This is a genomic window from Sulfuricurvum sp. (assembly GCF_049587615.1).
Taxonomy (GTDB): domain Bacteria; phylum Campylobacterota; class Campylobacteria; order Campylobacterales; family Sulfurimonadaceae; genus Sulfuricurvum.
In genome coordinates this window covers 53758-111428 of record NZ_JBAVEF010000057.1, presented here as the reverse complement: position 1 = coordinate 111428, position 57671 = coordinate 53758, and the positions used below count along the sequence as shown (strand labels likewise).

The 57671-nt window shown below is 45.0% G+C and carries 54 protein-coding genes (1 of these 54 running past the window's edge); 28 read left to right on the top strand and 26 right to left on the bottom strand.

The window, feature by feature from the left end; genetic code table 11:
- The coding region annotated (locus WB308_RS11715) for a hypothetical protein (protein WP_424191739.1) crosses the window boundary (this coding region is incomplete at its 5' end): on the top strand, positions 1-1245 show 1245 of its 1361 nt. Its footprint begins 116 nt before the window's first position.
- On the top strand, positions 1242-2216 hold the full coding sequence (locus tag WB308_RS11710) for a virulence RhuM family protein (protein ID WP_424191737.1): 975 nt from the start codon (positions 1242-1244) through the stop codon (positions 2214-2216). The genes WB308_RS11715 and WB308_RS11710, both read left to right, overlap by 4 nt.
- 33 nt (positions 2217-2249) lie before the next feature.
- Here WB308_RS11710 and WB308_RS11705 read toward each other — a convergent pair whose 3' ends face one another.
- Together WB308_RS11705 and WB308_RS11700 are read right to left on the bottom strand one after the other, a co-directional pair.
- Positions 2250-2675: an RrF2 family transcriptional regulator gene (locus WB308_RS11705; RefSeq protein WP_424191735.1), complete on the bottom strand. Its 426-nt coding sequence runs from the start codon at positions 2673-2675 to the stop codon at positions 2250-2252.
- Positions 2676-2780: 105 nt separating this feature from the next.
- Complete coding sequence (locus WB308_RS11700) at positions 2781-6149, bottom strand: bifunctional diguanylate cyclase/phosphodiesterase (RefSeq protein ID WP_424191732.1); 3369 nt, start codon at positions 6147-6149, stop codon at positions 2781-2783.
- Between the two features lie 342 nt (positions 6150-6491).
- On the opposite strand from WB308_RS11700, the gene WB308_RS11695 reads away from it, so the two are divergent.
- Entirely contained in the window at positions 6492-8072 is a 1581-nt protein-coding gene (locus tag WB308_RS11695) for a PAS domain S-box protein (protein WP_424191730.1), read from the top strand.
- A gap of 18 nt (positions 8073-8090) precedes the next feature.
- Positions 8091-8795, top strand: coding sequence for a sensor domain-containing diguanylate cyclase (locus WB308_RS11690; protein WP_424191728.1), 705 nt, complete (start codon positions 8091-8093; stop codon positions 8793-8795).
- A 12-nt stretch (positions 8796-8807) separates the two neighbouring features.
- Here the strand turns inward: WB308_RS11690 and WB308_RS11685 are convergent, their stop codons facing one another.
- Both WB308_RS11685 and WB308_RS11680 read right to left on the bottom strand, forming a co-directional pair.
- Positions 8808-10445, bottom strand: coding sequence for a protein kinase domain-containing protein (locus WB308_RS11685; RefSeq protein ID WP_424191726.1), 1638 nt, complete (start codon positions 10443-10445; stop codon positions 8808-8810).
- A gap of 152 nt (positions 10446-10597) precedes the next feature.
- Positions 10598-11875, bottom strand: coding sequence for an MFS transporter (locus WB308_RS11680; RefSeq protein ID WP_424191724.1), 1278 nt, complete (start codon positions 11873-11875; stop codon positions 10598-10600).
- Between the two features lie 214 nt (positions 11876-12089).
- On the opposite strand from WB308_RS11680, the gene WB308_RS11675 reads away from it, so the two are divergent.
- The 6 genes from WB308_RS11675 to WB308_RS11650 all read left to right on the top strand — a co-directional run bounded on the left by WB308_RS11675 (position 12090) and on the right by WB308_RS11650 (position 20938).
- Positions 12090-14687 (top strand): cation-translocating P-type ATPase, encoded by a 2598-nt coding sequence (locus WB308_RS11675; protein ID WP_424191722.1) that lies wholly within the window; start codon positions 12090-12092, stop codon positions 14685-14687.
- Between the two features lie 59 nt (positions 14688-14746).
- A complete protein-coding gene (locus WB308_RS11670; protein WP_424191720.1) occupies positions 14747-16012 on the top strand; it encodes a DNA polymerase Y family protein in 1266 nt (421 codons plus the stop codon).
- 129 nt (positions 16013-16141) lie between these two features.
- Complete coding sequence (nifE, locus tag WB308_RS11665) at positions 16142-17500, top strand: nitrogenase iron-molybdenum cofactor biosynthesis protein NifE (RefSeq protein ID WP_424191718.1); 1359 nt, start codon at positions 16142-16144, stop codon at positions 17498-17500.
- 50 nt (positions 17501-17550) lie between these two features.
- Positions 17551-18375, top strand: a complete 825-nt coding sequence (locus WB308_RS11660) for a mechanosensitive ion channel family protein (RefSeq protein WP_424191716.1) — start codon at positions 17551-17553, stop codon at positions 18373-18375.
- A gap of 44 nt (positions 18376-18419) precedes the next feature.
- On the top strand, positions 18420-19529 hold the full coding sequence (locus WB308_RS11655; RefSeq protein ID WP_424191714.1) for a DUF4172 domain-containing protein: 1110 nt from the start codon (positions 18420-18422) through the stop codon (positions 19527-19529).
- A gap of 119 nt (positions 19530-19648) precedes the next feature.
- A complete protein-coding gene (locus WB308_RS11650) occupies positions 19649-20938 on the top strand; it encodes a hypothetical protein (RefSeq protein ID WP_424191712.1) in 1290 nt (429 codons plus the stop codon).
- Between the two features lie 259 nt (positions 20939-21197).
- Here the strand turns inward: WB308_RS11650 and WB308_RS11645 are convergent, their stop codons facing one another.
- From WB308_RS11645 to WB308_RS11630, 4 genes are all read right to left on the bottom strand, one after another.
- The gene (locus WB308_RS11645) at positions 21198-21356 is read right to left on the bottom strand and encodes a hypothetical protein (RefSeq protein ID WP_424191710.1); all 159 of its coding nucleotides are present in this window, start codon (positions 21354-21356) and stop codon (positions 21198-21200) included.
- Positions 21353-21781, bottom strand: coding sequence for a DUF86 domain-containing protein (locus tag WB308_RS11640; protein ID WP_424191708.1), 429 nt, complete (start codon positions 21779-21781; stop codon positions 21353-21355). The genes WB308_RS11645 and WB308_RS11640 overlap by 4 nt, the downstream gene beginning before the upstream one ends.
- Complete coding sequence (locus tag WB308_RS11635; RefSeq protein ID WP_424191706.1) at positions 21774-22076, bottom strand: nucleotidyltransferase family protein; 303 nt, start codon at positions 22074-22076, stop codon at positions 21774-21776. Before WB308_RS11635 ends, WB308_RS11640 begins: the two co-directional genes overlap by 8 nt.
- A gap of 385 nt (positions 22077-22461) precedes the next feature.
- On the bottom strand, positions 22462-25593 hold the full coding sequence (locus tag WB308_RS11630) for a sensor domain-containing protein (protein WP_424191703.1): 3132 nt from the start codon (positions 25591-25593) through the stop codon (positions 22462-22464).
- 163 nt (positions 25594-25756) lie between these two features.
- Here WB308_RS11630 and nifN point away from each other — a divergent pair, with 163 nt between their 5' ends.
- From nifN to WB308_RS11585, 9 genes are all read left to right on the top strand, one after another.
- Entirely contained in the window at positions 25757-27055 is a 1299-nt protein-coding gene (gene nifN, locus WB308_RS11625; RefSeq protein ID WP_424191701.1) for a nitrogenase iron-molybdenum cofactor biosynthesis protein NifN, read from the top strand.
- On the top strand, positions 27045-27497 hold the full coding sequence (gene nifX, locus WB308_RS11620) for a nitrogen fixation protein NifX (RefSeq protein WP_424191699.1): 453 nt from the start codon (positions 27045-27047) through the stop codon (positions 27495-27497). The genes nifN and nifX overlap by 11 nt, the downstream gene beginning before the upstream one ends.
- Positions 27498-27595: 98 nt before the next feature.
- Positions 27596-28048, top strand: a complete 453-nt coding sequence (locus tag WB308_RS11615; RefSeq protein ID WP_424191697.1) for a NifX-associated nitrogen fixation protein — start codon at positions 27596-27598, stop codon at positions 28046-28048.
- A gap of 11 nt (positions 28049-28059) precedes the next feature.
- Positions 28060-28575, top strand: a complete 516-nt coding sequence (locus tag WB308_RS11610; protein ID WP_424191695.1) for a flavodoxin — start codon at positions 28060-28062, stop codon at positions 28573-28575.
- Between the two features lie 10 nt (positions 28576-28585).
- Positions 28586-28960: a nitrogenase-stabilizing/protective protein NifW gene (locus WB308_RS11605; protein WP_424191693.1), complete on the top strand. Its 375-nt coding sequence runs from the start codon at positions 28586-28588 to the stop codon at positions 28958-28960.
- Entirely contained in the window at positions 28917-29423 is a 507-nt protein-coding gene (locus WB308_RS11600) for a nitrogen fixation protein NifZ (protein WP_424191691.1), read from the top strand. Before WB308_RS11605 ends, WB308_RS11600 begins: the two co-directional genes overlap by 44 nt.
- An 87-nt stretch (positions 29424-29510) precedes the next feature.
- Positions 29511-29801: a 2Fe-2S iron-sulfur cluster binding domain-containing protein gene (locus WB308_RS11595; protein WP_424191689.1), complete on the top strand. Its 291-nt coding sequence runs from the start codon at positions 29511-29513 to the stop codon at positions 29799-29801.
- A 198-nt stretch (positions 29802-29999) separates the two neighbouring features.
- Complete coding sequence (rpoN, locus tag WB308_RS11590; protein WP_424191687.1) at positions 30000-31268, top strand: RNA polymerase factor sigma-54; 1269 nt, start codon at positions 30000-30002, stop codon at positions 31266-31268.
- A gap of 178 nt (positions 31269-31446) precedes the next feature.
- A complete protein-coding gene (locus WB308_RS11585) occupies positions 31447-31659 on the top strand; it encodes a hypothetical protein (RefSeq protein ID WP_424191685.1) in 213 nt (70 codons plus the stop codon).
- 60 nt (positions 31660-31719) lie between these two features.
- Here the strand turns inward: WB308_RS11585 and WB308_RS11580 are convergent, their stop codons facing one another.
- Both WB308_RS11580 and WB308_RS11575 read right to left on the bottom strand, forming a co-directional pair.
- Entirely contained in the window at positions 31720-32370 is a 651-nt protein-coding gene (locus WB308_RS11580; RefSeq protein ID WP_424191683.1) for a beta-ketoacyl synthase chain length factor, read from the bottom strand.
- Positions 32360-33481 (bottom strand): beta-ketoacyl-[acyl-carrier-protein] synthase family protein, encoded by a 1122-nt coding sequence (locus WB308_RS11575; RefSeq protein ID WP_424191681.1) that lies wholly within the window; start codon positions 33479-33481, stop codon positions 32360-32362. The genes WB308_RS11580 and WB308_RS11575 overlap by 11 nt, the downstream gene beginning before the upstream one ends.
- A gap of 70 nt (positions 33482-33551) precedes the next feature.
- Between WB308_RS11575 and WB308_RS11570 the strand changes: the two genes are divergently transcribed.
- Positions 33552-33926 carry a hypothetical protein gene (locus tag WB308_RS11570; RefSeq protein ID WP_424191679.1) on the top strand — a complete coding sequence of 125 codons (375 nt, stop codon included), beginning with the start codon at positions 33552-33554 and terminating at the stop codon, positions 33924-33926.
- Positions 33927-34123: 197 nt separating this feature from the next.
- Here WB308_RS11570 and WB308_RS11565 read toward each other — a convergent pair whose 3' ends face one another.
- The 6 genes from WB308_RS11565 to WB308_RS11540 are packed head-to-tail and all read right to left on the bottom strand — an operon-like array spanning position 34124 to position 40624.
- Entirely contained in the window at positions 34124-35398 is a 1275-nt protein-coding gene (locus WB308_RS11565; RefSeq protein ID WP_424191677.1) for an AMP-binding protein, read from the bottom strand.
- A complete protein-coding gene (locus WB308_RS11560; RefSeq protein WP_424191675.1) occupies positions 35386-37545 on the bottom strand; it encodes a hypothetical protein in 2160 nt (719 codons plus the stop codon). Before WB308_RS11560 ends, WB308_RS11565 begins: the two co-directional genes overlap by 13 nt.
- Complete coding sequence (locus WB308_RS11555) at positions 37526-38005, bottom strand: hypothetical protein (RefSeq protein WP_424191673.1); 480 nt, start codon at positions 38003-38005, stop codon at positions 37526-37528. Before WB308_RS11555 ends, WB308_RS11560 begins: the two co-directional genes overlap by 20 nt.
- Positions 38005-39084, bottom strand: coding sequence for an SAM-dependent methyltransferase (locus WB308_RS11550; protein ID WP_424191671.1), 1080 nt, complete (start codon positions 39082-39084; stop codon positions 38005-38007). The genes WB308_RS11555 and WB308_RS11550 overlap by 1 nt, the downstream gene beginning before the upstream one ends.
- Positions 39085-39093: 9 nt before the next feature.
- Entirely contained in the window at positions 39094-40335 is a 1242-nt protein-coding gene (locus tag WB308_RS11545) for an NAD(P)/FAD-dependent oxidoreductase (protein ID WP_424191669.1), read from the bottom strand.
- Between the two features lie 37 nt (positions 40336-40372).
- On the bottom strand, positions 40373-40624 hold the full coding sequence (locus WB308_RS11540) for a phosphopantetheine-binding protein (RefSeq protein WP_424191667.1): 252 nt from the start codon (positions 40622-40624) through the stop codon (positions 40373-40375).
- A gap of 134 nt (positions 40625-40758) precedes the next feature.
- Between WB308_RS11540 and WB308_RS11535 the strand changes: the two genes are divergently transcribed.
- Entirely contained in the window at positions 40759-41634 is an 876-nt protein-coding gene (locus tag WB308_RS11535) for a hypothetical protein (protein WP_424191665.1), read from the top strand.
- Here the strand turns inward: WB308_RS11535 and WB308_RS11530 are convergent.
- From WB308_RS11530 to WB308_RS11500, 7 genes are read right to left on the bottom strand one after another with little or no spacing between them, the layout of a single operon-like run.
- Positions 41631-42878 carry a lysophospholipid acyltransferase family protein gene (locus tag WB308_RS11530; protein WP_424191663.1) on the bottom strand — a complete coding sequence of 416 codons (1248 nt, stop codon included), beginning with the start codon at positions 42876-42878 and terminating at the stop codon, positions 41631-41633. The two genes, WB308_RS11535 and WB308_RS11530, sit on opposite strands and share 4 nt — an antisense overlap.
- Entirely contained in the window at positions 42878-43120 is a 243-nt protein-coding gene (locus WB308_RS11525) for an acyl carrier protein (protein ID WP_424191661.1), read from the bottom strand. The genes WB308_RS11530 and WB308_RS11525 overlap by 1 nt, the downstream gene beginning before the upstream one ends.
- Positions 43121-43137: 17 nt before the next feature.
- The gene (locus WB308_RS11520) at positions 43138-44358 is read right to left on the bottom strand and encodes a beta-ketoacyl-[acyl-carrier-protein] synthase family protein (protein ID WP_424191659.1); all 1221 of its coding nucleotides are present in this window, start codon (positions 44356-44358) and stop codon (positions 43138-43140) included.
- Positions 44358-45050 (bottom strand): SDR family oxidoreductase, encoded by a 693-nt coding sequence (locus WB308_RS11515; RefSeq protein ID WP_424191657.1) that lies wholly within the window; start codon positions 45048-45050, stop codon positions 44358-44360. The genes WB308_RS11520 and WB308_RS11515 overlap by 1 nt, the downstream gene beginning before the upstream one ends.
- On the bottom strand, positions 45047-46567 hold the full coding sequence (locus WB308_RS11510) for an HAL/PAL/TAL family ammonia-lyase (RefSeq protein ID WP_424191655.1): 1521 nt from the start codon (positions 46565-46567) through the stop codon (positions 45047-45049). The genes WB308_RS11515 and WB308_RS11510 overlap by 4 nt, the downstream gene beginning before the upstream one ends.
- 1 nt (position 46568) lies before the next feature.
- On the bottom strand, positions 46569-47279 hold the full coding sequence (locus tag WB308_RS11505; RefSeq protein ID WP_424191653.1) for a glycosyltransferase family 2 protein: 711 nt from the start codon (positions 47277-47279) through the stop codon (positions 46569-46571).
- A complete protein-coding gene (locus tag WB308_RS11500) occupies positions 47266-47586 on the bottom strand; it encodes a hypothetical protein (protein ID WP_424191651.1) in 321 nt (106 codons plus the stop codon). Before WB308_RS11500 ends, WB308_RS11505 begins: the two co-directional genes overlap by 14 nt.
- 170 nt (positions 47587-47756) lie before the next feature.
- Between WB308_RS11500 and WB308_RS11495 the strand changes: the two genes are divergently transcribed.
- On the top strand, positions 47757-48608 hold the full coding sequence (locus tag WB308_RS11495; RefSeq protein ID WP_424191649.1) for a polysaccharide deacetylase family protein: 852 nt from the start codon (positions 47757-47759) through the stop codon (positions 48606-48608).
- Here WB308_RS11495 and WB308_RS11490 read toward each other — a convergent pair.
- On the bottom strand, positions 48600-49283 hold the full coding sequence (locus WB308_RS11490; protein WP_424191647.1) for a phosphatase PAP2 family protein: 684 nt from the start codon (positions 49281-49283) through the stop codon (positions 48600-48602). The two genes, WB308_RS11495 and WB308_RS11490, sit on opposite strands and share 9 nt — an antisense overlap.
- A 125-nt stretch (positions 49284-49408) precedes the next feature.
- Positions 49409-49804: a P-II family nitrogen regulator gene (locus WB308_RS11485; RefSeq protein WP_424191645.1), complete on the bottom strand. Its 396-nt coding sequence runs from the start codon at positions 49802-49804 to the stop codon at positions 49409-49411.
- A 208-nt stretch (positions 49805-50012) separates the two neighbouring features.
- Between WB308_RS11485 and WB308_RS11480 the strand changes: the two genes are divergently transcribed.
- From WB308_RS11480 to WB308_RS11455, 6 genes are all read left to right on the top strand, one after another.
- Positions 50013-50990: an iron-sulfur cluster assembly scaffold protein gene (locus WB308_RS11480; RefSeq protein WP_424191643.1), complete on the top strand. Its 978-nt coding sequence runs from the start codon at positions 50013-50015 to the stop codon at positions 50988-50990.
- Positions 50990-52111, top strand: coding sequence for an aldo/keto reductase (locus tag WB308_RS11475; protein WP_424191641.1), 1122 nt, complete (start codon positions 50990-50992; stop codon positions 52109-52111). The genes WB308_RS11480 and WB308_RS11475 overlap by 1 nt, the downstream gene beginning before the upstream one ends.
- Entirely contained in the window at positions 52101-53759 is a 1659-nt protein-coding gene (locus WB308_RS11470; protein WP_424191639.1) for an FAD-dependent oxidoreductase, read from the top strand. Before WB308_RS11475 ends, WB308_RS11470 begins: the two co-directional genes overlap by 11 nt.
- A gap of 42 nt (positions 53760-53801) precedes the next feature.
- Entirely contained in the window at positions 53802-54014 is a 213-nt protein-coding gene (gene nifT / locus WB308_RS11465; RefSeq protein WP_424191637.1) for a putative nitrogen fixation protein NifT, read from the top strand.
- A gap of 165 nt (positions 54015-54179) precedes the next feature.
- Entirely contained in the window at positions 54180-55004 is an 825-nt protein-coding gene (locus tag WB308_RS11460; RefSeq protein WP_424191635.1) for a helix-turn-helix domain-containing protein, read from the top strand.
- 7 nt (positions 55005-55011) lie between these two features.
- Positions 55012-55989 carry a diguanylate cyclase gene (locus tag WB308_RS11455; protein ID WP_424191633.1) on the top strand — a complete coding sequence of 326 codons (978 nt, stop codon included), beginning with the start codon at positions 55012-55014 and terminating at the stop codon, positions 55987-55989.
- Here WB308_RS11455 and WB308_RS11450 read toward each other — a convergent pair.
- Positions 55986-57623 carry a sigma-54 interaction domain-containing protein gene (locus WB308_RS11450; RefSeq protein ID WP_424191631.1) on the bottom strand — a complete coding sequence of 546 codons (1638 nt, stop codon included), beginning with the start codon at positions 57621-57623 and terminating at the stop codon, positions 55986-55988. The two genes, WB308_RS11455 and WB308_RS11450, sit on opposite strands and share 4 nt — an antisense overlap.
- Positions 57624-57671 lie beyond the last annotated feature (48 nt).

Below are 57671 nucleotides of genomic sequence, written 5' to 3'. Positions count from 1 at the left end.
TACGGACTTTTAAAAGCTTTTTATTTTGAAATCACTTTTGATTTATCCAAAGCTATCAATGAACTTGAAACAGTTATTGAAAACACTATAGATATTACCTTGAAACTCCAAGCGTACAATAATATAGCACGTATAGAAGAGATGCGAAACAATCATCTTTCAGCTCAAGCATTTTATGAAAAAGCGTTCGAACTTTTGAAAACGAAACCCGATGCAAAGTTCTTTCCTATTGTAATCCATAACCTACTTATAAAACACGCAAAACAAAAAGAACTTAAAAAAGGAAGCAGTCTTTTAGAAGCTTACTGGCATATAGTAGATAAAAATGATGCTGAACAGCTTGTACAGTATGCAAATGGCCTAATACACTATGCAAGACAAATTGACGATAAAGTTTTATTAGCGCAAAGCTACAAGATTATTGAGGATAATTTTCTTAATACACAAAATGATAAAGAAACATTCATTTTGGAACTCTCTGAACTTCGGATGAGATACAACGACAGCATAGAGTTTGATCACAGTTTTAAAAAAGTGTTTACTAAATTACAACATCAAAAAGATGATTTTTCCCTTCTTGAAAAGCTTAGAATAATGCAGGAATTTAGACATGTATTGATACAAAAAATCACAACCCATCCGTATGAAATTCAGTGGATAGAATATTTTATATCGACCATCGCTTGGAATTTATCATTGAAAGATGCAATTACGGATGAACTAAAAAAGATCGAATCAAGTTTATCCATAGTGAGAGTATTTTGGCTAAAACAGCTGATCGAATTACAAAAAGTCAAAATGACTTTTCCTGCAAATCCACAAGAACTGATAAATGATTTAAAAGTTTTAGTACACTATATAGAAGAGATAATCCGTATATGGGAAGATGTCAACAATGAAGTGCAGCAAATAGATGAAATATTTCACTGGATGGATGAAATACATAGTTACTGGAAACAAACCAATTGTATGGAAATTATCAATATTTATAAGAATGATATAAATATTTATCTGAATAAAGCAGATATGTTACTTGAAAAACATTGGAAAACATGCGGAAATAAGGAGTTTTTAATAGCATTGGCATGGTTTTTCATGCAGTTTCAAAATAATCAAAAAAAAGCACTATACTGGATTGATAAATTTGATAGTTTAAACATCTCTTTGAACCATTATACGCAATATCTGAGAGAGTGGTACAGTACTATAAAACATTCTTTGGTTAAACAAGAGGAAACTATATGAGCCAAATCCTTATCTATCAAAACGACAGCGGCGATATCAAAGTTGATGTAGTTTTTGAAGAGAATTCAATCTGGCTCAGTCAAGCCCAAATCTGTGAACTTTTTGGCAAGGCTAAATCTACGATAAGTGAACACATCAAAAATATTTTCGAAGAGGGTGAACTAGATGACAAATCAGTTGTTCGGAATTTCCGAACAACTGCAAATGACGGTAAAAATTATGATGTCAGCCATTATAATCTTGATATGATTATCGCCATAGGGTTTCGGGTTAAATCTCCTCAGGGGACGAAATTTAGGATATGGGCGACGCAAAAGCTCAATGAGTACATCACAAAAGGGTTTGTTCTTAATGATGAGCGATTTAAAAACGGCTCAAATATGGGCTATTTTGACGAGCTTCAAAAAAGACTTCGAGAGATACGAATATCCGAGCGATTTTTTTACCAAAAAATCAAAGATATTTATATGACCAGCATCGACTATGACCCAAAAGATGAAAAAACGGTAGAGTTTTTTAAAATCGTTCAAAATAAACTTCTTTGGGCGATATCCTCTCAAACTGCGGCAGAATTGGTACATAACCGAGTCGATGTGAATTTACCGCTTTTGGGGATGCAATCGTTTGACAAAGAGAGCAAAAATATCACCAAAAAAGATATCAGTATCGCTAAAAATTTCCTTAATGAGGAAGAGATAAAACTTTTGGGACTTTTAGTAGAGCAATATTTGGCTTTTGCTGAAACGATGGCAATGCAACAGCAGCCGATGCATATGAGAGATTGGATACAAAGACTCGATGTCATCATATCGCTTAATGGTCGAGAACTTTTGACCCATGCAGGAAAAATCAGCCACCAAATGGCTCTGGAAAAATCGGCACTAGAGTATGAAAAATACAAAATTACCCAAAAAGAATTTCAAAAACTGGAGAGCTTTCAAGAACTTGAAAAAGATATCAAGCGACTTTGATAATCACTGGATTACATTTAGATATCTATTAGATCAAATCCGTTTGATTCGGCGCTGCATCACATCTTCGGTGATTTCACTCAGGCGCATAGCGGCATACATTTCGAGCATCTCTTGGCGCCATACATCCCATTGGGCATGAAGAGCGCACGGTTTTTCGGCTTCACAGTCTCCGATTCCGAGGACGCAGGCATCGAAAAAGGTCGTTCCGTCTACCGCTTCGATGATCGAGAGGAGGGTGATATCGGATGCTTCACGCGCGAGGGAAACCCCTCCGGATGCCCCCCGTTGGGAGAGTAAAATCCCTGCATGTACCAGTTTCTGCAGCGATTTAGCCATGAAATGAAACGGCAGTTCCAAGGCATCGCTGATCTCTTGTATCCGGTGAAACTCACCGGAAGGTTTGGTGGAGAGCCATACGGCAGCTCGGATGGTGTCTTGGCAAGCGGATGAAAGCATCGTTAAATCACCTAATGAGGATTAATAATCGGAATTATAATACAGTGCCTATTCATATCCCCTAAATTGCTCTATTTGCTACGATAATTCCGAAGTTTTAACGCGTTATTGCAATGAAGCGTGATAACGTTCAAATTCTTGAGCGGGGAGGGGCTTGCTGAAATAATACCCTTGCACTTCGTTGCACCCGCTTTGACGAAGCAAATCCAGTTGCTCAGCTGTCTCTACCCCCTCGGCGATGGTGATCATGTTTAGACTGTGTGCCATATTGATAATTGTATTGACGATGGTTTTATCTTCAGGATTATCGGTAATATCACGGACGAACGATTGATCAATTTTCAGTTTATAGACCCGAAATTTTTTGAGGTAGTTGAGTGAAGAGTAACCGGTTCCGAAATCATCGATGGACATCCGTATGCCATGATCATAGAGGGTATTCATGATCTCGATGGCTTGCAGAGGGTTCTCAGAGGCGATTCGTTCGGTGAGCTCCAGTTCGAGGTATTCTGCAGGAAGTTGCAGCTCTTCGAGGATACCTAAAACCAGGGAAACCAATTTCGGGTGTCGAAATTGGATGGCAGAGAGGTTGACGGCCATGATAAACGGCTCAATCCCCTCATCTAACCATGCTTTTAATTGTCCGAGAGCACGGCGGAGAACCCATTCGCCTATGGCGATGATTTGGCCGCTTTCTTCCGCGATCGGGATAAATTCTGCCGGAGAAACCATTCCCAGCGTCGGATGGTTCCAGCGCAGCAGTGCTTCCGCACCGATAAGACGCTCTGTGCTTATCGAGAGTTGAGGCTGATAGTATAGCTCCAGTTGATTGCGTGAGAGTGCATGCCGAAGGGCATTTTCAAGTTCCAAATTTCGGGCTGAACGCTCTTGGATTTCCGGGGCGAAAAAACGGTAGCAGTTTCGTCCGTCATGTTTGGCCCGGTACATTGCCGCGTCGGCGGATTGGGAGAGGACGGTGAGATTGACTCCGTCGATCGGATAGAGTGCTATTCCGATAGAGGGGGTGACAGAGAGTTCATGATGGTGTATTTCATAGGGTTCTGAAATGCTTTCAATCAATTTTTCGGCAACGTGCGCTGCACCGTCGGCATCCGTCGCGGATAGAAGAATCATAAATTCATCGCCCCCCTGGCGTGAGAGGGTATCGGCTTCACGGATTAGCGATTGGATACGCAAAGCGACCTGAACCAGCAGCTCATCGCCGATATGATGTCCGAGGGTATCGTTGATATTTTTGAAATGATCCAGATCCAGATAGAGCAAGGCTACCGAGCCTTGGGTACGATAGGCGATGCGGATAGCGTAATTGAGGCGGTCGTTGAGCAGTGTACGGTTAGGTAATCCCGTAAGGGGATCGAAATGGGCAAGCCAGTGCACTTTTTCTTCGGCTGATTTTTGTGCGGTAATGTCCTGCATCGAACCGCGTACACGAACCACCCTATCTTTTTCAATCACCGGAACACCGATGGTTCGAACCCATTTTTGGTTCCCTAAGTGCGTTGTCATCTGAAGTTCCAGATCATAGGGGAGGGCTTTGTGAATGGCGTCATCGAGGGCCGTTTTTATTTTTTCGAGCCATTCCCCTTCGTAGACGCTCAGTCCCATCGCCATGTCTGCAGCAGAATGGGGATCCATATCGTGGATACGGGCCACTTCGGCGGTCCATGAACCTTCACCGCTTTGAATATCAAATTCCCATCCGCCGACATGGGCCATCTCACTCATTTCTTCGAGAAGTTTTTCCGTATGGAGCAAATGCTCTTCTGCCATTTGACGTTTGGTTTCACGATCAAAATTTTCCATTGCAAAACTGATGTCCATCGCCATTTCGATCAGCAATTCCTGACTTGACGTGTCAAACGCATTGCGTTTGTCCGCATAGACCATGAAAGCGCCTATTACCTCACCGTAGAGATGAATCGGCAATGCGGCGGAGGCTTTCCATCCTACGGCATTGCCCCGTTCATGCCAAAGGGTCGTAGCGGGATCGTTTAGAAAATCCTGACACCAATAGGGACGATTTTCACGAACAGCGGTCCCGGTCGGCCCTTTGCCGGAGGGGGTATCGGCAAGGGTAGAGATTTCAATTCCCTTAAGGTAATGTTTAGCGTCCCCATACGAGGCAGCGGGACGGATCAGTCTGCTTTGTGGATCGATAAGACCGATCCACGCCATCGTGATCCCGATATCCGAGACGATCCCTTTGCACACTTTACGAAAAAGTTCTTCAGGAGTCGCGGAACGGACAATGGCTTTGTTACAGTGACTGAGAGCTGCATAGAGATGGGAGAGCTGTTCGATACGTATCTCATGATTGTGCCGCTGCGTGATATCGCGGGCAATGCCCAAAATACCCATCAGTGTACCCGTTTCATCAATCATGGGAGTTTTGATGGTCTCCAGCAGGGCATGATGGCCATCATTGGCAAAGGTAACCCACTCTTCATTGATGCTTAGCGTGTTGCCCTCCATCGCTAAACGGTCTTTTTTCCGGAAAAAATCGGCCAGTTCTTTGTCAACAAAATCGTAATCGGTTTTTCCGACGATCTCCTCCTCTTTGGCTCCGAAAAAGCGTTCAAACATTGGATTGCACAGGAGATAGACACCCTCACTGTTTTTAAGCCATATCAGGTCTGGGATCGTGTCGAGCAGCGTATGGAGCTGATTTTTGGTTTCCGAAATCTCAGAGGTGCGTTCTTCAACCCGTTTTTCAAGGAAACGACGGTGGTTTTGGAGTTCGGCGTATTGTTTGGCAATGTATCCCATCAAAAGGCTGATAAAGATCCCCAGTGCCGCTTCAAGAGCTAAAAGCCACTGATCGTGCCACCCCTCAGTAGGTGCAATGCTCAGTGTCCAGTCGGCATTCGGGAGTTTAATGACCGTTTCGACAGGATGATCCAACGCTCCAGTGCTCGAAGCGGAAATGACCTGTAAGCGGTTGGTGTTTGGATGGATACGGGAGAGGGTATACTGATATCCACTATCGGTGAGGTTATCCAACGTAGTCGCATGAAGAATTTCGGGGAAATGGATGACGATGAGGACAAACCCCCAGAATTTTTTGCTCTCTCCTCTGTAGATGGGCAGACGGCCAACAATCCCTTCTCCTCCTTGTACCAGATGCAGCGGTCCGGCCAGAGTCAGTTTCCCGCTTTCGCGTGCCATGAGTGCTTCGGTTTGCTGCTGCGGATCGGTAAGCAGATTGAATCCTACTGCTTTTTTATTTCCTTCAAGGGGGACAACATGTTCGATGATGCCGTCGGGAACAAGGGCGATTTCGGAAATCAGAGGATAGTGGGCAATGATTTTTTTGGCGATAAATTCAAAATCCTTCGTACTTCCGTCTTCCTGAACCGTTGAAGCGATCGGATAGCTCAATGTCATAATCTGATCGATGTTTTTATTTAAACGAAAAGCATTTTCATCGGCAAGATGTCTGATTTTATGCTTCATCTCGTTTACCCGCATACCATCAAAATGCCAAATCACGCTTGCGGATAGGATGGCGGTTAGGAGGAAAATAAATATTCCGACTTTCCATTCTTGTGTTCGAGAGGTGCCGGCTGAAAAAGAAAAGAGAGATCCTGGCATTTAAAAAAAACCTTTTTCCGGACTTTTGACATCATTGACTCTATGTAAAATATTATAACATCGTTTAGGTAAAACCCATTCGTCTGAATTTGGATCTAATAAATTAATTCAGAGAGTTCAATTATTAATAATACAGCACCATGAGAATAGAATTAGATATAGTATTGTTATACATTCGAGACTCTTATGTAGAAAGCGATGTAAATGGTAAAGAATTTTTTCAAATGGCGCCGTAAAAACTTTTTTTTTCAACTTGCAGTTCTTTTTGTCCCCTTGGCAGTGGGGATAATCGGGATTGCTGTGTACAGCTATCAGGCTGAAAAAAAACAGGAATTCCGGATTGTTGCATTGCATGAACGCACCGTGGTCAAGATGGGGAAAAGCGCTATGCTGCAAGCTTTGGATAAACTCAAGAACGATGTTCAGTATCTTTCTCAGTATCATGATTTTGAGGATTATATTGCTACGGGTTCGTCTGAAAATCTGAAACACCTTACGTATGATTTTAAATTACTGATGCAAAATCGCCGTGTCTATGATCAGCTGCGATGGATTGACGAAAGCGGAATGGAACGGCTTCGGATCAATTTTAATAACGGCTTTCCTACTTTCATTCCCTCCGAGGAACTTCAAAATAAGAAAAATCGCTACTATGTTTCTGAAGCAATGCAATTTCGGGAAGGTGAAACTTATTTTTCTCTTTTTGATTTGAATATTGATCATGAGAAAATAGAGGTCCCTTACAAGCCGATGATCCGTGCCGCCACCCCGATTGTGAACAAAGAGGGGGATAAGAAGGGGATTTTTATTATTAATTATCTGGGCGACGAACTGATTCAAAAATTCGCCGAAGTTACAGCCATATCTAACGGGGACGCTATGCTGCTCAATGGTGAGGGGTATTGGCTCAAAGGGATGAAAAAAAGCGATGAATGGGGGTTTATGTTTAATCGCGACGATTTATCTCTCTCGCATCGTTATCCATCGGCATGGCAGCGTATTGCAAAAGCAGAAGAGGGGCAATTTGTCGATGAACAAGGGTTGTGGACATTTACGACGGTTCATCCGTTAGTCAATGCGTTAGGAATAATTCATCCAAATGACAAGAAATCGGTATGGAAAGCCGTAATATTGCTCCCTTCGGATAAACTCTATGTTAAGACGAATACGATGTTAATCTATTTCTCCCTATTCACCCTACTGGGGCTGGCAGCGGTAGGGATCGGGAGTTTTACGTTAGCATTCCTTTACCGAAAAAAGCAGCTGGCGATTCAAGAGTTATCGGATCTTCATCGCAGAACGGAGGGGATTTTACACTCCGTTCCCGACATGATCATGCAAGTCGATAGTGATAAACGGTATGTATGGGCAAACGATATCGGGATCGAGTTCTTCGGAGAAGAGGTGATCGGCAAAGAGGCGTCGTTCTATTTCGAAGGGGAACAAGGTACCTACGCGATGGTTCAGCCGCTCGTTACGGACGAAAATCAAGCGGTTTACGTCGAAAGCTGGCAGCGGCGCCGTGATGGCGAAAAACGTCTGTTGGCATGGTGGTGCCAAACACTTAAGGATGAAGAGGGAAGACCCACCGGAGTACTCTCAACCGCTCGGGATATTACGGATCAAAAAAAGGTTCAGAACGAGGCGGACAAACTTTCCAAAGCGATAGAACAGATTGATGATATTGTGTACATTACCGACAAAGTCGGGAACATTTCGTATGTGAACGGTGCGTATTGTCGTCATACCGGCTATACGCAAGAGGAAGTGATTGGACAAAATTAGCGCATTTCAAAATCGGGGATGCATGATCGCGAATTTTACAAAGAACTCTGGACAACGATTCTTAGCGGAGAGGTGTATCGCAATACCCTGATCAATCGGAAGAAAAACGGTGATTTGTATTATGAGAAAAAAACCATCACTCCCCTCAAAGATGACCATCAACAGATTGTCGGATTCATCTCAACGGGAAAAGATGTTACCCAAGAGACGATGCTGCATCAGGAAATCGAGCGTATCGCTACCATCGATAATCTCACCGGTATCTATAATCGCCATAAATTTGAAAAGCTTTTTACCCTCGAAAGCGAGCGGTCCCGCCGATTCGGACATCCGCTCTCCATGATATTGATCGATATCGATCACTTTAAATCGGTGAATGATACCTACGGCCATGATATTGGAGATAGTGTACTCAAACGTTTGGCTGATATCGTGCAGGCGAATATCCGAAAAATCGATATTTTCGCGCGATGGGGCGGGGAAGAATTTCTGGTACTCAGCCCCAATACGGATTTGGACAATATCCGAATTCTGGCTGAAAAATTGCGCAGTGCGGTTGAGCGGGCTGATTTTAGAGAAGCAGGGGATATTACCATCAGTTTGGGAATCAGTACTTTTGAAAACACGGATACGTTTTCAGATCTGTTCAAGCGTGCCGATCAGGGGCTTTACCATGCTAAAAACAATGGAAGAAACCGAATCGGAATCAACATTTCAGGATGATTTCCGCCCTGTTTATTTGGTCACATAGAGATAAAACGTTGCGATTTCGAGAAAGAGCAGAAGGATAAAGCCGATTTTATAAAACGTAATCGGAGCGCGTTCGATCAGCGGTGTGGTTTTGGAAAAAAACGGTTTGACTTTCTCCGGAGCTTTGAGTTCGTAAAAAAACTCAGAATAGTGGGTATAGCGCTGAGTGGGATCGATGCTGATGGCCCGCATGATAATCGAATCAAGCCACAATGGGATATTGCTGTTGAATTTGGAAGGGCGTTTCGGCTGAGAAAATGAGGGAGTTTGAAACGGCTCAATCTCTCCGTAGGGGAATTTTAGGGTGAGTGCCCAATAGAGGGTTACGCCGATGGAAAAAATCTCCGTGGCTTCATTGATGACGCTTTCGCTAAACCGCTCGGGTGCGAGATAGGTGGGGGTTCCGGCTCGATTATTGAGCGAAAAGATCTCGACGATGGAGCCGAAATCGACCATTTTAAATTCAACCCCCGCTTCTCCGTCACGCTGATAGACGAGGATGTTCTCGGGTTTGATATCGCCATGAACAAGTCCCAAATGAAGCAGATGCGCTTCGGCGCGATGGAGGAATTTTCCCAGTGCGATGGCGTTATCAACGGAAAGAGGGCGGTTTTTGAGATACTCTTGTAAATTTACCCCTTCCAGCAGATCCATCAGATAATAGCGCATACTGCGTTCCTGCGGAATCCATGCATGAGGAAACGCTTTGTGGGTGATCTGTTTGGCGTACCACGCCTCACGGACAAAGGCATCCAGCGCTTCGTCATCATTGCTGAGGGGAAATTTCATCACGTAAAATTCTGATTCTTTGAGAACTTTCCAAATACGGCGGTGTTCCATCATGGGTGAAAAAAGGGTATGCCCATCGATGATTTGTCCCTCATAGAGTGTTTCAGGGATGATCAGAGGGGCATTTTTAAGGGCATGAAGAAGATCGAGCGATTCAATATGAAAAATTTGGAGTGACATATCATCCCGATTCTTCGCTTCGCAATTTTGGGCGGCATGATGGATGATAGTTGAGGCACCTAATCCTTTGTGTACCAAATCGGCAAAGGTTCTCTCTTCTAAAAGATTGTAAACCCCGTCACTGCAAAGTATGAGTGTATCTCCGATAGCCACAGGTGCGGTATGTATAACAGGATCGATATTTTCACTCAAACCGCATGCCTGCGTCAGGACATGAGACATGTATTCATCATCCATCGTATGATCTGTACTGAGCCGGCGAAGTTCTCCCTCTTTTTTCAGTAGATAAATACGTGAATCCCCCAGATTGAGGGTGTAGAGGGTCTCTCCCTCGATTACCGCGAGGCAGAGTGTCGTGAGGAGTTCGATCTTTCCGTACTGTGTCATCGATTCTTTAAAGAGCAGAGAATTGATATGGCGGGTAAAGACCTCCATCGTTTTGGGGATATCCCAAGCCTTCGGGCGGTTTTTGAACTGATCGATGAAAAATTTGACGCACTGGCGTGCGGCAGTCCCTCCGCGTGCCGCACTTCCGACCCCATCGCATAACACGCTTACGAGCAGAGCATTGTCGATGATCGTAAAGGCACACGCATCATCGCCTGTGGTGGCGTCTTTGGGGAGGATGAATTCGGAAGATTGGAGAGAGAGCATACAAATCCTTCGCAGAAATAATTATTTGCCCCCGAACCACACCAAAAGCAAGGTCGCGTGCAGTAGTGCACAAGCGTACCGCTAGCGTTTTGGTGAGGGGGCGATTTTCTTTTGGTACTTTTCTTGTGAAAAAGAAAAGTACGATTGTTTCATTATATGCGTGCCCCTGATGTGGCACCCCACGTTGTACGCCATCGCGTTTTGACCAGACTGATCCCTGAGATGGCAATCATGGTCATCACCGCAAAGATAATAAATCCGGCCGTGTAGCCGTCAAATGCCCCCTGTGACCATCCGAAGGTTTTGATTAATGCCGTTCCGCCTAAACCTCCGGCCATACCGATCAGACCCGTCATCACACCGATGTCTTTACCGAAACGCTGCGGTACAAGTTGGAACACCGAACCGTTCGCCATTCCCAAATTCGCCATAATCAAAAACATCACGACAATCGCCGCCCAAAACGGAAGAGCAACCAGGGCACTGATAAGCGCGAGCACTACAATACTGCCATAAAAGACATAAAGCGATTTAATTCCCCCCATTTTATCGGCGATGGCTCCCCCCACCGGACGGAGCAATGCACCGGCAAAGATACAGAGCGCACCGAAATATCCGGCGATCACTTTTACATTTCCCTCATCCATGACATTCAGACCAAAGGCCGACATATCGGCTTGGTAGGTATTCATCAGATACACTTTCATGTAGTTGGCAAATCCGATAAACCCTCCGAAACTGACGGCATAAAAGAGGTTAAACCACCACGTATCGCGGTCACGCATCAATTTGAGGTAATCACCGAGTTTTTTCGGGTTCGGTTTATAGACGGATGAGGGGGCATCTTTGGCCATAAACATATAGGCGATCAGGACGATAAATGATAATACCGCACCGACGAGAAAGACCGAAGGCCATCCCCAAATCTCAGCGATTTTAGGGGCAAATAAAAAGTCGATAACGACCCCGATGTTTCCTGCCCCCGCGATTCCTAGCACGGTTCCCTGCATACGCGGCGGATACCATTGGCCGGCTTGCGGCAGGGCTACCGCAAAGGACGCTCCGGCAAACCCGAGACCTAATGCAACAAACAACAGTTGATTATACGTAATTGTCTCTGCAGCGAGATATCCATAGAATAGGGTTGCGATAACGATTACCTGTGATACCAATGCCGTTTTCTTCGGCCCGAATTTGTCTACGAAAATTCCTAACACCAGACGCAAGATCGCCCCCGCTAAAACGGGAACGGCGAGGAGTGTCGCCGTCTGATCATCATTCATTGAAAAGCCGCGCAGGCTTAAGGACTCGTTTATCTCGGTAGCCAGAGGACCCAGCATGGTCCACATCATAAAGCTAAAGTCGAAATACAAAAAGGCAGCAAACAATGTCGGCCAATGTCCCTCTTTTTTTAAATCTCCGAATTTCATCTCTTCTCCTAATTAGGATTTTTTTATCTGAAATAATTGTAAGGTAAAAACAATGATTATTCGTACCTATAAGTGATTAAAAAATGATCAATAATGGCCAGAAAGGTCGAACGATCAAAAAAGGATGAAGAGAAGTATGCATTGAATGTATTTTTTTTAGGTAATATTGGTGTACAATAAATTAACACGATCCCATAAATGAAGATAGGAACGGATGAAGGCTGCGATTACCCTGTTAGAATTATTTTCGGCATTTGAGACCTCTGAAAATGGGTTGAATGAGGATCAAGTCCGGCGCAGACATCTTCAATACGGGCTCAATACCCTCCCTAAAATACCCACAAAGTCGCTGTATAGTAAATTAGCGGCCCAATTCACCCATTTTTTTGCCCTTTTACTGTGGGCGGCGGCAGTGATCAGTTTTACGATTGCCTGGATCGATCCCGCTTCCCATATGCTCCCCATCGGATGGGCGATTGTGATCGTGATCGTATTGAATGGAGCCTTCGGTTTTTATCAGGAGTTTCGTACCGAAAAAAGTCTTGATGCTCTGCGAAATATGCTCCCTTTAAAAGTGCGTGTATGCCGTCAGGCAGTCGAGCAAACGGTATTGGCTGAAGAGCTGGTTCCAGGTGATATTGTCCTTCTTTCGGAAGGGGATAAGGTTCCTGCCGATATTTACGTCATTGGTGCGTTTGATGTGTGGGTGAATGAGAGTACATTGACGGGGGAGAGTGAACTCGTGTCGGTCGATGCACTCGGGAGTGGGCATATCAAGAGCCTCCTGTACTCGGGGACGTATGTGGTCAAAGGAGATGTGCGAGGGGTCGTTTATGCGACGGGAAAAGAGAGCCGATATGGGACGATCGCCGTATTGACCCAGAGCGTGGAATCGGGTGAAAGTCATCTGCAGCGCGAAATCGCCCATATCTCCAAAGTGATTGCCCTCACATCGTTTGTCATTGCAGCGGGATTGATCGTCATCGGCGGAGTCGGCGGGGTTGAACTGTGGAAAACGTTTTTGTTTGCATTGGGGGTTTTGGTCGCCCTGATCCCTGAGGGACTCCTTCCTACCGTCACGCTGGCCTTGGCATTCGGGGCGCAGCGGATGGCTTCCAAAGGATTTTTGGTCAACGGCCTCTCCGTCATCGAAAATCTGGGAGCCGTGACGGTTATCGCGACCGATAAAACGGGGACGATTACCCAAAACAAGATGGAAGTAGCCGCATGGGATGAAGAGGAGATCGGAAAACCCTCATTATCCTTACTCGATGCGGCGCTGTTGTGCAACCGTGCCGACGCGCAAAACGGTGATCCGGTGGAGCAGGCATTGGTCCATTTCGCCGGAAACTATACCGATGTTGCACGCCGACGGAGCGAAGTTCCCCTCATCGGCGATTATCCGTTTGACTATCATCTAAAGCGGATGAGTACGATTCATTCGACGTCTCAGGGGATTTCGATCTATTGCAAAGGGGCACCGGAAGTCATTCTTACCTTGTGCGATGAGCTCATTACCCCCGAAGGGAAAAAAGCGATTACGGAGGGAGAGTACCAAAAACTGATGGATCAGCATGATACGCTGGCCGCATCAGGATATCGGGTGATCGCGTTTGCTTCGAGAGAGTGCGCCGTAGTCCCTTCATCACGTCAGGAAGCGGAGAAGGGATTGGTTTTTATCGGATTTATCGCGATGGCCGATCCTCTGAAAGGGGATATCGAAGCGGCGGTCGGATTGTGCCACAAAGCGGGAATCCGGGTGTTGATGCTGACGGGGGATCATCCCCTCACCGCTGCTGCGATCGGGATCAAAGCGGGGATTATTGCCTCAAAGGAGGAAGTGACGACGGGAGAGTATCTGGAAAAACTTCCCATTGCGGCAATCAAGCGGCTGTTACGGCGCAATCATGTTTTTGCCCGCGTCTCTCCCGAGCAAAAACTGACCCTCGTGACGCTGCTCAAAGAGATGGGGGAGACGGTTGCCGTTACCGGGGATGGGGTCAACGATGCCCCCGCGCTCAAGAGAGCCGATGTCGGTATCGCGATGGGCTCAGGGACGGAAGTGGCGAAGCAATCGGCCGATGCCGTCTTGATGGATGACCATTTTGCCACCATCGTCAAAGGGATCGAAGAGGGGCGTGCTATCTATGAAAACATACGCCGCTTCATCACCTACATGCTCTCCAGCAACCTTCCCGAAGCGGTTCCGTATGTTTTTTTCTTTTGGATGGGTTTACCGTTGGCACTTCCCGTTCCCCTAGTATTGGCGATCGATTTGGGGACGGATATCGTCCCTGGATTGGCGCTTGGGCTGGAATCGCCGCATGAAGGGTTAATGAGTAAAAAGCCCCGCAGTAAACAAGAACGGATTTTGAATGCCAGTGTCTATTTTCGTGCATTCGGATTTTTAGGGCTGATTACGGCGATAGCGTCGATGGGGCTTTTTTGGTTCTATCTAAAAGCGCACGGGTGGGGGGGAGAGATGCTGGAATGGAGTGATCCGCTGTTTCTTCAAGCGACGACCTTGACCTTTGCCGCCATCGTCTTTGCCCAAATTGCCAACGGCCTCTCCTGTCGCAGTTCTCGGGAGTCGTTGTTTACGATCGGATGGTGGAATAACCGCTACTATTGGGGAGGGGTGGCGGTCGAGCTTGGGGTTTTGCTTCTCTTGATTTTTTTCGCTCCGATGGGTGCGATTTTCGGCACGGCGCCGTTTGATCCGATCTACTGGTGGGCGGTTGGCGCCGTGACGGTGATCGTGCTGTTGGCAGAAGAGGCGCGTAAAGGGGTCATGTCCTATTATCGTAAGTAGTGTATTTCATCCTGACATAAATCGGTCATTCTTTTTGTATTCGTCCTATGATTCCCTTCATGATTATCCATTTAGATTTAGACGCTTTTTTTGCGTCGTGCGAACGGCTCCGAAATCCCTCTCTTCTTGGCAAACGAATCGTGGTCGGCGGGCGGGGTGATCCGTTCATTTTTGATCGTAAACCCTCTTCGGCTAAAAAACTGGTGACGCTCAACTCCGGTGCTTTTGTCCCCTCTCTTTTTCATGCACCGCATGATGCCAGCCATTATTTTAACGATGGTGACAAGATCCGGGGTATCGTCACTACGGCAAGCTATGAAGCCAGAGCTTTTGGAGTAAAGACAGGGATGAGTATCCATGAAGCGCTTCGGCGCTGTCCGAATCTCATACTCATCCCACCCGATCATCTGCTGTACCATACCCTCAGTCATGAACTGATGGAGTATCTCTCTACCGTTATACCGGTGATGGAGCAATACAGCATTGATGAGATGTTCGGCGATCTCAGCGGATGGATAGAGGAAGAGGAGACCGAGAGTTTTATCAAACACCTCCAAGAACAGATCATGATACAGTTCAAACTCCCCGTATCGATCGGTGCTAGCAGTTCGAAATGGATCGCCAAACTGGCAACCTCTACGGCGAAGCCTTACGGGACCCGAGTCGTTCATCAACACGAAATCGAGGCATTTGTTAACAATATCCCCATCGAGGAGTTCCCCGGTGTCGGCAAAGCCTTCAGTCAAAAAATGGGTCAATACGGTATCAGAACCATCGGCAACGCATGGAAATCCGAGACCCTTATCAACTCCTGGGGAAGAGGAGGGAGAGATCTGTACGGCAGACTGACCGGTAATGATCATGAGCCGATTCAGCCCAGCAGAAGCCGTAAGGGGATCGGAATGTCCCGATCGATGGACCATCCTGTCAAAGAGAGAAATGAACTCTTTAGACGTATCAGCGTGATGGTGAGGCACTGGAGTCATACGATCATGAAATTGGGGGTAAACCCAACCACCTATTCTTTCTCTCTAGGGTATGAAAACTGGGGAAGTTCAAAAAAACAATTTACGGTTTATCGCCTCTTCAATGAATCTTTTCTTCAGCACTTTGCCCATGAGAAGTTCAAAGAACTCGATCTCTATCCCCACATCCCGATACGCTACATTGCCATGAGTGCCACGAAGTTTCTTCATCATGATCACAAAACACTGGATATCCTCGAATATGAAACGGATACCAAGATGAGAAGCCTCACCGATGCCGTCACAAAAATGAGGGAGAAATACGGAATGGATATTGTGCGAGGGGGTGGGGAGTTGTGATTTTGAAGGGGAAGGCTTGAAACTACCAGGAAAGATACAGAAGAAAAAGTGCCGATTCTTCGTACGAATATTCGCATTCCTCGCATAAGAGTTGCATACCATTCGATATACCACTTCAAGGAGTATCCGATGGTCAGCCGCGCTAAAATCAAAGAACTCATGAACGAGAGTGCCTGCTCTCACAGCAAAGATAAAAAACCCGGTGAAGGGTGCGACAAACCCAAACCCGGACTTGCCGCAGGGGGATGTGCTTTTGACGGTGCCCAAATCTCTTTGTTCCCGTATGCCGATGCCGTCCATCTCGTCCATGGCCCTCAAACATGCTTGGGTTCCTCATGGGAGACCCGTGAGACAAAAACGTCGTACAAGGGAATGGATCATACGCAGATGGGATTTACGACGGGGATCAATACCAACGATGTTATCTTCGGCGGGGATAAACGGCTGGCCGATTCGATCGATTACGTGATGACACACTATAAACCCGAAGCGATTTTTGTCTATTCGACCTGCGTGACGGCGTTGATGGGGGATGATATCGATATGACGTGTAAACTCGGGAGTGAAAAACACGGTGTCCCCGTTGTCCCTGTCCATGCCGCCGGATTTGTCGGGAGTAAAAACCTCGGTTCACGCCTCGCGGGCGAAGCGGTTTTAGAACATCTGATCGGTACCAAAGAGCCCGAATTGACAACCCCCTATGATATTAATCTGATCGGCGATTACAACGTGACGGGGGATATGTGGCAGTATTTACCGCTATTCGAGAAAATCGGCATTCGAGTTCTCAGCTCCATGAGCGGAGACGGGCGGGTCGGCGACATTCGATGCGCGCATAGGGCGAAACTCAATGTCATTGTGTGTGCCAAATCGCTGATTACCTTGACCCGAAAGATGCAAGAGCAGTACGGCATCCCGTGGATTTCGGTCTCTTTTTACGGCAAGCGCGATACGACGTTTGCTATCCGTGAGATCGTCACCGCACTGGGTGATCCCGAACTTATTGCGCGGGCCGAAACGGTGATCGCGGAAGCGGAATCGGAGCTGGAAGAGGCGCTTATCCCTTATCGCGAAATGTTCTCGGGGAAAAAAGCGGTACTCAATACCGGAGGGAACAAAGCGTGGTCGATTGCCTCAGGACTCCAGGATTTGGGGATCGAAGTGGTCGCGACGAGCATCGCCAAATCGACCCAGGACGATATCGACAAAGCACGCGAGTATCTGGGTGAAAACGGCGTGTTGATGAAAGCCCCCGCTTCGGAGCAGGGAAAAGTGATCGATGAGAGGGGGGCACACATCCTCCTTGCCGGAGGGCGAAGCCTCTATACGGCGATCAAGAAAAAAATCTCGTTTATCGATGTCAATCAGGAGAAAAAAACGAGTTACGGCGGGTACCACGGATTACTCAACCTTGCTGAAGATTTGAAATACGCCTTTCGAAATCCCGTCTTTGCCAATGTGGGCAAGAGGGCTCCGTGGGAGATGTAGAGAACAATAATAGGGCATAATATTCTTTTTAATTGCTAAGGAGAGAGCACATGAATCAAGAATTGCATTATGTTCAAGAGTTTTATGATCAAACGATCGCATTTTTGACCAATTACAGTTTTCAAATCATCGGTGCGGTGATTATCGTTGTTATCGGGTGGTTTGTCTCCAAATACGCGTACAACACACTGGTAAAGTTTTTTGAGAAGCATGATTTTGATGTAACGTTGGGAAAATTTGCGGCAAATATTGTTCGGATACTGATATTTGGAGCGATGTTCATTGTCGCTATCGGAAAACTTGGGATTTCGATTGCCCCGTTTATTGCCGCGGTCGGTGCCGTCTTTTTAACCGCCGGTTTGGCATTGCAAGGGACGGTGGCAAACTTCGCCGCCGGCATTTCACTCGTGATTACCCGACCGTTTAAAATCGGCGATACTATTTTGGTCAACAAGGTTTACGGTGTCGTCGAAGAGATCAAACTGGGATACACGACACTGCGAACCGAAGATGAAGAGATTATCACCGTCCCCAATAAAAACATGATCGGCGAGGTGATCGTCAACTCGTTCAACTACCGTATTGTCGAATCGAGTGTCGGGATTTCGTACCATGATGACGCCGAAAAAGCAATCGCACTGATCAAAAATGTCATAGACGGGTTTGGGAGCCTCTCCAGCGAAAACAAATCGATCGTCGGGATACAAAATTTCGGAGATCATGCTGTTGAAATCGGAATGCGCTACTGGGTCCCTACGGGAAATTTCTTTAAAAATCAGTATGATGTGAATATGGCAGTCTACAAAGCGCTCAATAATGCGAACATAACCATCCCTTTTCCTCAGAGAGAAATTCATATTTATGATCAAAAATAGAGGGTAGAATCTTTAATCATATCAAAATATGATATGATTATCCCATGGAAACGTATCAAAAATGGATTTGGCAGAGTAATAGCTGGCCGCACTTTACCTACACCCTCCCTGATGTCACACAGGTGTATCACCGTTTTGGACAACTGATGATGGTTGAAAACCTGATGCAAAACACATTAAGCGAGCAGATGATCGCCTCGGCATACGAAGATGAGGCGATAGCGACGTCACTGATCGAGGGAGAAGTATTGCAACGCTCCTCTGTACGCGCTTCGGTACACAAAGCTCTTTCACTCCAAAATCCCGATGAACTTCATGCCACAGCTCAAACCGATGCACTTGTCGAAGTGCTCGTTGATGCGAAAAAAGGGGAGGGGACTCTGAGTAGCGAACGGCTGTTCCGATGGCATAAAGCTCTTTTCCCGACAGGGCAATCGGGTTTGAGAACGATCCGCACGGGAACGTACCGTGATGATAATGATGGAGAGATGAAAATCGTCTCAGGGCCGTGGGAAAAAGAAAAAGTTCACTATATCGCTCCGCCTGCTCACATGATCGAAGCAGAGATGAACCGCTTTTTGTTGTGGTTGAACACCGAAGAGTCGCTTGATCCTCTCATAAAAGCTTCGATTGCCCATTTGTGGTTTTTATTCATTCACCCTTTCGATGACGGTAACGGACGATTGGCACGTGCGATCAGCGATTTTGTCCTATCGCGTTCATCCTCAATCCCCTCGACCCTCATTAGCACCGCTTCGGAGATCAACCGACGACGGCGAGAGTATTATGGACAGCTTGATAGTGTTTGTATCCGCTCTGAGTGCGACATTTCTGCATGGATTACGTGGTTTGTTCAGATGGTGGATTCGGCGTTAGCGGATGCCCTTGTCAAAGTGGAAGCGGTTAAGTTTAAAACACGGTTTTGGGAAAGTCTCCGAGATGTCAGCCTCAATGAGCGTCAACGTAAAGTGTTAACGAAGATGCTCGATGTTCTCCCTGAAAAATTCGAAGGGGGGATGAAAACCGCCAAATACGCTTCAATCGCCAAGACCTCAAAACCGACCGCCGCACGTGATCTCAAAGAGTTGTGCGATACTGGGGTTTTAGTGAGCCACGGAAGCGGAAGAGGGGTTTATTATACGGTAAATTTATAAATACTGTTTCTGAAAAGCAAGAAAAATGAGAACATTAGTTATGTTACAATATAAAATTCAATGTGAAAATACTATTTAAAAAATAGTAACTAAAATATTTATGATTCAAAAGGAATATAGTGAATATTTATCAAGATTGGGGATTTAGAGAAACTCCATTTTCAACTATGTCTTTAGCACCAAATGCAATGGGTGAGTCATTATTGATAGGTCGTGACACTGAAATAAGTAGTCTTACTCGTAAATTATTTACTCCTCCTAAAATTCCTACTATTGAAGGGCTTAATGGTGTTGGTAAAACTAGTTTAGTTAATATAGTTGCCTACAAAGCATACAAGTCTTATATGAAAGATGGTATTGGAAAATTGTATATACCATGCAATAAAATTTTTCAATTAAATCCGCAAATTGATATTCAGACTTTCATTGATCATGTTTTAATGGAAGTTGCACAAACTCTTATTGATAAAGCCCAGGAATTAAGAGAAAATGGTTTAAGTATTCAAACTTCATCTATCGACAAATGGCTTAATTCTCCACAATTAACAACTTATCAAGCTGGAATTCAAAGTGCAGTTTTTGGGCTTCAAGGGGGAGCTTCATCGGAGACTAATACATCATCAGGATTTGAAAGAAGTGGCTTTAGAAAGTTAATAATGAATTGGCTAAATGATATTTTTCCCGATAATGAAAATGGTGGAGTTGTCTGCGTAATTGATAATATGGAATTATTACAATCCTCTGAAAAAGCTCGTGAAATTTTGGAACAATTACGAGATGAACTCTTAACCCTTAATGGATTGAGATGGGTATTGTGTGGTGCATTAGGAATTATTCTTGGTGTTGCTTCGTCACCGAGATTAGATGGTTATTTGCATCGACCAGTAGAAGTTGGAGAAATTTCTGATGTATTTGCTGGACAAATATTATCATCTCGTATCAATGCCTATAAGCTGTCATCAGAACCATATTTACCATTGATCGAAAAAGATTTTATTTTTTTATATGAAGTTTTGCATGGAAATTTGAGAAGTTTAATCAGCTACTCTGATGATTATTGCCAGTGGATTGCAGATAATCAATTACCAACTTCAGATGATGAAAAACACACTGTTTTTGAAACTTGGTTTGCTATAACTTGTGAAGCAGCTTATCAGGCATTCAAACCACAAATTACTCCAAGATTAATAGAAGTATTTAAATATGCTCAAAAGATTGGAGGCATATTTTCACCTAGTGATTTTCAAGAATTTGGCTTCAACAGTATTCCTGCATTTAGACCTCATATCAAAACAATGGAAGAGGCTGGTGTACTAGTCAGTACTCAAGATGAAGGGGACAAAAGAAGAAAAACTATTCAAATAACTCCCAAAGGATGGCTTGTTGCTGATTATTTGACTAAAAACTAATATTTTTTTATTTTACAATAGACTTCTTACAATATCTATGATAGTAAGGAGTTGTCATAAAATTATCCCTCACACACCAATTCAACCCTCAAGAGGGTAAAACACTGTTTTGTCGAATCATGAACAAATTATCCTTCGACAAGCTCACCACGAACGGGCAAAAAGCTTAAGTTAGTCCAGAACGAATATTTTAAAACGAATCGCCTGCTTTCGGTTCAACATCAGGTGCATTTTTGAGCAATGAAAGAGCGTGTTCGCGTTATCCACGGTTCGCTCTCTCTTGTAGATATTCTTCGGTTCGAAGCGATGCAATTTTTTCACTCAAAGCTGTAATGATAAATTGATTAATCGAAATGTCGCCTTTGAGTGCCTCGATCTCTTGTCGGTAGTAATCGGGGATTTGTAAAATTAAATTCATTTTTTTCGCAAATATTGTAGATGTTGATAGTATGGTGAATCTAAAAATTCGTTCAACAGTTCGGTTGAGGGCTTGATCAAGTCGATCATTTCGAGAAGTGCTTGTTTGAGCTTCGGTAAATCTTTGTAGATAACTGCCCAAAGAATTTCAGCATCTGTACCGCGATAATCGTGAGATATTTTATCTCGTATCCCCGCTACATCTGACCAGTCGAGTTTGGTCACAAGAGCATCTTTCAAACCTTGGTTTATTTTTTTGGATTCTTCACCGATAGCGATAAACATCGAGATTACGGCATTCAGATGCATTTGGGAATCTGCCCAGACAAAATCGTTTGGATTATCAAAACCTGCCGAATATACCCAGCACTTTTCGGTACATTCGAGCATGGTGAAAATATAGATCAGATTTCCATCGTTATACATAGATAAAATCTTTTTTAGCGTAATGTCTGACGATCGGGTTCATGTATTTAAGCGGTACAAAATCGACTTTTGCTACATGTAAAGATTTTGCTATCTCATCGGAGATCCGTAAGAATTCAAAACCGCTTTGTAATTCGACAGAACTGTCACGTTCATAAAATATATCCACGTCACTGCTCTCTTTTGCTTCGTTACGGGCATAACTTCCATAAAGTCCGAGAGCCGTGATGCCGTACTTTTGGCGAAATTCGCCTTTTTTGCTTTTGAGATAATCGATGATGTACTCTCGTGTCATAGCGACCTCTCCGATTTAAAATGGAGTTATTATACACCAACCCTAAAAAATCATCGATAAACTGCATAGGCTTATCACGGCTGATACATTCTAAAATTTTTTCTCGTCATCCCATACTTGATACGGGATCTAAGATACAATTTAGATGCTGAATCAAGTTCAGCATGACAGTTTAGATAATAGACTTCTTTCAAAACCTCAATTTTTAATAAAGCTGGATTCCCGCTTTCGCGGGAATGACGCGGTTCGTCATACCCGAAGGGCACAAGAACCTCTTTGAGGTCCTCGGGCTTGACCCGGGGATCCATCCCAACAGGGTTATGCAAGAAGTATAATGAACACCTAAGAATGAATCAAGCGTTATGAGCTTCTTCGATCAAGTTACTCAAACCTTCCCTTTATGGTGCGCTGCAAAAGCCTGAAACTCATCGGCAGGGCAGGGTTTGCTGTAGTAATATCCCTGAATCTCATCACATCCTTGGGCCCGTAAGACTTCCAGCTGTTGTATGGTTTCGACCCCTTCGGCAATGGTTTGCAGGCCGAGACTGTGTGCTAAGTGGATAATAGCATTCGTGATTGCTTTGTCATCGGCATTGGTGCAAATATGACGAACGAAGGACTGATCGATTTTGAGTTTAGAAATTTTAAACTGTTTAAGGTAGCTCAACGAAGAATAGCCGGTTCCAAAATCATCGATCGACATCCGGATCCCATGAGCGAAAAACGTATTCATGACGGCGATCGCTGCGTCCGGATTTTCCATGGCCATACTTTCTGTGAGCTCAAGTTCCAGACATTCGGGCGGCAAGCTCACATCCTCGAGGATCCGTATCACCATATCGATCAGGTTTGGATGGCGAAATTGGACGGCGGAAAGATTGATCGCCATAATCATCGATAGATGATGATTCTTTTTCCAGACGCTTGCTTGGGAAAGGGCCGTGTGTAGCACCCATTCTCCGATCGGTAAAATCAGTCCGGTTTCTTCCGCGATCGGTATAAATTCGGCAGGAGAGATAGCACCCAGTTCAGGATGATTCCATCGCAGCAACGCTTCGGCACCGATGATATCTCCGCTGTGCAGTGATATTTGCGGCTGGTAGACTACGTGAAGCTCATTGTTTTTTAAGGCGTTATGCAAAGCATTGCTGAGTTGCAGATAACGCAATGATTTTGTTTGCATCTCTTCGGTAACAAAGCGGTAGCTGTTTCGGCCGTCGTGTTTGGCACGGTACATCGCCGTTTCAGAATTTTTAGAGAGGGTTTCAAGATCCGATCCGTCTGAGGGATAGAGGGAGATGCCGATGGAAGCAGTCACGCTTAATTCGTAGGAATCGATGTGGTAGGGTTCATTGATCGTATTCAGTATTTTTTGAGCTATCTTTTCGACACTGTGTATATCGGCAATTGAGAAAATCAGGACAAATTCATCGGCACTGAAACGTGCAACGATATCGCTTTCACGTATCAGTGATTTTAACCGCTTGGCGGTTTCTACCAGTATTAGATCGCCGATTTTATGCCCGAGAGAATCATTGAAATTTTTGAAATGATCGAGATCGAGAAACAGCACGGCCAGCTGAGAATTGCTTCGATGTGCAAGACTCAGAATATATTTGCAATAGGTTTCAAATTGTGATTTGTTCGGAAGCTGGGTGAGCGCGTCAAAATTTGAAAGATAATGGATCCGTTCTTCGGAAGATTTTTTTTCGGTGATGTTCTCTTCGATAGCCATATAATGAGAAATTTTTCCATTCGATTGAAAGATCGGAGAGATATGGATCAATTGGATGGTTTCTCTTCCGTCTTTATTGCGATTAATAAATTCTCCCTGCCAATTTTTTCCTTCCAATAGCCGTTTCCATATCTCTTTATAGGTCTCTTTCGGAGTTTTACCGGATTGGAGAAGGCGTGGATTTTTCCCTATGGTTTCTTCTTTGGAATAACCGCTGGTAGTGTAAAACGTTTTGTTGGCATACTCAATGTTTCCATGTAAATCGGTAATAATGATCGATGCAGGACTTTGTTCCACTGCTTGCGAAAGTTTTCGCAATTCATTTTCCGCTAGTTTACGTTCGGTAATCTCTAAATGAACTCCGGCTATCCAGAGCGGCTTTTTATCCTCTGTATACACCACAACCTTGCCGCGTGATTGTATCCAGACCCAGTGTCCCGTTTTATGACGCATCCTGAATTCGCACGCGTAATAGTCGGATTCACCGTTCAAATGGCGTTGCAATTTTTCACGTGCCTCGATTAGATCATCGGGATGACATAATTTTTCCCACAGTGCATAGTTATGAGGAGACAATTCCTGGAGGGTATATCCCAGCATCTCTGTCCACATTGCGTTAATGCGTATTTCATTGGTTTGTAAATTCAATTCCCATGTTCCGGCGCCGGTACTCCACAAAATATTTAAGAGATGCTGCCGCTGGGCTTTTAAGTCTTCTTCAAGATGCTTGCTTTCGGTGATATCTTTTCCAAATGCCGCGATGGATTCCATATAACCGTTGTCATTGTAGACGGGATAGCAATGGAAAGAGAATATCAGCCCATGCCAACTGTCTTCAAAACTGATACTTTTTTCCGTCAGGAGAATTTTTTCAAGTTCGGCTTTACGGCGCTGAGCGACATCTTGCGGTAAAAGAGTTAAAATAGACTGACCGACCAATGCGTCAGCCTCTTGTCCAAATCGTTTTGCTCCCATAGTATTAATCGCCAAAATTGTGCCGTTTCGATCCAAAAGCAGAATGGTTTCTTGTGTGGCATCGAGAATAGCCCGAAGCTTGGTATGGGCATTTCTGAGATTTTTCTCACTTTCTACAATCTCTGCCGAGAGAATTTCTTTCTCTTCATGCAGACTGCGGTTGATTCGGCGAAAGTGCCAGGTTAGAAAAGGGAGGGCAAAGAGCAGTGTGACCAGCAGCCGCAGTAACAGATTGAACGACTCATCGCGCAGCTGCTTGTCAATAACATCGGTTCGGATATCGGCTGCGATGACATAGGTATGACCGCCGGGAGATTTCATGGGGATAAAAATACTTCGAAACCTTCCCCATTTATCGGTATATTCATCGAAGCTCGTTTTACGGGTCGTAAAAACTTTTTTCAATACATCGCTGGCATCATCATAATGATCGAAATAACGGGTCAGATTGACTCCCGTTTTCCGTTCTTCATCGGTAGCATTGGAGGAGGTAAAATAGATTTTACCGTTTCGTTGGACCATGGTGTAGATATAAATGACATCGAGGCTCTTTGAGAGCGTGCTTAATCGGTCAATATTTCGGTTGTATTCATCGATCGTAATCGATGAAGCGTCAAGGGCACGGTCGTGGAAATCGGGGGATAAAATCATATCGGTTGCATGTGCGGAGATACGAAGTTTTTGATCGATTTGGGCATAAAACTCAGTTTTATGAATTTGATATTCGGTATAGCTAAAAATAACGATCCCCAGAACAAAGAGAAAAAAACTGGCAATCAGAAAAATAGTGTTAACTCGGTTTTTCATTTTAAAATTCATTGTGATAATTTTGCCTTACTCTCAATGGGTTGCTTCATGAATACCCTTGAAATATAGCGATTTAATACTTATAGTACTATCAATTAGATTCTTATCTTAGGGTTTCTTCTCGCACACTTCTTGCAATAGCTGTGACAACTAAGGAGTTGTTATGGAATTTTCCCTCACTCATAAAGAACACAAACCGCTTCAAGTCAACCCGATTAAACACTCTCAGCCGATGGGGGCAACCCTCGCGTATCTGGGGGTAAAAGATTGTATGCCTCTGATGCACAGCGCCCAAGGGTGTGCTTCGTATACGAAGGTTTTTTTTACCCGTCATTTCAATGAACCTATCGCCGTTCGTAATACCTCTGTGAGTGACATTACCGCCGTTCTCGATGGCGGGGATTACTCCATTCTCATGGCAATCGAAAATATCCAAAACAAAGAGAAAAATCTTAAACCCTCCATGATCGGTTTGCACACGACGGGACTCACCGAGACCAAAGGGGATGATGTTCGCGGTGTGGGGATGCACATCGAGATCCCCTATGTTTATGTCAACACCCCAGACTATGAGGGGGGGATGGAGAGCGGATGGTCGATGACCGTCACCGCGATGATCGAACAGCTTACGGAAGCCGCAACCGAGCTAAAAACGAACAAACTTGTCTTTTTGCCCCATTTGAGTATGCAGCCGATCGAGGTTGAGAAGATCAAGGCTTTATGCGAGGATTTCGGATTTGAGACCTATGCGCTCCCCGATCTCTCTACTTCACTGGACGGGTACTGGGAAGAGGGGCAGGGGAAACTGGCCAACGGCGGGATCACGGTCGATGAAATCCGAGGATTAGGGAATTCATCCGTTGTGGTTTCCATCGGTACGTCGATGAAAAAAGCGGCATTGGCGTTGCAAAAAAAGAATCCCGCTATCGAACACCTCCATTTTGATCATCTGATGGGATTGGACGGGTGTGACAATTTTGTCAGTGCTCTTATGAAAATACGACAACGTGAGCCAAAACCGCTGATGAAGCGGTGGCGTGCACGGCTCCAAGATGCGATGTTGGATGCTCATTTTCTGATCGGAAGTTCCCATTTCGTCGTGACGGGAGAACCGGATATGTTGGTCGGAATCTGTGCTTTGATCCGCAGTGTCGGCGGAACCATCGATGCGGCGATATCTACAACGTTTAGTGATGCTCTCCATTTGATCGAAGCGGAAAAAGTGTTCGTCGGAGATTTGGAAGATGCCCGGCAGTTTTTCGATAAAGCAGATATGGTTATCAGTAATTTTCATGCAGAACGGATCTTGCACTCTTATCACAATACGGCACTCGTGATCCGAGGATTCCCGAACTATGAAGAGTTAGGGAACCAGCTCAAAAACGATCAGTTGTATGAGGGAAGCACTTACTTTCTATTCGAAATAGCAAATTCATTACGAAAGGTTAAGCATGAACACTAAGATTACCGTTGAAGGGGATAAAACGATGAATAGCGCTTTACGGGTTGCATTTGCGACGAAAGATATGGAAGAGGTGAATGCCCACTTCGGCGGAGCCAAAGAGTTTGTGGTCTACAACGTTTCCCCAGAGGGGTACGAAGTCTCTGAAGTGATTAAAACCGATACCTCTGAACTCGAAGATGATGATAAAACCGATTTTCGGGTTCGTGCGCTCAAGGGTGTGAATATCATGTATTGCGAAAGCATCGGAGGAACGGCTGCGGCAAAAGTTATCCGCGCAGGTATCCATCCGATGAAAGTGAATGAGCCGACATTGATCGAAGACCTTCTCAAAAGTTTGGTAGCTATGATCAACGGCAATCCGCCGCCGTGGGTTAAAAATATCATTCAAATGAAAACGGAACACGACGTACGACAAGACAGATGGGCTGAGGGCGAATAAATTTATGAATGGATTGCTTCGTCGTAAACTCCTCGCAATGACCGTCATTGCGAGCTTACATAGTAAGCGTGGCAATCTAAAAATTAAAGGACACTAACATGGAAGCAGAAAAAACAATGAATGATTTTGGGGTGGAGTTAATCCGTCAAATCCGAGCGCTTGATCAGTTCGGCAATTGGTCACGAATCAGTGATGAAGAGCTGTTGATCAAAAAGTACGTCAAGACCAAAGAGGATCTTAAAGCTATCCCTTTGATCGCGGATATCGATGAGATGCTCACCAATGATATCAAAATGATCTATAAAGCGATCGCTTTAGCGTTTGAGCGTAAAACAGGTGTGGTGTGCAATGTCATCATGGAGATGAGCCATGAGGGGTTCGGTCGATGTGCGGTTATCGCGGATCGTATCTGTATTGTGGATAAATATTTTAAAGATGCACACCGTTTTGGTTTTCGTACGTATGAAGCGTTGTTTGAAGATGGTGATAAACATCTTGCCAATGCCATTGCGACGTATGAGCAATACAAACCCTGCAACAAACAAGGATAAGGAGTCTAAAAATGTCAAAAGTCGGTATTTTTTTCGGTAGCAGCAGCGGTGTCACACGGGGTGCGGCAGAACTTCTAGCGGATGAGTTCAAAGGTGCTGAACTGATCGATATGGAAGAAGATTTTGACGGGATTGAACAATTTGAGGATTTCGATGTATTAATCCTCGGTTCTTCTACGTGGGGGCAGGGGGATCCACAGCGTGACTGGGTCGATCCACTTTATGATCTAAGCAATGATCGTCCCGATATGGATGGGAAAAAAGTGGCATTTTTTGGTGCCGGTGATCAGAAAACACACGGCGAGCATTTTTTGAGTGCGTTGGGAAAAATGCACGATTTGTTTACCTCTTTGGGGGCAAGCGCCTACGGATTTATTCCGACAAGCGGATATGAGTATAAATTTTCTCTGGCTGAGCGTGATGGAAAGTTTTGCGGCTTGGGGATTGATGATGTGAATCAAGAAGATTTGACCGAAGAGCGTGTTCAAACATGGGCAAACCAGCTTAAAAGTGAGATGGGATTATAAGGAGATTATTATGGGAACATTAACCGAATTTCAAACAATAACCGATACCGAAGATTTTTTTGATTTTTTTGATTTGCAATACGATGAGCGTTTAGTGAATTCAAAACGGTTTCATATCATGAAAAAATTCGGTGAACTCGTCGATAAAGCTACGGGACATGATATGGGGAGTGAAACAAAGCTTCTCGAATATTACCGTTTTGCTCTACTGACCGTCTACAAAAACTTCGAAAACGGATATAGCCCATCAGCCGCTGATGTGTGGGCAATGTTTGACAACCCGAGTGGCTGTGGAACCTGTTCAACGTCAGGAAGTTGCAGCGATATAGAGGAGGTCAGTAATGGAAACCACGCCTGTACAAGCACAACCACAATCTCTTTCTGATTTTTTAGAAGAGAGGGCAGATTCTGCCCAAGCCGGTCTTGAATCCTTTGAACGGGATGCTGAAGCGATGCCGATTAACAATGAAGCGCGCAAAACGAACCTCTACAAAATGTCAACCAAAGATGAGATACTTCCTCTTTATCGGATCGGTGAACGTGTAAGACTTACCAAAACGATACGTAATGACGGAACCTATCCGCATGCGCGAAATGGGGATACTCTCGTCGAAGCGGGTGCAGAAGGGTATGTCCGTAAAATCGGCGATTTTTTGCAAACCATCCGCATTTATGAAGTCAATTTCATCGAAGAAGGGATGGTTTTCGGCTGCCGTGAGGCGGAACTGGAAAGTGCACTCGAAGATGACGGGTATGATGAAGTAGCCGAAGAGCTGCGCTGGCTCAAAGAACATCGTGCGCAAAGAGCCGCTGAAAAAGCGGCGCAATCTCAAGAAGAGGGGGAGTAATATCAACATCTTCTGAGATTTTTGCATACCGTATCAAGCGGAATTGGTGCCCTTGCGGCTAATATCATAATCATTAAAGGAGTTGGGATGACAACACGTGTAGAAATTATGAATGACTTTTTGGCGATCAACGTCATACCGGGCAAAACGATCCAAGATATCGTTGAAGCTTCAGGAAGTGCGCTTCCATTCGGATGCCGTGACGGTGAGTGCGGTACCTGTGTCGTAATGATCGAATCAGGGATGGAGTACATGAGCGAAATCAATGCTAAAGAAAAAGCAGTGCTCAAAACGGTTGGGGAAACCAGCCCGAAAGCTCGTCTTGCTTGCCAAATGAAAGTTGTTGCACCAAACGGATTGGTACGTATCAAATACTAAGCTTATCCTTCTGAACGCCATCGGAATACATCCCGATTGGCTACGCTTGCCGCTAAGGCACTAAAGCTTGCCTCTTTCGAGGCAGATTTTAGTTTATGCCTATTTTTTAATCGTACTTCTGCTTAAAAAAATCCTATAATTTCCATAAGAACAAAATATGCATTACATAGCATAAATGTGTATTTTTTTAGGTGGCTTATGATGCAAACAACACTCTCTTATAAACAAAAACAACTTCCCCGCCTCTCGATGCAGACGTGGCTTCCGCTCTTGCAATGTTCTCTGAATGATCTCGAAAAACATCTGCAGGTGATCACCAATGAAAACCCTTGTCTGGAAGTCAAATCCGGATTTGAAGAGTCCAATGCAAACTCTGGCGGAACAGCGGCCTACGGTGCATTTCAAAACTACGTCTCGAATGCTTCGAGTGAACAAATCGAATGGCTCAGCATCTCTTCGACATCGTTATATGAAAAACTCGATGAGCAGATTGTCGCACCGCTCTTTCCGACTCCGATATCCCAAAAGATTGCCCGTCAGATTATCTACTACATCAACGATGAGGGGTATTTTGAGGGGTCGGTCGAGGAGGTTGCGCGGCAGTGTGATACCGATCCTCATACGGTCGAGAGGGTACGTCAGCGGTTTGCTCACTTGGAGCCTTCGGGTGTGGGAGCGGCGGATTACAAGGAGTCGTTTTTATTTCAACTCAGTGATCATGATTTGGATGATGAGCTCAGTATTTTACTCGGTGCGATGATTTTGCAGTTTGATAAAATGGAAAAGTTTATCAACCATCCGAGATTGCACGATGCCAAACATGTCTTGCAGCATCTGAAAAATCCTCCGGCATTGGAATACATGGAACCGGAAGCGCAGATTACCCCCGATTTGTTTGTCGAATTTTCGGGTTCTGAACTCAACATCCGTATCAACCACGCCTTTTATCCCGATTTGCAGGTCAACATGATCGACAAATACGACAACTTTGCAAAGCAAAAGTTCAAAGAGGCGCGAGAACTTGTCAAGCTTCTCGATTTGCGCAAAGCAACCCTTTACAATGTCGCACTGGTACTGATTGAGAAGCAGTACAGCTTTTTCATGGGGGGAGAGCTCAAACCGCTTCGTCTCCAAGACGTCGCCGATGAACTGGGCTTTAACGAATCGACGATCTCCCGTGCGATTGCCGACAAATACATCCAAACGGAGCGGGGATTGTACGCGTTTAAAGATTTTTTCTCCAACTCGATCGGCGAAGTCTCTACCTCGGAGATCAAACATTTTCTCAAACGGCTGGTGGGAAGTGAAAATAAAGACGACCCTTTTAGCGATAAAACACTTCATGAGATGATCGAAGAGCGTTTCGGCGTCAAGATGGTACGCCGGGTTATCGCAAAATACCGCCAGGAACTCGATATTCCCTCCTACAAAGAGCGATTGTTTTTGTATAAGCTGGAGCTTCTCTAAAGATTCAAAAAATCTTCGATCTCATCTTCTAAAACGGCGATTTTGCCGTTTGTCATCAAAAATATTTTATCATTAAACCAGCAATAAAAATATAAAAAACTTTAAATAATTAGATTTTATTTATATACTATTGATGTATAATGCTAACTATTAATGTTGTTAATTAATAGGAGATGTGATGGATTCTGAAGATTCAGAAGACGAATATGTCGGAAATTTAGAGCAATTGAATAATAGGTTTATAGAAATATTAGCCGAATTGTCAAATGTTATTTCAATGGAAGAAAAATACCGTACTGCCGGTATAGAAATGAAAAACAGTGAAGCATTATTAAATATGATTGAGCGAATGAATACTATTCAAAAAAATCTAGATGAAAGAATAATTTAGAAGTGGGGAATAGTATCCCTATCGCTCTCAGTCGCTTTTATTTTTTGTTATGCTGTACAGTTAGATTTCAATAGCAATTATTTTCTCTTTTTCCCCAAGTTCAGCGGCTTGCTCAAAGAGCTCCAACATCGGCCAGACACTCGGAGAATAAGCGGGATACTCTTTGCCGGTGAGGGTTATTGTCGCTTCTTTTTCTGTTTTCCGTACCAAGAATGCGGTTCCGCACTCCATTACCGTGACACCGCAACGGTTTACCTCGTCAATGCGTTCAAAATCAATGGAATCACTCATAATCAGCAATAATCTTTCATACGACAGTGATTTTACCGCTCCCACCCGTAAAACCGAATGAGCCGTTTCATACAAATCCGAAAGGGTGGTAATGTATCCTTTGTTTTTTCCGACAATAGAGAGATACGAGGCGGGGGTATTGTGTACCGAATTTTGAAATGCCGTGGGGCTTACGGTTTCACCCGCTGCAATGGCACGGAGAATTTCAAAGGTCTCATTTACTTCTCCGTATGCATTTCCTATGATAGTCGGAACGTCCCATGTGCCGATTTGGTCGGTTAAATAAAGGGCAATACGGGCATTTCGGGTCAAACGTCTGCGCAACATCATATCCGGTACGATGGCTTTTTCGTTCAAGTTCGTAATTTTTTGATCATCTTCTATTTTTGAATAGTTTAGTATTTCCAAATTAATTTGCATGGGTTTTTCCTAAAATAATAGATACATTGCCGCCGCCAAAACCAAAGGCATTGGAGAGAACATAGTTCACCTCCCCCTTAACCGATGCCAGCGGATGTGAAAGGGAAGCATTAATGGGAGATATTAAATTGACACACGGCGGAATGGTACGGTGCAAAATGGACATGGCACTTATCGCGACTTCCAGCGCACCGCACGCCCCTAAGGTATGTCCCGTGACGGCTTTGGTCGATACAACGAAGGGCTTATCCGCGAAAATCGTCTCTATCGCCGTACTCTCAATTTCATCATTCGCAAGGGTTCCGGTTCCGTGGGCATTGATATAATCGATTTGGGAGCTGTCTAATCCGGCTTTGGCCAGTGCTTGTCTCATGGCGGCTCTAGCCCCTTCACCCTCAGGATGGGGATGGGTGATATTATACGCATCGGAACTCATGCCGCAGGAGAGTATTTCGACGCACCCTTCGCTCTTTACCCCCGAAATGGCCAATACGGCAATTCCCTCAGCCACATTGATGCCGTTACGCTCGGTATCAAAAGGGCGTGTATTGGTACGCGACGCAATTCCCAACCGATCGAAACCATTTACCGCGGAACGGCTCAGCTCATCGGCACCGATAACGACGACGGTTTTGTATACTCCGTGGACGATAAGATCAACCGCAAAATCGATGGCCACCGAGCTGCTCGTACAGGCCGTTGAAAAAGAGAGAGCCGATTTGAAACCAAATCTCTGCTGTACTTCATCGGCAATAGAGCGGATGCTCATCTCCTCCACGGATATGTTTTTGAAATCTCCGTCGGCAAAAAACTTTTTTTCGGCGCGACACATTCCTCCAACCGACGAGCCTACCAGCAGCATCGTCTCATGAGGATCAAATCCGGGGGCTTTTGAGAGAAGGGACTCGACATTCGCATGGACTATTTCAAAAAAATCATCATCGCTTGGGATCTTTCCCAGAGGAATACTCACATTGTCAATGTATCCGTTCTGCTCTGCAATCGCTGATTTTCCGCTGAGCAAGGTTTCAAAAATCTCTTCGATGCTCATCCCTGCCGCACATGCGCAGCTAAAAGCGTTTAAATATACTTTCCCTTTTTGCTCTCTCATGATTCCATCCACCAATTATTTAAGTAATCTTATTCTACCATCTCTTATTAAAAAAATTAGGATCAATCTCATGTCCTCTTCCTCCAACGCGCGATTGCCTCACAAAGAGCCGCTTATTTTTATCGGGTCACTCAGGGAAGAGAGTCTATCTCGGGTCTCTTTCCTTGCACGATTTCCCATTATTCCAACGCTGGCTATGTTTTGTGAAGCGGCCGCACAGGGGAGCAGCTTTTTCCCCCTTTCTCCTGATTGCGTTCAGGGGGTTGTCTCCTCTTTTCGAAACACAAAACTTCTATGCGAACCTCTCTCTTATGAAACGTTCATGACGATCACTATCCTCCACGCGTTTGAGAACTCGTATCTGTTTGAATTTAAAGCGTCGATCCCGGGTTCTGAGGAGCTTATTGCCACCGGAGAAATCGCGATTTTTTACACTTTTACATGAGCAATTACCCTTACGCACTTTTATCAAAAGGGCGTAAAGGGCAGTTATTTCTCCCGCATCCGGAAAATGCGGGTAGCTTCAGGGGGTCGTAGGGACATCTGTCCCTGCCACTTTATGGGCTCGCGTGCCCTTTGGGTATTGCCCAGAAAGTGCGTAACATCAGTTATTTCTCCCGCATCCGGAAGATGCGGGTAGCTTCAGGGGGTTGTAGGGACATCTGTCCCTGCCACTTTATGGGCTTTGCCCGGAAAGTGCGTAACATCAGTGAATAATTGAGCTCTGATTTTCTTTCCGAGGGCTGTTTTGGCAATCGCTTCCACCATTAGAATTTTACTCTCGATATGGATTCCGCCGAAATAGTCGTGTAATGCTTTTTTGAGCGTTGTCGTGTTTATTTTGTCTCTATCTCCCACAAGAGACAAGGTCAACACCTCTCCGCGAAGGGTATTTGAATGATACTCTACGGTGCCCAGTGCCTCATCAATCCCCTCCATGCTCTCAATAAAGCGTTCAATCTCAACAATGGAGAGGCGTTTTCCTCCGATTTTGACCAGTTCAGCAGCTCTGCCGATGATTTTAAATCCATCCGGCATCATCTCGATAATATCCGTTGTTCTAAAGAGAGAGGGGAGGGGGCGGAACACATTATCGAAAATACTTCGTGAAACGAAGGGGGAAGTAACGGCTAAAACACCCTGATCCGATGAAATTTCTACCCCGCAAAGGGGCTTCCAAATAAGATCTCCTCCCTGGCGCAGGGCAATACCGCCTGTTTCTGTCGAACCGAAAAGCTGTATCAGACGTGTCGAATATTTTGCTTCAAAACGTTCTGCTTCGTGAGATTCAAGCGGTCCGCTTGAGCTGATAAAAAGGGTTTCCGCAAGAGAAATTTTCTCATTGTATCGTAGCATTGCCCGGATAAAGACGGGATTTGTGATGCACAGCGTCGGCTTTTTGGCACAAAGATCGAGTATCTCATTCGGAAGAAAATGTTCTTTGGTGACAATCGGAAGATTCAGGGCATTGGGCAACGAGAGGCCAAATAAAAATCCGTAAATATGGAAAAAAGGGACCGTTACGAGGCATTGTTCAAACCGCTCTTCTTTCATCCACTCGGCATGAACCTCTGTTTCGGATGAAAGTTCACGGCGCGTTTTGACGACGGCGATCGAATTTCCTGATGTTCCCGAGGTATAAAAAAGTGCCGCCGCATCCTCAAGCTCATCGTAGTGGTCCGGATTGCACTGTGCCAATACACGTCCTTTTTCATCCCCGCTTTTCATGGCTCCATCAAACAAAAGGGGGATATTCCCCGCTTGAAGGGCAGCGATGATTTCCCGAATCTGCACCAGTTTATCGGCTGGATCGGGGATGACAAAAACTCTTTTTGGATTTGGCAATGCCTCTTTGGTAACAGAAAAGGTTTCATGAGACACCGTCCCGTCGTTGTAAAGAACCGTTACGCTTGGCATGGCTGATCTTCACTTCGTTGAAAAAAGAGAGCAACAATCGCCGCTAATCCCGCAATCGTCACCTCTCCGATCGAATGAACCGCCGGAACATCACTCAAGATGAGGACCCCAAAGCCTGCGAACGTGGTGACACACGAATAAATGACCGCGCGTATCGTATTGGAACGTTCGCCGCGTGAAAGGTAAATCCCATAATCGATGCCGTATACCATGATGAGAAAAAGGGCAAAAAGATGCATAAGATTGTAACTTCCGGTTAGGGCAAACATGGCCAGAATGACCGACATCGGGAAAAAGAGAAAGTTGAGCGCATAGAGGGCACGCTTGCGTGTTACCGCTACAATAATAATCAGCAAACCCAGAAAGCCGACACTCAAGAAGCCGGTAAATTCTTCAAGGGCATTGGAGGCACTGTGTGAGAGCAATTCCTTTCCATCAATCGGGATCAGAAACGGCAATCCGGAAATGTTGGCGAGTTCATCTGTTTTCACGTACGCTAAACTCATATACCCTTTTTCATTCTTAACGATCTCCCCGCCAAGCAAATGCAACGCCTCCGCATCGTAGCTGTAAGGTTTAAGCGACTCCAACGGCTTATAGGCATCTGCAAATATTCCGCTCCTGAATCCTGCATCCTTGGCCGTACTTTCCAGATGACGGCGCAATAATGCAAAATCATATTCCTGAATGATACGGGCGCGCTCATCGCTTTTTGCATGGCTTAATGCAATGTTGGAAATGCTAAAACTTCCGGGAGAACGTTGATTGAGTGTCTCTGCATGTAGAAGCAGGGACTCAACACTTTTACCTTGGATAATAACGGGGATCCGATCTGATCCCAATGTCTCTTCAAAAAGCTTTTCAGCTGCCAAAAGGGGGCGATTTTGATAATCCAAATGGCGGAAATTGGAATCAAACGAGAGATAAGAAAAAGAGGCTGTTACCAAAACAATCGAGAGGAGAGTAAAAACGAAGGGGGGGATCGTCTGCCATTGAAGGAGTTTGTCCAAAATACGCCCATTTTTTGTCTCAGATTCCTCTCGAAAAAATTGCAGTTTCGGAAAGATAAATACAAAAATACAATACGAAATGGCCAAAGAGGCAAAGGTAAAGACGGCCAATTGCGAAATCAGAGGAAAATCGATGAAACTCAGCGATGCCAGCCCTGTTTCCGTCGCCGCAAATCCCCAAAAGACAGGCCAGTTAAACCGGTGTTTTTTGTAATCATCGTTTAAAAACAGCATAAAAAGATAATCTTCGGCAATGGTTGCAATCCCCGCCCCAAAAGCAATGACCAAGATGGAAACATCCGTAAATAGCATCTTGACCATGAGTATGGCCATCAGTCCTGAGAGGAATAAGGTGACAAGACTAAAAAGGAGCATCACCTTGTTTCGTAGCAAGAAAAAATAGACTCCGATTAAAATCAGGATCGTCAATACCGTAATCTTTTCAACGTCGTTCTGGATATAGGCGGAGTTTTCAACGCTGTAGAAATTGGGGCTGAAAACGACAATCTCATTTTTGTAAGAAGCTAGAGCCGCTTTTACTTCATGATACAGCTTACGCGATCCCTCCATATCCGAAACCGAGGGGCGGACGGAGGCTATAACGCAGTATCCGCGACCCGGCACGATCATCATTCCGTCTCTTTGCACTCCGGGCATAAAGGAGGGTTTAGTGAACAACCCAAGGGGATCGACGGTGTCCAGTGCGGTATAAGCACCGCTCATTTGCATACTCGCGGCCAAGGTTTCCAGTTTCTGTTTTACCTCGTCACGACTCAGGGCGGTATTGTTGAAATCCGACAGGTAGTACCAAGAATCGCCTAAATACTTTCTAGCGTGCAAAGGGATATCGGAAGCATCAAAATAAACACTTTCTACTTGAGTGAGCGTGGATAGTTTCTCTTTGATCGCATACGCTTTGTCTAAACTCTCGGGTTCAAATCCATGGATCAGCACCAGCAGTTTTTTGGAAGAGTCAAACTGGTTGTACAGTGACAAAGTCTGAGTGGCATTATCATCGGGAAGGGCTTTTGCGATATCTCCACTGAGGGGATATTTGAGAAAAAGATAAAAACCGATCCCGATCAGTGCCAGCGCAATGAGAAGGAATCGGATGCGTTCAAAGTGTTTCAATTTCAATAATATCCTGATTGGTGAAGTAAATGATCATCTTGTCTATTTCGTCCTGGCGCATGGTAATTTCCATCTTCAGAATTGCCCGCTTCGCTTGCGATTTCGGGGAGAGAAGATAGGTGGTTCCCTCTTTGGTGATATCGAAATAGTTTTTGAGTCCGGTAAAGTCTTTGTTGTGAATCGAGCGCATAAAACTAAAATACAAACTCATATCCATCCGTTTGGAGAGATCAATCACGTGCGTTTTTTTAGCTTCTACATCTTCGACGGTGAGGGTTTGCCCCGATTGTGTAAGCACTTTTTTTTCGGGTGACGTATAGCGGACGATGGTCACATCGTCCGTGATGACGATGGAGCCTTTGAAAAGGGTCGTTTTATCCAGCGCATAAATGTACCGTTTTTCGGTGAAATCCCCTTTAGCCCACACTGACCCGATTAGAAAAATCAGAAAAATTATTCCCCTCATTAGTGCCCTTTTCTTTTTTTCTCACACACGACCAAAGAGTGGCAAAAACCGACCTGATCGTGTATTTCACTGATAATTAATCCAGCTTTTACGATACAGCGCGTTAGCTCACCGAGATTAAACATTTTGCTTTTGCCATTCGCCATTGCGGTAAAATAAGGGGAGGTGTTGATCAGACAGTAGGCCGACGTTTCGTATTTTTGCCGATCCCACATCGGCTCTAAAATATAAATTTTACCCTCATCCTCGATAGTATCGGCAATTTTGGAGAGGATCATCACAATGTCCTCTTCCCCAAAACAATCCAAAAATTGGCTCATCCACGCTGCGTCGTATCCGGCAGGGAGAACCGTTGCCCCCTCGAGCATATCGGCGGCATAGGTATCGATACGCTCGCTAAGCCCCGCTTCCTCAATCGCTTCGGAAGCAACGTCCAGCTGCTGCGGTAAATCGACAATGGTGACATGGCATGCGGGGAGGAGTTTCGCACACATGAGTGAAAATCGTCCCGTATTTCCCCCGATATCGAGAAGATGCCGCCGTTCATCTTTCGCGATAATGGCCAAGGCAGCTTCAAAGGCCGAATCGGAGTAAAAATGGTCGAAATCAAACCACGCTTTTTTCGCTTTTGGCGGCAGAGACGTTAATCCCGGATAGATCGTTTCCCACTCTCCGAAAATTTTTAGACCTGCGGGGTGGCCGGTAGCAATCGCCGCTTCTAACTCATAAAGTCCCAGATAATTGACATAATGGTTGTAATCCATATTGATACGGGTCATGGGGTCATTGAGGAGAAAATAGCCGATTTTTGTGAGCGAAAACAGCTCTTCTTTTTTGCTTACTACCCCAGCACTGAAACCGGATTCGAGCAACACCGTAACCGCGTAGAGTGTCATGGAAAGTTTTTCGGCGATTGCTTCGGCACTCATTCCTGAGCGTTGCTCGTGGAGAGCTTTCAGGATGCCACTTTCTCTCAATACTCTGACGGATTGAAAGACGATGGGGGCGAAGGCTATTTTTTGCGCTTCATATTGTGCCTGGGCGGCAGACATACGGCTGACATCGAAAAAATGATCCATTAAATGCCTTTAAATTGTAGAAGATGTCGGTGTAATTTGGGAGAGTACAGCTGCCATTGCACTTCGCGGATTTTTCACAAAAATATTGCGGTCATCCCACACGTATCCCCCCAAAATCGATGAGACGGCCCGTTTGATTTTTTCAGGTTTTTCGGTAACGGTAAAAATACTTTGCAGTCTGCCATCATACCACGCACTGACGAACTCACGGAAAACATTAATCCCTTTCATCATATAGGCCGCATATTCGTTTTCCCAATCGACTGCTTCCCCTTTGAGCGTTCGATCAATCAGAAGAGCCGCACGGTTTCCCGATTCCAAGGCAAGGGTTACCCCCGATGAGAAAACAGGGTCTAAAAATTCGGTTGCATTTCCCGCCATGCAATAGTTCTTTCCAACCATTGATTTTACATTGGCACTGTAGCCCTCTATTTTTCCGACAGGGAGAATTTTTGTAGCATTTGCCAACCGCTCCGCAGCCCCCGGAGTCGATGTAATAATCATATCCCAAAAGGGTTCATTCTCCAATCCGAACGTGCTGAAATATTCTTCGCTGCAAACAACACCCACCGAGGTCACCCCATCTGAAAACGGAATCACCCAGATCCACGCATCGTTGTTCCCATGGACATAAATGTAGATGTACCCTTCCGTTTCATCCTTGGGACGAATATCCCCGGTAATGCGGGTAAATACGGCACTTCGTACCTTCAGATCACTCGGTTCATCCAATCCTAAAAGACGGGGAAATACACGACCGTATCCGGAAGCGTCGAGGGCGAATGAGGCTTTAAACCTTAGTGAATTTCCCTCTTTGTCCCGTCCCGTTGCGGTCGTTGTTTCCGGGTCAAAGGCGGTGATCTCCGTCTCTTCGTACAGCGTCGATCCAAAAGCAACCGCTTGCTTCAAAAGCAAATCGTCAAATTCTTCCCGTTTGACCTGATACGATGTCCCGTGTACCTGGCCGATGTTTTCGCTAAAGTTATAGGTTTCTCTCACTCCGTCCATTTCGAAACATGCACCCCGTTTAACCATAAAGCCGTGTTTATCGATCGTCTCTAGCATCCCGTTCATTTCCAGAAGCTCATTGCACCTCGGCAAAAGCGACTCTCCGATGACAAAGCGAGGAAAAGGAGTTTTCTCGACAACGTTGACGGTGTACCCTTTTTTGGCCAAAGAGGCTGCTGCTATCGATCCTGCCGGACCTCCTCCGATAATCAGAACATCTGATACAATCTCTTTGACATGCATGGATGCCCCTTTATCAAGATTTTTACTGGGCTTAGAGCTATTTTCGGTTCTGGTTGATAAAATCGGTGAGGGTTCGAATGGAGATAAAAATCTCTTTGGACTGGCCGACATTGTCGATTTTAATCCCATACTTATCGTCTAGAAAAATAACCAACTCGATGGCATCCACAGAGTCAAGCCCGAGCCCCTCATTAAACAACGGAGCGTCATCCTCAATCTCGTCTGCATTCATATCTTCGAGCTGAAGCGCTTCGATAAGTTGCTCTTTAATCAAACGATATTCAATCATATTTTTCTCCTATTCATAATTATTGTTATTTTGACATAAATTTTACCTTTTTATATCTTTTTAAGAGATAAAGGTAGATCACATGATTATTCCATCATTACGCTATAATTTACTTAAAAAAGGCTCATAACGATATGATTAAACAACGAGGTAGCGGCGCAGGATTGTATATAGTATACCTTTTTTTCCGTTTTTTCGGATATCCCGGATTACGTTTTATCCTCTTTTTTGTCGTTTTCTATTTCTCCCTGACAACCCCTGCCATCAAGCGGTACTTGCGTGAATACTATCTCCTTTGTACGGGGGAGTTTAATTTTCGTATTTACTATCGTCATCTTTTTAGCTATGCCCTTGTTTTTGCCGACCGTTTTTTAAGCAAAAAATTCTTAGCGCGCTATCATGTGAAGGTCCACAATGAGAGCTCTTTTTTTGTCGGCTTAGAGAAGGGGGGACTTTTTCTTTTTTCCCATGTCGGAGACTGGAGTATCTGCGAACGGGTTCTTTCGAAAAAAAACATTACCGTCAATATTGTGATGCAAGAAGTGATTAAAGAGAGTATCCGGGGATTTGCTGAATTTATTCAAGACAAACAAAACAATCCCCTCAAAATCATTGACCTCTCGGAGGGGTCGATTCCGGTGGCTATCCGTATCGCGAATGCTTTTAAAAAGGGGGAAATCGTCGCCATGATGGCCGATCGTTTGTTAACGCAGCAAGGGGGTGTTCCCGTCACTTTATTAGGTCGGCGGGTTATGATCAACAAAAATCCTTTTGAAGTCGGTTACAATCGCGATGTCCCCTTGATTCTCCTGTTGTCATTACGCGAACGTGATTACCATTACACGGTGAGCTATCACCGGCTTGCCCCTTACGATCGTACACTTCCTAAAGAGGAATCCATTGCCAAAGTCGCCCAAGAATACGCAGCGCTCTTAGAAAAAACAATCAAAGAGCATCCGGAACAGTGGTTTAATCATTATGATTTTTTTAATAACGGTGCGGCTGTTTAGCTGTTTTCCACTTTTTCTTTATTTTCCCGCATCTTCTCCCAAACGCGTTGCTTGTACGGCTGTGCCTCTTCCCCTTCCTGTGCCTCCATCGGCTCCAGGATCCGGATTTTTATCGTTACTGCTTTGACTTTTTGCCAAGAAAATATCCCCTTTGGAACCAAATGACGTGTTCCGGAAATGACCACAGGGACAATCGGAACGCCAGACTCTATGGCCAGTGAAAACACCCCTGTTTTAAAGGGGAGCAATCTCCCATCCACACTGCGCGATCCTTCCGGAAAAATCAGAACATTGCTCCCTCTTCGCAATTTTTGCAACAGTACGTGAAGAACATTGATCCCGATACCGTCGATTACCCCTAAAAGGGTGGAAATAGGGCGGACCAGCCCTATGAAAGGGGTTCTTTTATTGGTTATATGATAGAGATCGGTGATGTACCCGCCCAGGAGGGGATAATCGAGCCAGGATTCATGGCTCGCAACGAAGATATAGGGGCGATCGGAATGAAATTTCGGATCCATTTGAAGATCAATTTCTCCGACACCGGGAGCATATCGAAAAAATATCCGAAACACTCTGGCCGCAACACGTTGAAAGAGTATATGAGGTTTTGGGTCTCTCATGATCCGTTTCAAAAAATATCCGACAATGGCCGGGATAAGTCCGAGGAGAATCACACCGAGCAAAAGACCGTATCCCCTGAGATTACGAAACCCTTGGGCTGCTTGTGCGCGATAGGCGAATAACAGCTGCAATGCCATCGCTGTTCCAAAGAGGAGATACCATCCTGCAAAAGAATAGAGTGCCCACAAATAGGTGTCATCTTTAAGGACAAAATAGAGATGAAGCGAACTGTTAGCCCCTAACACCCCGATCCAAAACTGATGAGAAACGATAACATCACGCCGTTCCAAGCTCTCCAGCGGCCGCTTTTTGAACTTCTCTACCCATGCGATCAGGAGATAGTGTTTGGTGATAACCGAACCTATAAAATAGAGTAAAAAAAGGAGAGAAAGGAGTAGAGGATAAAGCTTCAGTGCCATAAAATCTTCCGAAATCCAAGCGCCGATCCCTAATACGCCTATAACCGCAGGAGAGATGAAGTTTTTACGTTCCTTGTGAGTAAAAAGCAAAAAACTTATCCATCCGAATCCGATGAAAATAAGGGAGAGACCGACGGTTGGTACCGAAAAATAGTAACAGGCAACCAGTATAAATGGGATATACAGGAGCGAAAAAATCATTATTTGGAGGAATGTTTTTCTAATTGCCCCACGATATCCCCTACGGTTCCGATAGACGAGCCCATATCTCGCTGAAAATGGAAGTCATACTCTTTTTCGAGTGCACATATCAAATCAAACATGTCCAGACTGTCGAGTTCCAAATCTTCCACCAACCGCTTTTCGCGTGTAATCTCCTCAGGATTTTTTTCAAACTGCTCTACAATAATCGCTTGAACTTTTTCAAATACATCATTATTCATTTTCAAAACCTTTAAAACTAAATTTTCTTCAATATGATCGAGGTGTTAATCCCCCCGAACGCAAAATTGTTGTTCATAACAGCGGTAACAGCGCTTTCGCGGTGGGTACGAATATAATCCAAAGGGGCGCATTCCGGATCGATCTTGGCAAGATTTTTATTGGCAGGCAAAAAAGAGTCGTTCAGTGCCATCAAAGAAACAATCGTTTCAAATGCCCCGCCGCCGCCGAACATATGCCCGGTATACCCTTTTATACTGCTAATCGGTGTCGTATTTCCAAAAACCTGATGGACCGCAATCGATTCGAAAATATCCCCTTTCGGAGTTGCCGTTGCATGGGCATTAATATACCCGATATCGGTTGAATTTAGCCGAGCGTCGCTCAGGGCATCACGCATCACCGATTCCATTCCCCGTTCTGAGGGGAGCGTTATATGGCTGCCGTCGCATCCGGTCGCATATCCTGCCACCTCGCCGAGAATGACGGCTCCCCGTGCTTTGGCATGTTCATACTCTTCGAGCACCAACGCCCCTGATCCTTCCGAAACGACCAAGCCGGAGCGTGCAATGTCAAACGGCCGTGACGCCTCTGTGGGATCATCGTTGTAGCCGATAGCGGTAGCGCCCATACTGTCGAAAATTCCTGCTTCGACATAATGCAGACCCTCTCCGCCGCCGACGAGCATCACATCGCTCATCCCGTATTTGATCGATTCATATCCGGCACCGATGGCCTGCGCTGAGGCGGTGCACGCTGAGCTCGTCGGTATGTTGCGTCCGATAATCCCAAACATTACCGCTAGGTTTGCTGAGACCGTATGGCTCATGAAGCGCAAAAATGCGGTGGCGTTTTGACGTCCGAATCCGCTGTTGTGGGAAACATCTTCTGCATATTCAAACAGCGTCTCCAACCCTCCCATCGCGGAACCAAACGAGATTCCGGTTCTGGAAGAGGAAATTTCAGAGGGGGTGAGGCCGCTTTGAGCAACGGCTCGTTTCAGCGAGAGGGCGCACATCATTGCCACCCGATCCATGGTACGACGGTACTGCCTTGGGATATCACTAAAATCATTTTCTTCCACGACTCCGGCTATCCTGGCGGATAAACCGTTGGCGCCCTCCCACTCGTGCATGGCTCTTACGCCGCTTTTCATCTGCTCAAAATTACGCCGCAACTCCGCCATAGTATCGCCGATAGGAGAATAAAAACCGACTCCTGTAATCACAACACGCCGCATTATCGTACCATCCCGCCGGAAATATTGATCACTTCTGCCGTAACATACGACGCCTTATCTGCGAGGAAAAAAATCACCTCGGCCACTTCGTCCGGGTTTCCGAATCGCTTCATCGGAATCAGTTTCTCAAAATCTTTTTCATTAAAACCTGCCGTCATCTCCGAGTGGATAAATCCCGGGACGACACAGTTGGCACGAATTTTATATCGTGCGACTTCAAGGGCGAGGGATTTTGTCATCGCAATCATCCCCCCTTTGGATGCCGCATAGTTTGCCTGTCCAACGTTTCCGACGACTCCGGCAACCGAGGCGACATTGATAATCGCGCCGCTTTTTTGTTTTTGCATAGCCGGAAGGAGTGCTTTGGTCACATAATAGGTACCCGTGAGATTGGTTTGAATCACCTCATCCCAGTCGCTGTCTTCAATCCAAAAAAAGAGCTTGTCTATTGTTTTACCCGCATTGTTTACCAGTACATCGACCGTTATTCCTTCTAATGCACTGCGGACATTCACGGCCGATGCAATATCAAAACCCACACTCTGCGCATTTCCCAGTTCTTCCACGAGCGCATCGGCTTTGGCTTTATTGCTGTGATAATGGATGTACACGAAATAACCGTTAGCGGAGAACAGACGTACGGTAGCTTCACCGATTGCCCCGGTAGCTCCCGTTACGAGAACGGTTTTCATACAAGTTCTCCGCGAAGCAGAAGTTCTCTTATTTTGGCAATGTCCCCATCAAGTCTCCGATCTTCGATCAAAGGAGCCGAAATAGTACGAATTTTCCGGTGCAGCGCTTGAGCAAACGGAGAGAATTTTTCAACCCCTCGAATATCAATCGCCTGCGCTATCCCCAACATCGCAATGGCAAGCATAGAAGAAAAATCGACGATTCCCTCTTTGAATCCCAAGGCACTGGTTGTCCCCATACTCACCTTGTCTTGATTCATCGATTCAGTTGAGCGCGAAAAGACACTAGCGGGGAGCATGCGCATCATAACATCGGCACTAAGAGAACTGAGAGTAATTTGCATCGCTTTAAACCCGTGATAATACGGTTCACTGGAGAGCTTTAAATTTTCACCCAAACCGCGATTAAATTTATCATCAACGAGGAGAGCAAATTGTTTATCCAACAAATCTGCCATATTGGCCAAACAAATTTTCAATGTGTCCGCCGCATGGGCCATATAGCCACCGTAAAAATTACAGCCGGTATAGATAATTTGCTCCTCACAGTTAATCAACGGATTATCGCTTACCGAGTTGATCTCGGTCTCCACCCATTTTTTGGCTTGCGCGAGGTTATCCCACGCGACACCCAAAATCTGAGGAATGCAGCGGATGGAATAGCGGTCTTGGATGTTATGGTGCTTCGAATCAAAAAAGCTCTTGTAGCGTGTCAGACGATCATGTACCAGCGTTGCCCCCTCCAGTTTTTCTCTCAGGTTCGAGGCACATTTGATCTGCCCTTCAAAAGGTTTCACCTGATGAACAAACGGTTCCAGAGCTGTCGTATCGGCTTCCATCGCTTCAAACAATCCGGCCGAAAAGCTTTCCAATCCCATAAGCAAGCGTTCAAAATTTTCAATTTGAGCTACCAAAATCCCCGTCATAACCGACGTTCCGTTCATAATCGCCAATGCTTCTTTTGGTTTAAACGTGTAGGGCTCAAGTCCGCACTCATGCAATACCTCCGCAGAGGGGCGGATCTGGGAGCGATAAATGACTTCTCTCTCCCCTGAAAGTGCTGCCGCAATGTAGGATAACGGGGTCAAATCTCCGCTGGCACCCACCGACCCTTTGGCAGGAATCGCGGGGAGAATACCCAGTTCGAGAAATTTTAGCATCGCCTCTAAGAGTTCGATGCTCACCCCGGAGTACCCTTTGGAGATACTGATCAGACGGACCAAAACGATGTTGAAAATTTCTTTTTCAGAGAGGATGTCACCGACGCCGCATCCGTGAAAACGGTATAGGTTTACCTGTAACGTTTGTGCATCTTCATACACAAGATAATTTTTCCCCGAATCGCCGTATCCGGTCGTGACACCGTAAATCGGATGACCGTCGCTAATCTCTTTTAACAGAAGTTTTTCCGCCGCCGCAATTTTATCTCTAAAAAGTCTGCTCGTATCGAGCTTTATTTCTGACGCATTGGCAACATTCTCGAAAGGTATGAATTGATCATTAATAGTTACTGTCATATTATTTTAGTATTCCTTTTAGTAAAAATATCCGTGAAAGAACGAGTTTTGTGTGCAAGATGACCATGAAAAAATTGTCTTTTAATTTGTGAAAATGGGTCACACGGGACTCATCGTACACCGTCTTTACCATCACTTCAAAAATAGTACCGCCACTCCACAAAAATCGGACGATATTTTCGGTTTCAAACTCATATCGAATGGCAGAAGAGGGATAGAGTAAGCACTCTACCGGATACAGGCGAAACCCTGTCTGTGTATCCGATACCCATATTCCGGTCTCTACCCATACCCAAAAATTTCCTAGACGTCGTCCGATGGAGGAAGATGTAGGGGGATTGCAGGTTTCAAAATCACGTACACCGATAATCAGCATGTTCGTATTTTTCTCTTTTTCAAAAAGATCTAAAAACCGCGGGATATCATCTGCAAAATGTTGTCCGTCTCCGTCCATCGTCAGACAATACTCAAACCCTAACTCTTTTGCCCGTTTCGCACCTGTGCGAAGGGCAACTCCTTTGCCTTGATTTACGGGATGGCGGACGATAAATCGAGACGGATCGGTTTCCAAAAGTGTTTCCACCAAAATATCCGAACCATCATCGATGATGATGATCGGAAGAGCGAATGTCCCAGCTTCGTGCACAACGTGCGCAATGGTTTTTGGATTGTTGTATACGGGTATAAGAATACAAAGTTTATCGAACGTCAAGATTTATCTCGCTGCATAGGTGCTCCTGTTTTATCCATCGGGCCTTAACTCCGAGAGGGCGTTTCTCCAAACGTATGACTACTTGATCCAGCGGCTTCAAGGGTCCCATGAATTTTGATCGGCTGATTCCGTTCACCTGCAAGCCAAAAATCTCCGCCACAATATCAACCTGCAAAAATGCAGGTAAAAGGGGATTTCCCTCAAAGTGAGCTTTAAAAATCGGATGGGTTTCATCGGCCAAAAGGATAAGGGCCTGAGACTCTTCTTGATTTATAATAGTATAAAGTTGTTGGGTTAATAGACTCATCCCTGGGAACGACCATTCTCATAATTAACTGTGAATAACGGTAAAGTATACAATATTCTACCCCAATTTTCAACAGCTTTATACAAAATTCTACCCCTTTTTTTCTATTTTTTACGGAATAAGTGTCAATTCTATCAATGCTATTCACAAGAGTGGTTATAATTTTACTTATGATAACAAGAAATTTTTTAACGTTTGATATTGAAGAGTGGTTCCATGCTAATTACGAGGGTATCGATTCCTCTTTATATGATGGTCGTGTAACCAATTTGGAAGCGAATGTCGATCGTCTTATTGCAATTTGTGATGCTTTTCGTGTGAAATCTACCTGTTTCATTTTGGGTGACGTTGCCCGAGATAAACCTCATGTTGTTCAAAAACTTTTTGCCGCAGGGCATGAAATCGCCTCACACGGAAGTTCCCACAAACTTATTTATCCGATGACACCGGATGAGTTTCATGCAGATATCCAAGTATCCTCGGATGTACTGGAGCAGATCATCGGTGAAAAGGTTGTGGGCTTTCGCGCCCCCTCGTGGTCTGTGAAATCCGATACACTCCCCTGGTTTTATGAAATTCTGGCACACGAAGGATTCTTATACTCTTCTTCCGTGTATCCGGCAAAAAACACCCTCTTCGGCATTCCGGATTTTCCGGATACTTCCCACTATCCCACCTCTTTGCCTATTTTAGAAATACCTCAAAGCGTTATGAACCTTTTTGGAAACCGTGTGGGGTATGCGGGAGGGGGATATTTGCGATTTTTTCCGACGTGGCTGATAAAACGGGTAATGAGAGCAAAAAATAACGAGGACAAAAGTGTTTTTATCTACTTGCACCCCAGAGAAATTGATATTCATCAGCCACGATTAAAACTCGGGTTGATGGATGGTTATTTCCATTATCAGGGGATTTTTGGATGCGAGGAAAAATTGGTGTCGCTCCTGGAGGAATTTTCTTCCAGTTTTGATCGAATGGATACGTATGCCAAAAAAGTCTCCGCAGGAGAGATTTTAGTGTAACACTTTTACTCGGTGATAGCGAAGAGTTAACAGTGCAAATACCCCTCCGAGTATCAATCCCCCCACGACATCGAGAAATACATGCTGTTTAATCGCCATTGTCGAATAAATAATCCCTAAACACCAAAGTCCGTTCAGCCACAGCAGCGATGGATGCGCATGCATGTGTTTCAATTCACGATCGAACCAAAAGAGGGAAAAAAATGCGGTTGCTACGTGCAAAGAGGGAAAAGCATTGCCGGCAGTATCGATCGTTTTTAACATAGAAAACTCAGGATAATGACTCCAGTTGATGCCGTTTTGGGGTATCGAAGTCGGGAAAACGAGATAAATGAGGATACCCGCAGCGCACACGGACCCTATATAGGCCCCATAATAAAGCAACTCTTTTTTAGTTTTCATCAGTGCCGGTACCAATGAGACATATACCCATAATGAGAGATAAAGAGAGAGAAAATAGGGTTGAAATCCGATTTTAGTATCGACAACGGTGAACGGCATTTGGGTAATTAAAAAAAAAGGATTTTCAAGTAGGTAAAGATAGAGGGAAAAAAAGATAGCCATAAATGTCATTGTTCCGATGGCTTTCAAACACCAGTGCCCCCATAATCGCATCACTGCATTTTTGGAAAAGGATACGCCATCGTCACAATCACGGTTCCCGCACATCTTCATATCACTCCATCTTTTTAATGTTACTATCTTTTGAGTTAGTTGGATTGTATCATATATCTGGAGAGTTGGAGACGGCGATTTTAAGTTCATTTGAGGCCTCCGTACTTCTTACGGAGGAAAGAGGGCTAGCTAGAGGGGGTATCGACGGCAGTGAAGAAGGTGTTGCTTTTCGTCGTAGCGCGCGGGATCGGCTGAGAAAGTGCTGATTCGTCTTTCTCTCCGGTTCGGATCCGTTCGACTTCGAGTACCGGGGTGACCCACATTTTGCCTGCACCATGTCCCAAATCCTGAGTATGTGATCGGATGCATTCCATCGCGGTGGTTTTGTGTTTGTCATCGGAGATGACGATAATCAACATGACTTTCGGATACAAATCGGGTGCATTGTTTTTTTCGGCGATTCCGAGTGAACCTTTCCCGATAACGTCCGTTACCGTTACCCCTTCGATCTCATTTTCGAAGAGTTCACGAAGAACATCATTTAAGCAATGACGGTTAAATACAGCAGTAATCTGGACCATTTTGGACCCCTTTAAGTGGTTTCTTGATGTGTCATTATAAGTTGAATTTGAGTGAGGATTCACACCTGTGCTGCTCATAAAATAATCAACTCTCTGTAATCGTCATGCATAGAATATTCTAGAATGTATGTGCTACAAAATTGTCTTACTCGTACAAGAACAGCTCTTGCAATGGGGAGGGAATATAATCCATTTACAGGAGCTAGTTATGGCACGTGACACATTGATCGGCGGAGCATTATGGGAAGAGTATTCAACTGAAGTACAACGACGGATGAATGATCCGATCAATATGGGTGAGATTACTCAAGAAGAGGCAGATGCAGCCGATAAAAAGCTGATTATTGCCGATTTCGGTGCAGAGAGCTGTGGAGATGCGGTACGTTTGTACTGGATGATTGATCCTAAAAATGATGTGATCGTTAAAAGCCGATTTAAAAGTTTCGGATGCGGTACGGCGATCGCGAGTTCAGACATGATGGCAGAACTCTGTATGGAAAAAACGGTCGATGAAGCACTCAAAATTACCAACATCGATGTTGAAAAAGCGCTTCGCGACGAGGAAGATATCCCCGCTGTTCCGGGGCAAAAAATGCACTGTTCGGTTATGGCGTATGACGTTATTAAAAAAGCGGCATCGATCTACAAAGGGGTCGATATGTCCGAATTCGAGACCGAATTTATCGTGTGTGAATGTGCCCGTGTGAGTCTCGATACCCTCAAAGAGGTGATTCGTCTGAACAAACTTGAAACTATCGAGCAAATTACCGACTACACCAAAGCAGGCGGATTCTGTAAATCATGTATCAAACCGGGCGGACATGAGAAAAAAGATGTTTACCTCGTCGATATGTTAGCTGAAATCACGGCTGAACTACAAAAAGAGGCAATCAGCAAAAAAATCAAAGAGGCCAAAGGGGACGGAAACTTTAACGCGATGAGTTTGGTACAAAAACTCCGCAGTATCGAATCGATCCTCGAAGAGTACATCCGCCCGACACTCAAAGCCGATAATGGTGATGTCGAAGTGATTGACCTCAAAGAAGTTGAAGACGGATATGAACTCTACATCCAGTACAAAGGTGAGTGTATGAGCTGTTCGATGAACACAACGACAACCCTTGCTGGGATGCAGGATATGCTGAACTTTAAACTTAAAACAAACCTACGAGTAATGGTGGTCTAATGTCACGAGCAACGAAAGAAGGTACATTTGAGTATCTCAAAAAATTTGGTAACTATTCAAAAGATTTTTACCGTTTTAACGGAGAACTCTTTTTCCCTTCACTCGGGATCGGAACCTATAAACCGGAGCCGTATAAAGAAGATAATTATATTATCAACTTTGCCGAAGCGATCAAAATGGCGCTTCGGCGGGGGATCAACCTGATTGATACGGCAATCAACTACCGATACCAAATCTCTGAGCGCGAGATAGCTGAAGCATTGAATGATATGTTCGCAGAGGGAGAGATTACACGTCAAGAGGTGATTATCGCCTCCAAAGCGGGATTTATCCCCCTCGATTTTCCGTTCCCCGATAATCCTTATGGATGGATACAAGAGAATATTCTCAATGCCGGATTAGCGAGTAAAGAGGAGATCGTTATCGATCAGCATTGTATGGCACCTGCATATTTGCGCTGGAGCTGTGAGCAGTCGTTGCGTAATATGGAGTTGGAGACGATCGATATCTTCTATCTTCATAATCCAGAAACACAGCTCGGTTATGTTGATCAAGAGACATTTTATGTACGTGTCGAAGCGGCATTGAGAGAGTTCGAAGCGTTAAGAGCAGAGGGGAAAATCGTCTCGTACGGGATAGCGGCATGGAACGGATTTTTATACGAAGCGGATCATACCGAATATATATCGCTCTCAAAGGTAGTTGAGATAGCTCGTAATGTGGGTGGAGAAGGTCATGGTTTTAAATACATCCAAAGCCCGTTCAACCTCGCAAAACCGCATGCCTACGGCTATTCAAATCAGCAATGTGAAGATGGGCTGTTTTATCCGATGATGCATGCGTGTGCACGCTATGGTTTGACTTATATCGGTTCCTCTGCGCTATTGCAGAAAAATCTCTTTAAACGTCCTTTTACGGCCAATGTTGGGGAACTACTCCAAACGGATGAGTTAAATGATGTAGCGAGTGCCTTGCAATTTGCACGTTCAGCCGGGGGGATTAGTGCGATCTTCGGTGCGGTTGATCCCGCTCATGTGATGGATAACGCTGTTTTGGGATATTTGCCTGAAGCCTCTGCTGATGCGGTTAATAGACTGATGAAGGGTGCCTATGCTGTATGATGTGATCGTCGTCGGCAGCGGGATATCGGGATTGTATGCAGCGCTCTATGCCCGACGTGCAGGATTGAATGTCGCCCTTGTCTGTAAAAGTAATCCTCTCCGCTCCAATTCTGCCGTAGCCTCCGGTGGGATCAATGCCGTACTCAAAACAACGCGCCACGATTCTGTTCGTGAGCATATCGCCGACACCCTCAAAGGTGCTGATAAACTGGGACGTTTTTCGACGATCAGTGCGATGGTGACCGGTGCCGAAGAGATCATCCGTGAACTCCAAGGGATGGGGGTAAGCTTTGATTTCAATGAAGAGGGGAATGTCGCACAGCGCCCTTTCGGGGGGACAAAGGCCAAACGTACCTGTTATATTGCCGATAAAACGGGAGCGGCCATTACCCAGACTCTGCTGCTTCAGTGTCGCCGTGAGGGGGTGAAGATATTTTCGAGCCATCTGATGCTCTCCATCGCTACCTTTAAAGATCAGCTTTCAGGTATTACGCTGTTACGCCGGCGTGATTCGCAAGTGATTGCCTTTGCGTGTAAATCGCTCGTTTTAGCGGGGGGCGGGTTTGCAGGAATTTATCGGGGGCATTCGACCAATTCCCAAGAATCAAGCGGGGATCTGATCGCGATTGCTTTGCGAGCGAAGATGCGTTTAGCCAATATGGAGTTTGTGCAGTTCCATCCGACAACGCTCCTAAACAGCGGTACCTTGATCAGCGAAGCGGCGCGGGGTGAGGGGGCGATAATCGTCGATGAAAAGGGAGAACGTTTTACCGATGAGCTTCAAACGCGCGATAAACTTTCCCGTGCAATCGCCAAACACCAGATGGAAGGGCACAGCGTCTATCTTGATTTTCGCCATTTAGGGGAAGAACTGATTGATAAAAAACTTCCATCGGCGCGTAAACATGCTCTTAACGGTGCGGGAATCGATATTCTTACCGAGCTTCTCCCTATTACCCCATCTGCTCATTACACAATGGGGGGAATTTGGTCACGCAGTGATACTTCGACCGATATCCCCAACATCTTTGTCTGCGGTGAATGTGCGTATAGCGGTGTTCACGGGGCAAATAGGCTGGGAGGCAACAGTCTGCTTGAAGCGGCCTATTTTGGCCGGCTTGCCGGTATCGAAGCGGGGCGTTCAGCGAAAAAAAGTGAGTTTCATCCGATCGATTATGCGCTGGTGGATAAAGAGTCTCGCTACGTTGAGATGATTTTGGAAGGGGAAAACCGTTTTAACATCAATACGATGCGTCGGAACCTGGGGAATAATCTTTACAAAAATGCAGGGATTTTTCGCACTCACGATTCACTTGCCTCCGCTCTTGAATATGTCCACTATTTGATGAAAATGTCATCAGGGCTGTGTTGTGTGAACAAAGAGCGCAGTGATAACGTCGAGCTCCTCTCGATTATCGAATTTCGCAACGCGCTCACACTCAGCGAGGCGATGCTGATGTCGGCATTGGCGCGTGAAGAGAGCCGAGGGGTACATTATCGGGATGATTTTCCGGAGCGTGATGATCGTAATTATGAAGTCAATACGATCATCCGCCGTCTTGCAGGGACATTTTTACGTATTACTTTTGAAGGTCATCTCTCATCGGACTGGTGGCATCGGATACGGCAGTTTTTTCATGCACAATAGTGTGATGAATTTATAATATTATTAAATATAAAGGTAGATATTATGGCAAAAGTTATGTTGCGTTATGACAGTAAAGGGGCAATCTCTTTTTATGTTGCTAAAAAAGATATGGAAGAGACGATTCTCAGTTCGGAATTTGACACCGATGAAAAATGGGGCGGTGAGGTAAAACTCAGCAACGGTGAGGTCTGGTTTATTGAGCCGGGTGCTAAAAAATTCCCTGCTGAAGTGATGGCAAAACGGCTAGACGACTAGTATTTACCATCCCCGTTCTTTTTGTGAACGGGTGTTTTTTTCTTTTTCTTATTAAACTTTCCTAAAAATTCTCATTTGGTAAACTTTTTCCTTTAATTGGCTGAATTTTACAAGACATTTTCGTCTCTGTATCTTATTATTAGTCCTAGTTAAAGGATTGTATGTATGAATATTAGTTGCCACCAAAGCCCTTTTATCGATTCGATCTATCACATTCCAACTTACCAATATAATAATGAGCAAGATTTTCAATTTATCGGTGCCACCTCGGTTCATGAACATATAATTCTCAACGATCATTGTGCGGTAATCACCTTTGAATTGGACGGTAAAACGTATGAGTTCGATGGTGATGTTGTGTGCGGAAAATTTACCCATGCCCCTAAAATAAAAATCGTTTTTAAAAATACGTGCCAAAAACTCACCATTATCCGCCTCAGTTCATGCGGGATGTTTCAACTCACCGATACGCCGATGGTTTCCATGGTAAATCATATTGCTCCAGGATCACTTATTCCTATCCATGTGGATGCCGATAAAAGAGTGGAAAAATACATTGAATCACTCGATGAAATGATGAACATAAAACCCCATTCCCCTTCGTACAGACTCACACGGGATATTATCCGATACGTCAATGCGAATTTTGCACATCTACCGACAAATGCGACCAAAGTCGTCGCAGAATATTTTGGAATTTCTGAGAGTTCATTACGCCGCTATTTTAAAAAATACCTCGGGATCAACCTCTCGACCTACATTATTACCATCAAACGTAAAAAGATGATTCAGGCTCTGTATGAAAACAATTATGACTCTTTGAGTGTCCGTGAAAACGGCTATTATGACCAGTCCCATTTTCTCAATGATTTTAAACGGCTTTATGGCGTACCGCTCAAGCAATATTTTAATGATATTCAACTCCTGAAAAATCAAGCCCCCGATCTCATGCACTTTTTGTATCACTGCAATATTGAAAGTGCCATTTAGAGAATCGATGATGATTTCAGAAACATTGGCAGTAACCCATGCTACAGCGATCGGAGAACTCATCCGAGATGAACATCATGTGCATACTTTTGATACGAATGCCACGTTAAAAGAGGTATTCGAACATTTTACGCAATACGCTACCGATACGGTCATTATTGTCGAGAAAGCACTTACCATCGGTATTCTAACGCTGAAAGATATGATAAGAGCTTTGCACGATTGTGACAATCTCACACGTCCCGTCAAAGAGTTTATGACGGCTCCTTTGCAGACATTTCACTTTACCATGAGCATCGCTGAAGTCCTCGATGCAATGACTCATGCAGCGTTTGATAAAATCGTAGTGACAAAGCCCGAAGGGGTGGTCGGTGTCATGGATCGACGCCATCTGCTCTCAATGTGTTACAACCAGTTGACCCCATTGATCAAACACGAATACCATATGCTCCATTCTCTCATGGGATTGGTTGAAGAGGGGGAACAGGGGCTGTTGAAAATGGCAACCACCGACACGCTAACAGGGATCGGAAACCGACGCTTGCTTGAAGAGGTATTTCAAGCGCACCAGCAAGTTGATGAACATTATGGAGTTACCATGTTTTTGGTGATGCTTGATATTGACGATTTTAAAATTATTAACGACACCTACGGCCATATTATCGGCGATTCGGTCCTCAAAGAATTAACGGCATTGGTGAGCCGTTCCATCCGAAAATCCGATCTCTTCATACGGTGGGGCGGAGAAGAGTTTGCAATTCTTTTGCGTTACTCTGATCCCGTAGAGGCCGTGAAAGTGGCTGACCAAATTCGTATCCGTATTGCGCGGCATACGTTTAAAACGGTTTCACATCTGACGTGCAGTTTGGGATTAACTTTGATAAAACCGCACGATAACCTGGAAGAGGTGATCGAACGTGCGGACAGAGGACTCTATCGTGCTAAAGCAGAGGGGAAAAACAGCGTACGGATCGGGAACCCTTAGAGTTCGATTCCGTACTGTTTGATTTTATACCCGATCTGCCGTGCACTCATTCCCAGAGTGCGTGCCGCTTTGGTCTGGATTCCGTGAGAATCCACCAATGCTTGAATGATCGATTCTTTTTCCAATTCCTGGAGGCTTTTTCGTGTGACCGGTCCATTGGAAGCGGGAATAGAGTGCGAATCAGGTATGGCATAACTGTTCACAGGCGGTGTTGGGATAGCTGGAATCTCAGGTTGCTGCATGTAGAGCTTTTGATAATTAAACGGCAATACATGGCTCAGCATCTCCGGTTGGATCTCTCCATCCGGACAGATCAGGACGATACGCTCCATCGTATTTTGAAGTTCTCGGATATTCCCCGGCCACGGATAACCGAGCAGCAACTCCATTGCCCCTTTGGTAAAGTGCATGGTTTTGCGGTGCTCTTTCATGAATCGGTGGAGATAGTGCTCGATGAGCAGTTTCACATCTTCGTACCGTTCCCGAAGCGGAGGCAGGTTAATCGGGATAACGTTGAGGCGGTAGAAAAGATCTTCCCGAAACTCTCCTTTGCGTACCATCTCCTCTAAATTACGGTTGGTTGCGGCAACGAGTCGGACATTGGTTTTGATCGTTTTGTTTCCGCCGACCCGCTCAAACTCCTGCTCTTGCAAAATCCGTAACAATTTTACTTGCAGGGATGGGGTAATATCTCCGATCTCATCGAGAAACAGTGTTCCGCCATCCGCGAGTTCAAAGCGACCTTTTCGCATTTCACGTGCATCAGTGAATGCCCCTTTTTCGTGTCCGAAAAGCTCCGATTCGAGGAGGGTTTCACTGATTGCGGCGCAGTTGAGTTTGATAAAGGGGCCGTTTTGGCGGCGGCTGAGGTTATGGACGGCCGTTGCAATCAACTCTTTCCCTGTCCCCGTTTCTCCGCGAATCAAAATCGTCGCATCGGTCGGGGCAACGGTATTGATCATACCGAAAACCTGCTGCATACGGGTAGAACGTCCGACGATGTTTTCAAATTTGTAATCTTTTTGCATCTCTTCTTTATAGTAGGTTTTCAGTTCACTCAAGGACTCTTTCTCTTGTTTGATCGTCTGCTGAGCTTTGAGGGATCCGACGAAAAGTGATCCGACGATAGTGAGCATACGGACGATCTCATCAAAATTAAGGGGGCTGTTTTTACCAATATTGGCGGAAATGACGCCGATAACCTCTTCGTCTTGGAGGAGCGGTACCGCGACGTAGGAGACCATCTGGGTCGAAATATTTCCCATTTTATTGAGATAGTTGATGTTGTTATGAATATTTTCAATGACGATCGGCTCTTTGCTTTTGGCGGCGAGTCCGGTAGCCCCTTCGCCGAAACGGTACGTTGCCACTTTTTTCTGATACGGCTCCAAATCAATGGATACCAATAACTCCAGCTCATTGGCATCCTCTTTTTTACGAAACAGGGCGCACCGTTCCAAATAGCCGTGCTGTTTCAGACGACGCATCGCCTTTTCGATACTCTCATTGATCTCGGTAGTGCTGGTAAGCATCACGGCGACTTCATAAAGGAGATTGATCTCTTTATAGGCGAAAGTCAATGCGCAGGTTTGGCACTCTTCGCGATTGGGGATGTTAGCATCGAACGTCATCATTTCAAAATCTTTTGTCTAAGTTGTAGGGTAATTGTAGTACATATAGCG

Excerpts from the sequence above, each read along its gene's own strand:
- WB308_RS11495 (WP_424191649.1), top strand. The coding sequence starts at position 47,757 with ATGATAACAAGAAATTTTTTAACGTTTGATATTGAAGAGTGGTTCCAT.
- WB308_RS11515 (WP_424191657.1), bottom strand. The coding sequence starts at position 45,050 with ATGAAAACCGTTCTCGTAACGGGAGCTACCGGGGCAATCGGTGAAGCT.
- WB308_RS11670 (WP_424191720.1), top strand. The coding sequence starts at position 14,747 with ATGATTATCCATTTAGATTTAGACGCTTTTTTTGCGTCGTGCGAACGG.
- WB308_RS11540 (WP_424191667.1), bottom strand. The coding sequence starts at position 40,624 with ATGATTGAATATCGTTTGATTAAAGAGCAACTTATCGAAGCGCTTCAG.
- nifE (WP_424191718.1), top strand. The coding sequence starts at position 16,142 with ATGGTCAGCCGCGCTAAAATCAAAGAACTCATGAACGAGAGTGCCTGC.
- WB308_RS11710 (WP_424191737.1), top strand. The coding sequence starts at position 1,242 with ATGAGCCAAATCCTTATCTATCAAAACGACAGCGGCGATATCAAAGTT.
- nifT (WP_424191637.1), top strand. The coding sequence starts at position 53,802 with ATGGCAAAAGTTATGTTGCGTTATGACAGTAAAGGGGCAATCTCTTTT.
- WB308_RS11500 (WP_424191651.1), bottom strand. The coding sequence starts at position 47,586 with ATGAGTCTATTAACCCAACAACTTTATACTATTATAAATCAAGAAGAG.
- WB308_RS11700 (WP_424191732.1), bottom strand. The coding sequence starts at position 6,149 with ATGAAGCATAAAATCAGACATCTTGCCGATGAAAATGCTTTTCGTTTA.
- WB308_RS11585 (WP_424191685.1), top strand. The coding sequence starts at position 31,447 with ATGGATTCTGAAGATTCAGAAGACGAATATGTCGGAAATTTAGAGCAA.
- WB308_RS11475 (WP_424191641.1), top strand. The coding sequence starts at position 50,990 with ATGTCACGAGCAACGAAAGAAGGTACATTTGAGTATCTCAAAAAATTT.
- WB308_RS11565 (WP_424191677.1), bottom strand. The coding sequence starts at position 35,398 with ATGCCAAGCGTAACGGTTCTTTACAACGACGGGACGGTGTCTCATGAA.
- WB308_RS11595 (WP_424191689.1), top strand. The coding sequence starts at position 29,511 with ATGACAACACGTGTAGAAATTATGAATGACTTTTTGGCGATCAACGTC.
- WB308_RS11605 (WP_424191693.1), top strand. The coding sequence starts at position 28,586 with ATGGGAACATTAACCGAATTTCAAACAATAACCGATACCGAAGATTTT.
- WB308_RS11640 (WP_424191708.1), bottom strand. The coding sequence starts at position 21,781 with ATGTATAACGATGGAAATCTGATCTATATTTTCACCATGCTCGAATGT.
- WB308_RS11550 (WP_424191671.1), bottom strand. The coding sequence starts at position 39,084 with ATGGATCATTTTTTCGATGTCAGCCGTATGTCTGCCGCCCAGGCACAA.
- WB308_RS11655 (WP_424191714.1), top strand. The coding sequence starts at position 18,420 with ATGGAAACGTATCAAAAATGGATTTGGCAGAGTAATAGCTGGCCGCAC.
- nifN (WP_424191701.1), top strand. The coding sequence starts at position 25,757 with ATGGAATTTTCCCTCACTCATAAAGAACACAAACCGCTTCAAGTCAAC.
- nifX (WP_424191699.1), top strand. The coding sequence starts at position 27,045 with ATGAACACTAAGATTACCGTTGAAGGGGATAAAACGATGAATAGCGCT.
- WB308_RS11575 (WP_424191681.1), bottom strand. The coding sequence starts at position 33,481 with ATGAGAGAGCAAAAAGGGAAAGTATATTTAAACGCTTTTAGCTGCGCA.
- WB308_RS11480 (WP_424191643.1), top strand. The coding sequence starts at position 50,013 with ATGGCACGTGACACATTGATCGGCGGAGCATTATGGGAAGAGTATTCA.
- WB308_RS11685 (WP_424191726.1), bottom strand. The coding sequence starts at position 10,445 with ATGCTCTCTCTCCAATCTTCCGAATTCATCCTCCCCAAAGACGCCACC.
- WB308_RS11460 (WP_424191635.1), top strand. The coding sequence starts at position 54,180 with ATGAATATTAGTTGCCACCAAAGCCCTTTTATCGATTCGATCTATCAC.
- WB308_RS11485 (WP_424191645.1), bottom strand. The coding sequence starts at position 49,804 with ATGGTCCAGATTACTGCTGTATTTAACCGTCATTGCTTAAATGATGTT.
- WB308_RS11580 (WP_424191683.1), bottom strand. The coding sequence starts at position 32,370 with ATGCAAATTAATTTGGAAATACTAAACTATTCAAAAATAGAAGATGAT.
- WB308_RS11545 (WP_424191669.1), bottom strand. The coding sequence starts at position 40,335 with ATGCATGTCAAAGAGATTGTATCAGATGTTCTGATTATCGGAGGAGGT.
- WB308_RS11510 (WP_424191655.1), bottom strand. The coding sequence starts at position 46,567 with ATGACAGTAACTATTAATGATCAATTCATACCTTTCGAGAATGTTGCC.
- WB308_RS11530 (WP_424191663.1), bottom strand. The coding sequence starts at position 42,878 with ATGATTTTTTCGCTCCTGTATATCCCATTTATACTGGTTGCCTGTTAC.
- WB308_RS11635 (WP_424191706.1), bottom strand. The coding sequence starts at position 22,076 with ATGACACGAGAGTACATCATCGATTATCTCAAAAGCAAAAAAGGCGAA.
- WB308_RS11600 (WP_424191691.1), top strand. The coding sequence starts at position 28,917 with ATGGAAACCACGCCTGTACAAGCACAACCACAATCTCTTTCTGATTTT.
- WB308_RS11610 (WP_424191695.1), top strand. The coding sequence starts at position 28,060 with ATGTCAAAAGTCGGTATTTTTTTCGGTAGCAGCAGCGGTGTCACACGG.
- WB308_RS11705 (WP_424191735.1), bottom strand. The coding sequence starts at position 2,675 with ATGCTTTCATCCGCTTGCCAAGACACCATCCGAGCTGCCGTATGGCTC.
- WB308_RS11450 (WP_424191631.1), bottom strand. The coding sequence starts at position 57,623 with ATGATGACGTTCGATGCTAACATCCCCAATCGCGAAGAGTGCCAAACC.
- WB308_RS11520 (WP_424191659.1), bottom strand. The coding sequence starts at position 44,358 with ATGCGGCGTGTTGTGATTACAGGAGTCGGTTTTTATTCTCCTATCGGC.
- WB308_RS11615 (WP_424191697.1), top strand. The coding sequence starts at position 27,596 with ATGGAAGCAGAAAAAACAATGAATGATTTTGGGGTGGAGTTAATCCGT.
- WB308_RS11470 (WP_424191639.1), top strand. The coding sequence starts at position 52,101 with ATGCTGTATGATGTGATCGTCGTCGGCAGCGGGATATCGGGATTGTAT.
- WB308_RS11525 (WP_424191661.1), bottom strand. The coding sequence starts at position 43,120 with ATGAATAATGATGTATTTGAAAAAGTTCAAGCGATTATTGTAGAGCAG.
- WB308_RS11690 (WP_424191728.1), top strand. The coding sequence starts at position 8,091 with ATGCATGATCGCGAATTTTACAAAGAACTCTGGACAACGATTCTTAGC.
- WB308_RS11535 (WP_424191665.1), top strand. The coding sequence starts at position 40,759 with ATGATTAAACAACGAGGTAGCGGCGCAGGATTGTATATAGTATACCTT.
- WB308_RS11680 (WP_424191724.1), bottom strand. The coding sequence starts at position 11,875 with ATGAAATTCGGAGATTTAAAAAAAGAGGGACATTGGCCGACATTGTTT.
- WB308_RS11490 (WP_424191647.1), bottom strand. The coding sequence starts at position 49,283 with ATGAAGATGTGCGGGAACCGTGATTGTGACGATGGCGTATCCTTTTCC.
- WB308_RS11555 (WP_424191673.1), bottom strand. The coding sequence starts at position 38,005 with ATGAGGGGAATAATTTTTCTGATTTTTCTAATCGGGTCAGTGTGGGCT.
- WB308_RS11695 (WP_424191730.1), top strand. The coding sequence starts at position 6,492 with ATGGTAAAGAATTTTTTCAAATGGCGCCGTAAAAACTTTTTTTTTCAA.
- WB308_RS11630 (WP_424191703.1), bottom strand. The coding sequence starts at position 25,593 with ATGAAAAACCGAGTTAACACTATTTTTCTGATTGCCAGTTTTTTTCTC.
- WB308_RS11675 (WP_424191722.1), top strand. The coding sequence starts at position 12,090 with ATGAAGGCTGCGATTACCCTGTTAGAATTATTTTCGGCATTTGAGACC.
- WB308_RS11645 (WP_424191710.1), bottom strand. The coding sequence starts at position 21,356 with ATGAATTTAATTTTACAAATCCCCGATTACTACCGACAAGAGATCGAG.
- WB308_RS11660 (WP_424191716.1), top strand. The coding sequence starts at position 17,551 with ATGAATCAAGAATTGCATTATGTTCAAGAGTTTTATGATCAAACGATC.
- WB308_RS11455 (WP_424191633.1), top strand. The coding sequence starts at position 55,012 with ATGATGATTTCAGAAACATTGGCAGTAACCCATGCTACAGCGATCGGA.
- rpoN (WP_424191687.1), top strand. The coding sequence starts at position 30,000 with ATGATGCAAACAACACTCTCTTATAAACAAAAACAACTTCCCCGCCTC.
- WB308_RS11570 (WP_424191679.1), top strand. The coding sequence starts at position 33,552 with ATGTCCTCTTCCTCCAACGCGCGATTGCCTCACAAAGAGCCGCTTATT.